General features: G+C 59.5%; 55 protein-coding genes and 2 pseudogenes (1 of these 57 cut by a window edge). 33 read left to right on the top strand and 24 right to left on the bottom strand.

Annotation, left to right across the window (positions count from 1 at the left end):
- The 7 genes from AC1DIH_RS13760 to gap form a co-directional block, all read right to left on the bottom strand.
- Positions 1-181: the 5' portion of a CoA transferase gene (locus AC1DIH_RS13760; RefSeq protein ID WP_477772084.1), read on the bottom strand. It extends 1,169 nt beyond the left edge of the window; only the first 181 of its 1,350 coding nucleotides appear in the window; its start codon is at positions 179-181; its stop codon lies beyond the left edge, outside the window.
- A gap of 171 nt (positions 182-352) precedes the next feature.
- Positions 353-961 carry a biliverdin-producing heme oxygenase gene (locus AC1DIH_RS13755; RefSeq protein WP_477772083.1) on the bottom strand — a complete coding sequence of 203 codons (609 nt, stop codon included), beginning with the start codon at positions 959-961 and terminating at the stop codon, positions 353-355.
- Between the two features lie 112 nt (positions 962-1,073).
- Positions 1,074-3,638 (bottom strand): TonB-dependent receptor, encoded by a 2,565-nt coding sequence (locus tag AC1DIH_RS13750; protein ID WP_477772082.1) that lies wholly within the window; start codon positions 3,636-3,638, stop codon positions 1,074-1,076.
- A 120-nt stretch (positions 3,639-3,758) separates the two neighbouring features.
- Positions 3,759-4,730: a FecR family protein gene (locus AC1DIH_RS13745; RefSeq protein ID WP_477772081.1), complete on the bottom strand. Its 972-nt coding sequence runs from the start codon at positions 4,728-4,730 to the stop codon at positions 3,759-3,761.
- Between the two features lie 118 nt (positions 4,731-4,848).
- Entirely contained in the window at positions 4,849-5,367 is a 519-nt protein-coding gene (locus tag AC1DIH_RS13740) for an RNA polymerase sigma factor (protein ID WP_477772080.1), read from the bottom strand.
- 75 nt (positions 5,368-5,442) lie between these two features.
- On the bottom strand, positions 5,443-5,907 hold the full coding sequence (locus AC1DIH_RS13735; protein ID WP_477772079.1) for a methylglyoxal synthase: 465 nt from the start codon (positions 5,905-5,907) through the stop codon (positions 5,443-5,445).
- 24 nt (positions 5,908-5,931) lie between these two features.
- Positions 5,932-6,933, bottom strand: a complete 1,002-nt coding sequence (gene gap / locus AC1DIH_RS13730) for a type I glyceraldehyde-3-phosphate dehydrogenase (protein ID WP_477772078.1) — start codon at positions 6,931-6,933, stop codon at positions 5,932-5,934.
- Positions 6,934-7,157: 224 nt separating this feature from the next.
- Here gap and edd point away from each other — a divergent pair, with 224 nt between their 5' ends.
- The 11 genes from edd to AC1DIH_RS13675 all read left to right on the top strand — a co-directional run bounded on the left by edd (position 7,158) and on the right by AC1DIH_RS13675 (position 20,761).
- Positions 7,158-8,984 (top strand): phosphogluconate dehydratase, encoded by a 1,827-nt coding sequence (edd, locus tag AC1DIH_RS13725; RefSeq protein ID WP_427536068.1) that lies wholly within the window; start codon positions 7,158-7,160, stop codon positions 8,982-8,984.
- On the top strand, positions 8,981-9,931 hold the full coding sequence (locus AC1DIH_RS13720) for a glucokinase (protein WP_477772077.1): 951 nt from the start codon (positions 8,981-8,983) through the stop codon (positions 9,929-9,931). Before edd ends, AC1DIH_RS13720 begins: the two co-directional genes overlap by 4 nt.
- A 164-nt stretch (positions 9,932-10,095) precedes the next feature.
- On the top strand, positions 10,096-10,827 hold the full coding sequence (locus AC1DIH_RS13715) for a response regulator (protein ID WP_019693222.1): 732 nt from the start codon (positions 10,096-10,098) through the stop codon (positions 10,825-10,827).
- Positions 10,817-12,286: an ATP-binding protein gene (locus tag AC1DIH_RS13710; protein WP_477772076.1), complete on the top strand. Its 1,470-nt coding sequence runs from the start codon at positions 10,817-10,819 to the stop codon at positions 12,284-12,286. Before AC1DIH_RS13715 ends, AC1DIH_RS13710 begins: the two co-directional genes overlap by 11 nt.
- 228 nt (positions 12,287-12,514) lie before the next feature.
- Positions 12,515-13,774, top strand: a complete 1,260-nt coding sequence (locus tag AC1DIH_RS13705) for a D-mannose isomerase (RefSeq protein ID WP_477772075.1) — start codon at positions 12,515-12,517, stop codon at positions 13,772-13,774.
- 117 nt (positions 13,775-13,891) lie between these two features.
- Entirely contained in the window at positions 13,892-15,199 is a 1,308-nt protein-coding gene (locus AC1DIH_RS13700; RefSeq protein ID WP_347927818.1) for an ABC transporter substrate-binding protein, read from the top strand.
- A gap of 122 nt (positions 15,200-15,321) precedes the next feature.
- Positions 15,322-16,230, top strand: a complete 909-nt coding sequence (locus AC1DIH_RS13695; RefSeq protein WP_019693218.1) for a carbohydrate ABC transporter permease — start codon at positions 15,322-15,324, stop codon at positions 16,228-16,230.
- Positions 16,223-17,068, top strand: a complete 846-nt coding sequence (locus tag AC1DIH_RS13690) for a carbohydrate ABC transporter permease (RefSeq protein WP_054593683.1) — start codon at positions 16,223-16,225, stop codon at positions 17,066-17,068. Before AC1DIH_RS13695 ends, AC1DIH_RS13690 begins: the two co-directional genes overlap by 8 nt.
- 3 nt (positions 17,069-17,071) lie before the next feature.
- Positions 17,072-18,232: an ABC transporter ATP-binding protein gene (locus tag AC1DIH_RS13685; RefSeq protein WP_477772074.1), complete on the top strand. Its 1,161-nt coding sequence runs from the start codon at positions 17,072-17,074 to the stop codon at positions 18,230-18,232.
- Between the two features lie 208 nt (positions 18,233-18,440).
- Positions 18,441-19,787, top strand: coding sequence for a carbohydrate porin (locus AC1DIH_RS13680; protein WP_477772073.1), 1,347 nt, complete (start codon positions 18,441-18,443; stop codon positions 19,785-19,787).
- Between the two features lie 119 nt (positions 19,788-19,906).
- Entirely contained in the window at positions 19,907-20,761 is an 855-nt protein-coding gene (locus tag AC1DIH_RS13675) for a D-hexose-6-phosphate mutarotase (RefSeq protein WP_477772072.1), read from the top strand.
- A 126-nt stretch (positions 20,762-20,887) separates the two neighbouring features.
- On the opposite strand, the gene AC1DIH_RS13670 is transcribed toward AC1DIH_RS13675, so the two are convergent.
- A complete protein-coding gene (locus AC1DIH_RS13670; protein ID WP_173859948.1) occupies positions 20,888-21,748 on the bottom strand; it encodes a MurR/RpiR family transcriptional regulator in 861 nt (286 codons plus the stop codon).
- 206 nt (positions 21,749-21,954) lie between these two features.
- Here AC1DIH_RS13670 and zwf point away from each other — a divergent pair, with 206 nt between their 5' ends.
- The 4 genes from zwf (at position 21,955) to AC1DIH_RS13650 (ending at position 25,748) form a co-directional block, all read left to right on the top strand.
- Positions 21,955-23,424, top strand: a complete 1,470-nt coding sequence (zwf, locus tag AC1DIH_RS13665; RefSeq protein ID WP_477772071.1) for a glucose-6-phosphate dehydrogenase — start codon at positions 21,955-21,957, stop codon at positions 23,422-23,424.
- The gene (gene pgl, locus AC1DIH_RS13660) at positions 23,411-24,124 is read left to right on the top strand and encodes a 6-phosphogluconolactonase (protein WP_477772070.1); all 714 of its coding nucleotides are present in this window, start codon (positions 23,411-23,413) and stop codon (positions 24,122-24,124) included. Before zwf ends, pgl begins: the two co-directional genes overlap by 14 nt.
- A 17-nt stretch (positions 24,125-24,141) precedes the next feature.
- Entirely contained in the window at positions 24,142-24,807 is a 666-nt protein-coding gene (locus AC1DIH_RS13655; protein ID WP_024264889.1) for a bifunctional 4-hydroxy-2-oxoglutarate aldolase/2-dehydro-3-deoxy-phosphogluconate aldolase, read from the top strand.
- Between the two features lie 215 nt (positions 24,808-25,022).
- Entirely contained in the window at positions 25,023-25,748 is a 726-nt protein-coding gene (locus AC1DIH_RS13650; RefSeq protein WP_477772069.1) for an intradiol ring-cleavage dioxygenase, read from the top strand.
- Positions 25,749-25,775: 27 nt separating this feature from the next.
- On the opposite strand, the gene AC1DIH_RS13645 is transcribed toward AC1DIH_RS13650, so the two are convergent.
- Together AC1DIH_RS13645 and AC1DIH_RS13640 are read right to left on the bottom strand one after the other, a co-directional pair.
- Entirely contained in the window at positions 25,776-26,957 is a 1,182-nt protein-coding gene (locus AC1DIH_RS13645) for an aminotransferase class V-fold PLP-dependent enzyme (RefSeq protein ID WP_477772068.1), read from the bottom strand.
- A 20-nt stretch (positions 26,958-26,977) separates the two neighbouring features.
- Complete coding sequence (locus AC1DIH_RS13640; RefSeq protein ID WP_019693207.1) at positions 26,978-27,214, bottom strand: DUF3820 family protein; 237 nt, start codon at positions 27,212-27,214, stop codon at positions 26,978-26,980.
- Positions 27,215-27,416: 202 nt separating this feature from the next.
- Between AC1DIH_RS13640 and AC1DIH_RS13635 the strand changes: the two genes are divergently transcribed.
- Positions 27,417-27,884 (top strand): PA2169 family four-helix-bundle protein, encoded by a 468-nt coding sequence (locus AC1DIH_RS13635; RefSeq protein WP_477772067.1) that lies wholly within the window; start codon positions 27,417-27,419, stop codon positions 27,882-27,884.
- Between the two features lie 67 nt (positions 27,885-27,951).
- Here AC1DIH_RS13635 and AC1DIH_RS13630 read toward each other — a convergent pair whose 3' ends face one another.
- Both AC1DIH_RS13630 and AC1DIH_RS13625 read right to left on the bottom strand, forming a co-directional pair.
- A complete protein-coding gene (locus AC1DIH_RS13630; RefSeq protein ID WP_477772066.1) occupies positions 27,952-28,422 on the bottom strand; it encodes a MaoC family dehydratase in 471 nt (156 codons plus the stop codon).
- A 185-nt stretch (positions 28,423-28,607) separates the two neighbouring features.
- A complete protein-coding gene (locus AC1DIH_RS13625) occupies positions 28,608-29,552 on the bottom strand; it encodes a lysophospholipase (protein WP_477772065.1) in 945 nt (314 codons plus the stop codon).
- Between the two features lie 229 nt (positions 29,553-29,781).
- Between AC1DIH_RS13625 and fadD2 the strand changes: the two genes are divergently transcribed.
- A complete protein-coding gene (fadD2, locus tag AC1DIH_RS13620; RefSeq protein WP_477772064.1) occupies positions 29,782-31,470 on the top strand; it encodes a long-chain-fatty-acid--CoA ligase FadD2 in 1,689 nt (562 codons plus the stop codon).
- Between the two features lie 368 nt (positions 31,471-31,838).
- A complete protein-coding gene (gene fadD1 / locus AC1DIH_RS13615) occupies positions 31,839-33,539 on the top strand; it encodes a long-chain-fatty-acid--CoA ligase FadD1 (RefSeq protein ID WP_477772063.1) in 1,701 nt (566 codons plus the stop codon).
- A 229-nt stretch (positions 33,540-33,768) separates the two neighbouring features.
- Here the strand turns inward: fadD1 and AC1DIH_RS13610 are convergent, their stop codons facing one another.
- Entirely contained in the window at positions 33,769-34,146 is a 378-nt protein-coding gene (locus tag AC1DIH_RS13610) for a hypothetical protein (RefSeq protein WP_054593671.1), read from the bottom strand.
- A gap of 197 nt (positions 34,147-34,343) precedes the next feature.
- Between AC1DIH_RS13610 and AC1DIH_RS13605 the strand changes: the two genes are divergently transcribed.
- The 3 genes from AC1DIH_RS13605 (at position 34,344) to def (ending at position 36,200) form a co-directional block, all read left to right on the top strand.
- Positions 34,344-34,535: a CsbD family protein gene (locus tag AC1DIH_RS13605; protein WP_054593670.1), complete on the top strand. Its 192-nt coding sequence runs from the start codon at positions 34,344-34,346 to the stop codon at positions 34,533-34,535.
- Positions 34,536-34,713: 178 nt separating this feature from the next.
- A complete protein-coding gene (locus tag AC1DIH_RS13600) occupies positions 34,714-35,658 on the top strand; it encodes a YihY/virulence factor BrkB family protein (RefSeq protein WP_477772062.1) in 945 nt (314 codons plus the stop codon).
- A gap of 2 nt (positions 35,659-35,660) precedes the next feature.
- Positions 35,661-36,200 (top strand): peptide deformylase, encoded by a 540-nt coding sequence (gene def, locus AC1DIH_RS13595; protein ID WP_477772061.1) that lies wholly within the window; start codon positions 35,661-35,663, stop codon positions 36,198-36,200.
- A gap of 9 nt (positions 36,201-36,209) precedes the next feature.
- Here the strand turns inward: def and AC1DIH_RS13590 are convergent, their stop codons facing one another.
- A complete protein-coding gene (locus AC1DIH_RS13590; RefSeq protein ID WP_477772060.1) occupies positions 36,210-36,635 on the bottom strand; it encodes a GNAT family N-acetyltransferase in 426 nt (141 codons plus the stop codon).
- A 287-nt stretch (positions 36,636-36,922) separates the two neighbouring features.
- Positions 36,923-37,531, bottom strand: a complete 609-nt coding sequence (gene gstA / locus AC1DIH_RS13585) for a glutathione transferase GstA (RefSeq protein ID WP_477772059.1) — start codon at positions 37,529-37,531, stop codon at positions 36,923-36,925.
- A 99-nt stretch (positions 37,532-37,630) separates the two neighbouring features.
- Here gstA and AC1DIH_RS13580 point away from each other — a divergent pair, with 99 nt between their 5' ends.
- The 3 genes and pseudogenes from AC1DIH_RS13580 (at position 37,631) to AC1DIH_RS13570 (ending at position 40,273) form a co-directional block, all read left to right on the top strand.
- Positions 37,631-38,509 carry a LysR family transcriptional regulator gene (locus AC1DIH_RS13580; RefSeq protein WP_477772058.1) on the top strand — a complete coding sequence of 293 codons (879 nt, stop codon included), beginning with the start codon at positions 37,631-37,633 and terminating at the stop codon, positions 38,507-38,509.
- Positions 38,510-38,953: 444 nt separating this feature from the next.
- Positions 38,954-39,724, top strand: a pseudogene (locus AC1DIH_RS13575) (PAS domain-containing protein); the annotation flags it as partial.
- A 9-nt stretch (positions 39,725-39,733) separates the two neighbouring features.
- Entirely contained in the window at positions 39,734-40,273 is a 540-nt protein-coding gene (locus AC1DIH_RS13570) for a methyl-accepting chemotaxis protein (RefSeq protein WP_371917621.1), read from the top strand.
- A 78-nt stretch (positions 40,274-40,351) separates the two neighbouring features.
- Here the strand turns inward: AC1DIH_RS13570 and AC1DIH_RS13565 are convergent, their stop codons facing one another.
- The 3 genes from AC1DIH_RS13565 to gntR form a co-directional block, all read right to left on the bottom strand.
- Complete coding sequence (locus tag AC1DIH_RS13565) at positions 40,352-42,262, bottom strand: IucA/IucC family protein (RefSeq protein ID WP_477772057.1); 1,911 nt, start codon at positions 42,260-42,262, stop codon at positions 40,352-40,354.
- A 282-nt stretch (positions 42,263-42,544) separates the two neighbouring features.
- Positions 42,545-43,030, bottom strand: coding sequence for a hypothetical protein (locus tag AC1DIH_RS13560; RefSeq protein ID WP_477772056.1), 486 nt, complete (start codon positions 43,028-43,030; stop codon positions 42,545-42,547).
- A 145-nt stretch (positions 43,031-43,175) separates the two neighbouring features.
- Positions 43,176-44,207 (bottom strand): HTH-type transcriptional regulator GntR, encoded by a 1,032-nt coding sequence (gene gntR / locus AC1DIH_RS13555; RefSeq protein ID WP_477772055.1) that lies wholly within the window; start codon positions 44,205-44,207, stop codon positions 43,176-43,178.
- A 215-nt stretch (positions 44,208-44,422) separates the two neighbouring features.
- On the opposite strand from gntR, the gene AC1DIH_RS13550 reads away from it, so the two are divergent.
- A complete protein-coding gene (locus AC1DIH_RS13550) occupies positions 44,423-44,956 on the top strand; it encodes a gluconokinase (RefSeq protein ID WP_427532072.1) in 534 nt (177 codons plus the stop codon).
- An 82-nt stretch (positions 44,957-45,038) separates the two neighbouring features.
- Positions 45,039-46,391, top strand: coding sequence for a GntP family permease (locus tag AC1DIH_RS13545; RefSeq protein ID WP_477772054.1), 1,353 nt, complete (start codon positions 45,039-45,041; stop codon positions 46,389-46,391).
- 57 nt (positions 46,392-46,448) lie between these two features.
- On the opposite strand, the gene alaC is transcribed toward AC1DIH_RS13545, so the two are convergent.
- Positions 46,449-47,666, bottom strand: coding sequence for an alanine transaminase (gene alaC, locus AC1DIH_RS13540; RefSeq protein WP_477772053.1), 1,218 nt, complete (start codon positions 47,664-47,666; stop codon positions 46,449-46,451).
- Between the two features lie 228 nt (positions 47,667-47,894).
- On the opposite strand from alaC, the gene AC1DIH_RS13535 reads away from it, so the two are divergent.
- The 3 genes from AC1DIH_RS13535 to AC1DIH_RS13525 all read left to right on the top strand — a co-directional run bounded on the left by AC1DIH_RS13535 (position 47,895) and on the right by AC1DIH_RS13525 (position 49,934).
- The gene (locus AC1DIH_RS13535) at positions 47,895-48,557 is read left to right on the top strand and encodes a LysE family translocator (protein ID WP_477772052.1); all 663 of its coding nucleotides are present in this window, start codon (positions 47,895-47,897) and stop codon (positions 48,555-48,557) included.
- 66 nt (positions 48,558-48,623) lie between these two features.
- Complete coding sequence (locus tag AC1DIH_RS13530) at positions 48,624-49,112, top strand: GyrI-like domain-containing protein (protein ID WP_477772051.1); 489 nt, start codon at positions 48,624-48,626, stop codon at positions 49,110-49,112.
- Positions 49,113-49,436: 324 nt separating this feature from the next.
- Complete coding sequence (locus tag AC1DIH_RS13525) at positions 49,437-49,934, top strand: GNAT family N-acetyltransferase (protein WP_477772050.1); 498 nt, start codon at positions 49,437-49,439, stop codon at positions 49,932-49,934.
- 149 nt (positions 49,935-50,083) lie between these two features.
- Here AC1DIH_RS13525 and AC1DIH_RS13520 read toward each other — a convergent pair whose 3' ends face one another.
- Both AC1DIH_RS13520 and AC1DIH_RS13515 read right to left on the bottom strand, forming a co-directional pair.
- Positions 50,084-50,689, bottom strand: a complete 606-nt coding sequence (locus AC1DIH_RS13520; RefSeq protein WP_477772049.1) for a pyridoxamine 5'-phosphate oxidase family protein — start codon at positions 50,687-50,689, stop codon at positions 50,084-50,086.
- A gap of 33 nt (positions 50,690-50,722) precedes the next feature.
- Positions 50,723-51,208 carry a GNAT family N-acetyltransferase gene (locus AC1DIH_RS13515; protein ID WP_054593652.1) on the bottom strand — a complete coding sequence of 162 codons (486 nt, stop codon included), beginning with the start codon at positions 51,206-51,208 and terminating at the stop codon, positions 50,723-50,725.
- Between the two features lie 233 nt (positions 51,209-51,441).
- Between AC1DIH_RS13515 and AC1DIH_RS13510 the strand changes: the two genes are divergently transcribed.
- Entirely contained in the window at positions 51,442-51,786 is a 345-nt protein-coding gene (locus tag AC1DIH_RS13510) for a YciI family protein (protein WP_477772048.1), read from the top strand.
- A gap of 22 nt (positions 51,787-51,808) precedes the next feature.
- On the top strand, positions 51,809-53,044 hold the full coding sequence (locus AC1DIH_RS13505) for an RNA polymerase sigma factor (RefSeq protein WP_477772047.1): 1,236 nt from the start codon (positions 51,809-51,811) through the stop codon (positions 53,042-53,044).
- Between the two features lie 36 nt (positions 53,045-53,080).
- Here the strand turns inward: AC1DIH_RS13505 and AC1DIH_RS13500 are convergent, their stop codons facing one another.
- Positions 53,081-53,935, bottom strand: a complete 855-nt coding sequence (locus tag AC1DIH_RS13500) for a LysR family transcriptional regulator (protein ID WP_477772046.1) — start codon at positions 53,933-53,935, stop codon at positions 53,081-53,083.
- Between the two features lie 89 nt (positions 53,936-54,024).
- Here AC1DIH_RS13500 and AC1DIH_RS13495 point away from each other — a divergent pair, with 89 nt between their 5' ends.
- Complete coding sequence (locus AC1DIH_RS13495; protein ID WP_216741983.1) at positions 54,025-54,462, top strand: multidrug/biocide efflux PACE transporter; 438 nt, start codon at positions 54,025-54,027, stop codon at positions 54,460-54,462.
- 46 nt (positions 54,463-54,508) lie between these two features.
- On the opposite strand, the gene AC1DIH_RS13490 is transcribed toward AC1DIH_RS13495, so the two are convergent.
- The gene (locus AC1DIH_RS13490) at positions 54,509-55,267 is read right to left on the bottom strand and encodes an SDR family NAD(P)-dependent oxidoreductase (protein ID WP_477772045.1); all 759 of its coding nucleotides are present in this window, start codon (positions 55,265-55,267) and stop codon (positions 54,509-54,511) included.
- Positions 55,268-55,388: 121 nt separating this feature from the next.
- On the opposite strand from AC1DIH_RS13490, the gene AC1DIH_RS13485 reads away from it, so the two are divergent.
- Positions 55,389-56,285 (top strand): LysR family transcriptional regulator, encoded by an 897-nt coding sequence (locus AC1DIH_RS13485; RefSeq protein WP_477772044.1) that lies wholly within the window; start codon positions 55,389-55,391, stop codon positions 56,283-56,285.
- A 27-nt stretch (positions 56,286-56,312) separates the two neighbouring features.
- On the opposite strand, the pseudogene AC1DIH_RS13480 reads toward AC1DIH_RS13485, so the two are convergent.
- A pseudogene (locus tag AC1DIH_RS13480) lies at positions 56,313-56,449 on the bottom strand (IS110 family transposase); the annotation flags it as partial.

Below are 56,449 nucleotides of genomic sequence, written 5' to 3'. Positions count from 1 at the left end.
TCGGTAACCGGCCGGTCTGTTGTTGCAGCAATTCGCTGGCGGCCTGGCCGGCAGCCGCAATACTGGCGCTGGCGAGGTCCGTTACGGCAAACGCCGAGGGCAGGGCGCCGCTCGAGGTAACGGTGATCGCAGTAGCGGGCAAGCCGAGCGCGGCTTGAATGGACGTCAGGAAATCAGTCATCGAAGGCCCTCCGGAAGAGAGCACGAGCATAGTTCAAAAAACTGTCAGCCCGGATGAAATCCCCCTTGTGGGAGCGAGCCTGCTCGCGATAGCGGAGTTTCAGTCAACATCCATGTTGTATGTCAGTCCGTCATCGCGAGCAGGCTCGCTCCCACAAGGGATTGTGTTCCGTCAGGCGAGTTCTGGGGTTGTGGCGTAAGCCTGTTCCAGCAGGACGGTGAAGCGGTTGAAGGCCTCGATGGCGCCTTTTTCGATGTCGGCTTCTTCCTGTGCAGAGAAGGCCAGGCCGTCGAGTGTTTTGACGAAGCGTTTCCAGCCTTCGGCGCGGCCTCCGGCTGGCTCTCCCAGGTGACGGGCACCGAAGGTTTCGCTCAGGCCCAGGCTAACGGCGCGCTTGATCAGGAACGCGGCACCGAGTTTCGACCCTTCGGAGACGAAGATCCAGCCCAGGGCCTCGGCCTTGCCCGGGCTGTTCACGGCGCCTGCCACCGGGGCCGGGACGTCGGTTTCCAGGTCGGCCAGGTCAGCCTTGGCGGCGTCGGCGCGGCAACGCTCTGGCAGGTCCGGGACGATGGCGAGCAGCTCTGCATCGTTGTACAGCGACACCAGTTCCGACTGGAACAGGTACTGGGCAACCACGAAGCGGGCGAAGTTGGCTTGGGTTTCGAATGGTGCGTGAGCTTTCACCAGCGCGTCGAGCTTGCTGTGCGGCAAGTGGGTGATCTGGTTCAGACGTTGCGAGCGCAGGCTCGGGCGTTCGGAAGTTTGGGCAGCGGTCATGAAGAAGTCCTTGAGAATGAAAGGCGCGTTGTAACTGGACGAACCAGACGACGCGGCAGCGTAAAAAATCCTCACTGTGCTTTCGTCCAAAAGCGCAGCAAGGCTCAATAAGTCAGATATCCCAGATCAGGTTGATCGCGAAGTTGCGGCCCGGCTCGGTCAGGCGATCAAGGTTGGCCGGGCTGAGCACGGCGGCTTCACCGACGCTGTCGTAACCGCGCACGTTGTCCCATTGCCAGTATTTCTTGTCGGCCAGGTTGTACACGCCAGCGCTGACGGTGACGTCGTCGGTCACTTTGTAGAAACCGCTCAGGTCGACCACGCCATAGCCCGGTGTCTTGAACTGGCTGCTGACGCCGTCCGGCGATTTGAAGCTGCTGCTATCGACGAGGTTTTTCTTCTGCACCAGGGTCCAGCTGAGCAAGGCACCGTAGTTGTCCTGGTCGTAACCCAGGCCGAACACACCGGTCAGCGGATTGACCGCGTTGAGCGGTTCGCCGGTGTCGTTGTTGCGACCGTGGGCATAAGCCACCGAGCCCTGGGTGTAGAGGCCTTGTGGCGCGCCGAAGGAGTCGAGGTTCAGGCGACCTTTGAGTTCGACGCCCTTGATGGTCGCGCGTTTGATGTTGTTGCTCTGGAACGTCAGCTCGTTGTAGCCGGGGGTGACGGCGTCTTCGTTGATGAAGTCGCGGTACTTGTTATAGAACACCGCCACATCGAAGTGACCGGACTCGAAGTTGCCACGCAGGCCGGTCTCGTAGCTCTGGCTTTTTTCCGGCCCCAGATTCGGGTTCGGTTCCACGCGGTAGCCGGTGGTGGTGTTTTCGAAACGGCCATACAGCGCCTTGGCGGTCGGGGTGCGGAAACCTTCGGCGTACTGGCCGTACCAGGTGTAGTGGTCGGTCAGGGCGTAGGTCAGGCCGAACTTGGGCGATACGCGATGCCAGGTCTTGTTCTCGTCGCTGACCGTGCCTTTGCCGTCGGCGGCCACGGTGTTGAGGAACTCCTGGGTGATGTGCGGCTTGAGCTGGGTGTAGTCGTAGCGCAGGCCCGGCAGGAAGGTCCATTGGTTCCAGCTGATCTGATCCTGGGCGAACAGACTGTAGGTGTTGATGGTCGGGTCCGGGAAGTCGCTGGACTTCTTCAGCACATCGCTAGGGCTGATCGCGCCGATCGCTGTGCAACCACGGCCAACGGCAAGGCAGGTTCCGCTACCGCTGCGCGAACCGCTGACTTTCTCTTGCTTGATGGTGGTGCCGTAGGTCAGCAAATGGTCGGTTTCACCGATGTTGAAGGCCTTGTCGAGCTGGGCGTCGAATACCCACTGCTTTTCTTCATAGAGGGTTTCGCGGCTGCGCATCACGTTGCGGCTGAACGGGAAGTAGTTTTCCAACGTGCTCTGATCGGTCTTGGCGATCTGGTAGTTCAAGCTCCACTTGAGGTGATCGACCAGCAAGGCATCGAGGGCGAAGCTGTTTTCCAGGCCGAAGCGTTCGCGGGTGATGGTGTCGTTGCCGGTGCGCGAGCGGTACATGTCCATTGGCTGGCCATTGTTGAACGGGCCACCGACGGCGCTTCGCTGGTCGGTGTCGCGGTCGTCCTTGTACTTCTCGTAGGTCAGGCCCAGGCGTGCGTCGTCGGCGTAATTCCAGCCGGCTTTGGCCAGCAGGTTGGTGGTGCGCACGTCTTCCGGGTTGGCGGCGGTGCGATTGAGCCCCGTGCCGTTGTTGCTGCCGAAGGATTCGGTTTCGTGACCATCACGCTGACTGAAGTGCAGCAGACCGTCGAACTGCTCGGCGCGCCCGGCGACGCTGGCGGATTTGAGCCAGCTGTCGTCGGCGGAGTTGTAGCCGGTTTTCAGGCGGGCGCCGAGGTCTTTGCCGGGCTTGATGATGTCATCCGGGTCGAGGGTGAAGTAGCTCACCGCACCGCCGATGGCGTTGCTGCCGTACAACACCGACGCCGGACCGCGGAGGATTTCCACGCGCTTGATGATTTCCGGGTCGACGTAGTTGCGCTGAGTCTTGGCGTACGGACCGTTGAAGAAACCGTTGGGCACTTCGACGCCATCGACCTGGGTCAGGATCCGGTCACCGTCGATACCGCGAATGTTGTAGCCGCTGATGCCGCCGCGGGTGCCGGTACCGCCGACCGAAACACCCGGTTCGTAGCGCACCAGTTCCTTGATGGTGTTGACGTTGTCGTGGTCCAGCTCTTCGCGCGTGTGCACGGTGACGGTGCTCGGTACGCTGTCGACGCTCTGCTCCTGACGGGTGGCGCTGATGGTCATCTGCTGCAGGGCGAGGGTGCCGCCAACACTGCGTTTTTCCAGCACGATGTTGTGATTGCCCAGCTTGCGATAGCTCAGGTTGGTCCCCACCAACAGGCGATCGAGGGCTTTTTCCGGGGGCAGCGAGCCGTGTACGCCCGGCGAGGCGACGCCTTCAGCCAGTTCGGCCGGCAAGCCGACCTGCCAACCGGTTACGGCGGTAAAGGCATTGAGTGCCGACACCAGTGGCTGCTGGGCTATCGCGAACGAGTAGTCGCCCATGTTGCGGCTCGGTTGTTCGGCGGTGGCGGCCGAGACCTGTGCAGTGCCGGCCAACAGAATGGCGGCAGTCAGCAGGGACAGCACGCAGGAAGGTGAAGAGGACCGGCGGGTAAGGCGAGAGGACATCAATAGCGCTCCGTGTCGCACGAATCTTATAGGTGCAGACTTGCATCAAAGATGCGAATCAATTGCATTGGCTATAACGAGACGAACGATGAAACGCTATCGAGTAAAAATAATTCTCATTCAGTTCAGGATCACCAGTGCCGGAAACTCCTCGAGCCTGGCCGAAGTGATGTGGGCCAGCGAGCGAACCACGTCCAGCGGTTGGTCGAGCCGGTAGTTGCCGGTCACCGCGACGTTGGCCAACTGTTCGTTGGTGTTGATGATCCAGCCCGGGTAGTAACGACGCAGTTCCGCCAGCACCTGGCTCAACGGGCAGTTTTCGAACACCAGTCGGCCCTGGACCCAGGCCAGATCGGTCGCCGGGTCGAGTCTGGCCGGTTGATCGAAACCATTGGGGCCGATACGAATGCTTTCGCCCGCACTCAAGCGCACGCGGGCGTTGCTGTGGGTGGTGCGCAAGTCGACGTCGCCGCGTTGCACGCGAACCTGCGCAATGCCGTCCAGGTAGCGCACGGCAAACGTGGTGTCGCGCACGCTGGCCGTGACCGGGCCGGCGTCGATTTCCAGTGGCAGCCCGCGATTGGCCGCCACCTCGAAATAGGCCTCGCCCTGATACAGGCGGGCGATGCGCTGCTGGTCGTTGATGGTGCTGGAAAACGCCGAATTGGTGTTCAGCAGGACTTTTGAACCGTCCTCCAGTTGCAGGCGCTGACGCTCGCCGACCACGGTCAGATGATCTGCCTGAATCCGCATCGGCAGGTTGCTGAAGCTGAACAGCCCGAGGATCAACACCGCCGCCATGGCCAGTGGTTTCCAGTGCAGGCGCAGGCGGCCAGGTTTTGAGACCTTGCGTTTGGCGGTGTTCAAACCCAGTGCGGCTTGCGCGACCTGCGGCCCGTCCCAGATCGCCTGGGCCTTGGCGAATGCTTCGGCGTTGTGCGGGTCGGCGGCAAGCCAGTCGTGGAATTCGCGGCGTTGTTGCTCGCTTGGACTGTCCAGCACGATCAGCCAGTCCAGCGCCTGGTCCATGGCACTGCTGTTCACTGAATCCCGCGCCGGGAGTGGCGGGTGGGAAGGTGGGCTGTCCGTCACGGGTGTTCCTCGGCTGCGTCTGCGCGCGGCTGGTTTTTGAGAGTGAGAGTGCAAACGTCGGCTAAGGGTAGCAAAGCCTGAGTCATGACGCCGTTGTGCAAAATAATGGCTGGCAGACTCACTGCTCGTTGAGGCGATCAGCGACACCGACGCAGATCGCCATGATCAGCTTCAGGTCTTTTTGCACGGTGCTCAAGGACACGCTGAGCTGTTCGGCGATCTCCAGATAGCTGTGCCCGTGCAGGCGGCTGAGGATGAAGATCTGCTGTTGGCGCGGGGTGAGTTGGCTGAGGCTGATGTTCAAGCGTTCGAGCAACTGCTCGGCATGGGCGGCGTCCTCGGCACTGCTGAGCGGCGCGGCGATGTTTTGCACGACGTCCAGCGGAACGTCTTCGAGCATCGTTCGGGACTGAATGCGCCGTGCGCGCAGATGGTCCAGCGCCAGGTTGCGGGCAGTTTGAAACACGAAAGGTTCGAGGTGATCGATGGCCCGCTCACTTAACGCGCGGGTCACTCGCAGGTAAGTTTCCTGCAAGAGGTCCTCGGCAGTGCTGTGGTTGTTGACCATCCGCTCCAGGGTCCGCAGCAGCGAGACTCGCTGCGCGAGGAAGACATGGTTGAAGCGCGATTGACTCACAGTAGGACCTGATCCATTTCAAGCGAATGATAATGCTTATCATCTGCTTGAAAGGTCAAGCGCTACCGGTGAGAATTATTTGCGGCCTTGCAGGTACGCCGGGTAATCGGGGATCCGGTACGCGTGCGGCTGATCCATCAGCGGGCTGCTGAGCAGGTAGTCGGCGCTGCATTCATTGCACGCGACGGGAATGTTCCAGACCGCCGCGACCCGCAGTAATGCCTTGATGTCCGGATCGTGAGGTTGCGGCTCGAACGGGTCCCAGAAGAACACCAGCATGTCGACCCGCTGCTCGGCGATTTGTGCGCCGAGCTGTTGATCGCCGCCCAACGGGCCGCTGATCATGCTTTCAACGGGCAGGTCCAGGCGCTTGCTCAACAGCATCCCGGTGGTGCCGGTGGCCACAAGCTCGTGTTGGGCGAGCTTGTCCTTCTGCCGCTCGGCCCAGTCCAGCAAGAACACTTTGCAGTTGTCATGGGCAACCAGGGCGATGCGTTTGCGCGCCGCCATGGTTTTGGTGGTAAAGCTGATACCGATCATCGGCGACTCCACGGACAATCGGCCTTATTCGGCGTTGCACAGGGCGAGGCAGTTATCGAGCATGCGGTTGGAGAAACCCCATTCGTTGTCGTACCAGGCCAGCACCTTGAGCAGCTTGCCGCTGGACTTGGTGTGGTTGGCATCGAAAATCGACGACAGCGGATTATGGTTGAAGTCGCTGGAAACCAGCGGCAGGGTGTTGTAACCAAGGATCTTCGAGTGCTGGCTGGCTTCTTTGAGCAATGCGTTGACCTCGCCAGCGCTGGCTTCACGCTTGAGCTGCACGGTCAGGTCTACCAGCGACACGTTGATCACCGGCACGCGCACCGACATCCCGGTCAGTTTGCCGGCCAGTTCCGGCAGCACCAGGCCCACCGCTTCGGCGGCGCCGGTCTTGCTCGGGATCATGTTCTGGGTAGCCGAACGCGCACGGTACGGGTCGACGTGGTAGACATCGGTAAGATGCTGGTCATTGGTGTAGGCGTGGATGGTGGTCATCAGGCCGCTCTCGATGCCCAGCTCGCGGTGCAACACCTGAGCCACCGGGGCCAGGCAGTTGGTGGTGCACGACGCGTTGGAAATGATCTGGTGCGATTGGCGCAGGATGTCGTGGTTGACCCCGTACACCACGGTGGCGTCGGCGCCTTTGGCCGGGGCCGAGATAATCACTTTGCGCGCGCCGGCGCTAATATGGGCGGCGGCTTTGGCACGGTCGGTGAACAGACCGGTGCATTCGAACACGACGTCGACCTTCTCGGCAGCCCACGGCAAATCGGCCGGGTTGCGAATGGCGCTGACCGAAATCCGGTCGCCGTTGACGGTCAGGCTTTCCTGATCGTGCTGCACATCGGCATCGAAGGTGCCGTGCACGGTGTCGTACTTGAGCAGGTGGGCATTCATCGAGCTATCGCCCAAATCGTTGATGGCGACGATCTGCAAATCCTGACGGTAGCCTTGGGTATACAGTGCGCGAAGGACATTGCGGCCAATGCGGCCAAAACCATTGATTGCAATTTGTAGAGTCATATGAAAAGCGCCTTCGTCATATTTGTTGTTGGAATTACAAGATTATTCGCAAAAAAATAGAAAACAAGCCTTTTTAGTGGCAATATTTTGTTTTATCTACAACGAGTGACCTGAATCAACTGGTCCGAGTGGTCAAGAAAACCGTCAGCGCGTCATGCGTCGATGCCTCTTGATCAGCATAGACACGAACAGGTCGCCACATCCGTTAGCCTGGAGTTCTACACATGCATCCCCGCGTACTTGAGGTCACTGAACGGCTTGTCACCCGTAGCCGCGCTACCCGTGAGGCCTACCTTGCACTGATTCGCGGCGCCGCCAGCGATGGCCCGATGCGCGGTAAGCTGCAATGCGCCAACTTCGCCCACGGCGTGGCCGGGTGTGGCACCGAAGACAAGCAAAGCTTGCGGATGATGAACGCCGCCAACGTGGCGATTGTTTCGTCATATAACGACATGCTCTCGGCGCACCAGCCGTACGAGCACTACCCGGAACAAATCAAACACGCATTGCGCGAGATCGGTTCGGTCGGCCAGTTCGCTGGCGGCGTGCCGGCCATGTGCGACGGCGTGACCCAGGGCGAGCCGGGCATGGAGCTGGGCATTGCCAGCCGCGAAGTGATCGCGATGTCGACCGCTGTCGCGCTGTCGCACAACATGTTCGACGCGGCAATGATGCTCGGCATCTGCGACAAGATCGTGCCGGGCCTGATGATGGGCGCATTGCGCTTCGGTCATCTGCCGACGATTTTCGTTCCGGGCGGGCCGATGGTGTCGGGCATTTCCAACAAGGAAAAAGCCGACGTGCGCCAGCGCTATGCCGAAGGCAAGGCCAGCCGTGAAGAGCTGCTGGAATCGGAAATGAAGTCCTACCACAGCCCCGGCACCTGCACCTTCTACGGCACCGCCAACACCAACCAGTTGCTGATGGAAGTCATGGGCCTGCACTTGCCGGGCGCGTCCTTCGTCAACCCGAACACCCCGTTGCGTGATGCCCTGACCCGCGAAGCTGCACACCAGATCACCCGCCTGACCAAGCAAAGCGGCAACTTCATGCCGATCGGCGAAATCGTCGACGAGCGTTCGCTGGTCAACTCGATTGTTGCGCTGCACGCCACCGGCGGTTCGACCAACCACACCCTGCACATGCCGGCCATCGCCATGGCGGCTGGTATTCAACTGACCTGGCAGGACATGGCCGACCTCTCCGAGGTGGTGCCGACCCTGAGTCACGTCTACCCGAACGGCAAGGCCGACATCAACCACTTCCAGGCTGCGGGCGGCATGTCGTTCCTGATCCGCGAACTGCTGGAAGCCGGCCTGCTTCACGAAGACGTCAACACCGTGGCCGGCCATGGCCTGAGCCGCTACACCCAGGAACCGTTCCTGGAAAACGGTGAACTGGTCTGGCGCGAAGGCCCGATCGAAAGCCTCGATGAAAACATCCTGCGCCCCGTTGCCCGTGCGTTCTCGCCTGAAGGCGGCCTGCGGGTCATGGAAGGCAACCTCGGTCGCGGTGTGATGAAAGTCTCGGCCGTGGCGCCGGAGCATCAAGTGGTCGAAGCACCGGCGATGGTCTTCCAGGACCAGCAGGACCTGGCCGATGCGTTCAAGGCCGGCCTGCTGGAGAAGGACTTTGTCGCGGTGATGCGCTTCCAGGGCCCACGCTCCAACGGTATGCCGGAACTGCACAAGATGACGCCGTTCCTTGGTGTGTTGCAGGACCGTGGTTTCAAAGTCGCGTTGGTCACTGACGGACGGATGTCCGGCGCGTCGGGGAAAATCCCTGCGGCGATTCACGTCAGCCCGGAAGCCTTTGTCGGTGGTGCTTTGGCGCGCGTGCAGGAGGGCGATATCATCCGCGTCGATGGCGTCAAAGGCACCTTGCAGCTTATGGTGGACGCCGATGAATTTGCCGCTCGCACACCGGCCAAAGGCCTGCTGGACAATGGCATTGGCTGTGGTCGCGAGTTGTTTGGCTTCATGCGCATGGCCTTCAGCTCGGCAGAGCAGGGCGCCAGCGCCTTTACCTCTGCCCTGGAGACCCTTAAGTGAAACTAGCGCTGGTCGGTGACATTGGTGGAACCAATGCGCGTTTTGCGTTGTGGAAAGACCAGCAACTGGAGTCGATCCGGGTGCTGGCGACAGCCGACTATGCCTGCCCGGAAGACGCCATCGGCGTCTACCTGAGCGGCCTCGGCCTGGCGCCCGGTTCGATTGGCGCGGTGTGCCTGTCGGTCGCCGGCCCGGTCAGCGGCGACGAGTTTCGTTTTACCAACAACCACTGGCGGCTGAGCCGCAAGGCCTTTTGCCAGACCTTGCAGGTCGACCGGTTGTTGCTGGTCAACGATTTTTCGGCCATGGCCCTGGGCATGACGCGCCTGCAACCGGGCGAGTTCCGGGTGGTCTGCGAAGGCACGCCGGAGCCGCTGCGCCCGGCGGTGGTGATCGGTCCCGGCACCGGCCTCGGGGTCGGCACCTTGCTGGATCTTGGCGAAGGCCGTTGGGCCGCATTGCCGGGGGAGGGCGGGCATGTCGACCTGCCACTGAGCAGTCCGCGAGAAACCCAACTGTGGCAGCACATCTACAACGAGATCGGTCACGTCAGTGCCGAAACAGCGCTGAGCGGCGGCGGTTTGCCGCGCGTCTATCGGGCGATTTGTGCTGTCGACGGGCATGAACCTGTGCTCGATACCCCGGAAGCCATCACCGCTGCCGGCCTTGCAGGCGACCCGATTGCCGTGGAGGTGCTCGAGCAGTTCTGCTGCTGGCTCGGTCGAGTGGCCGGCAACAACGTGCTGACCGTCGGTGGGCGCGGCGGTGTCTACATCGTCGGTGGGGTGATTCCGCGGTTTGCCGATTTCTTTCTCAAGAGCGGTTTTGCCCGCTGCTTCGCCGACAAGGGCTGCATGAGCGAGTACTTCAAGGGCATTCCGGTCTGGCTGGTGACTGCACCGTATTCCGGTTTGACTGGTGCGGGAGTGGCACTGGAGCAGGCTTGAGACCGCAGTGGCTTCATCGCGAGCAGGCTCGCTCCCACAGGGTTGCGTACATTCAAATCCTTGTGGGAGCGAGCCTGCTCGCGATAGGGCCCTGACAGGCACCATAGATCCATGAACGATCAGGCATAATCCGTCCCAACACTAACAACAAGGATGCCTTCGAAGTGAGCTCAGTCAACAAGTCGATTTTGTTGGTCGATGACGATCAAGAGATACGCGAGTTGCTGGACACCTACCTCAGCCGCGCAGGGTTTCAGGTGCGGACCACGCCCGACGGTGCCGGTTTTCGCCAGGCGTTGAACGAGGCACCGAGTGATCTGGTGATCCTTGATGTGATGTTGCCCGACGAAGACGGCTTCAGTTTGTGTCGCTGGATTCGCCAGCACCCGCGTCAGGCCCAGGTGCCGATCATCATGCTCACCGCCAGTTCCGACGAGGCCGACCGGGTCATTGGCCTGGAGCTCGGCGCCGACGATTATCTTGGCAAACCCTTCAGCCCCCGTGAATTGCAGGCGCGAATCAAAGCCTTGCTGCGCCGTGCCCAGTTCGGTCAGGAGCGTTCGGGTGGCGAGGTGTTGGCTTTCGATGAATGGCGGCTGGACATGGTCAGCCACCGGCTGTTTCACACCGATGGCGAAGAAGTGATTCTCTCCGGTGCCGATTTCGCGCTGCTGAAACTCTTCCTCGATCACCCGCAGGAAATTCTCGACCGCGACACCATCGGCAATGCCACCCGTGGCCGCGACCTGATGCCGCTCGATCGCATCGTCGACATGGCCGTCAGTCGTTTGCGCCAGCGTCTGCGCGATACCGAAAAACCTCCGCGTTTGATCCGCACCGTGCGTGGCAGTGGTTATCAACTGGCCGCCAATGTAGTCGCCAGCAATGGCCACTGAGTTCTTCACTCGCCTGATACGGCGGGTGCCGGTACCGCGTTCGCTGCTTGGGCGGATGCTGTTGCTGACCCTGCTGGCGGTGTTGTTCGCGCAGACGCTGTCGAGCGTGATCTGGGTTTCGCAATTGCGTGCCACGCAGCTGGAAGGACTGGTCACCGCGGCCCGCAGCCTGGCGCATTCGATGACTGCCAGCGTCAGTTACTTTCGTTCCTTGCCGGTGGCGTACCGACCGCTGGTTCTCGACCAGTTGCGCAGCATGGGCGGCACCCGATTCGTGGTGACGCTCAACGATAAACCGCTGGAAATGCAGTTGTTGCCACCGACCCCGCGCAAAGAAGCGGTGTTGGCGGCAGTGGATGAAGTGCTGCGGCAATCGCTGGGCGCGGACACCAATATCTCGGTGCAATTCGTCAGCCCGGACGATCTGCGGATCTTCAATGGCGGTTTGAAACTCGATGAGTTGCCGCGTTCCTGGGCGCACTACGCGCTGACCCTGGAGCCGGTCAACCCGCCGGTGCTGGTCACCCAAATCAAACTGGCCCAAGGCGAATGGCTGTACATCGCTTCGCTGTTGCCCGAGCCCTATACCAGCCTCGAAGAGCAGGGCCTGCCGTCGCAGCAGGTCTGGTTCATCGTGCTCACCAGCGGTTTTCTGTTGTTGTTCATTGGCCTGTTGGTGCACTGGCAGAGCCGACCGCTCAAGCGTCTGGCGCGGGCGGCGCGGGACATGTCGCTGGGTGCCGAAGTGGAACCGGTGGCCGAGGGCGGTGGCAGTGAAGTGGTCGAAGTCGGCCGCGCCTTCAACGCCATGCGCGAGCGCATCAGCCGCTACCTGACGGAGCGCAGCCAGTTGTTCAGTGCCATTTCCCATGACTTGCGCACCCCCATCACGCGTCTGCGCCTGCGGGTCGAGTTGCTGGAGGATGAGCGGCTGCAAGCCAAGTTCGGGCGTGATCTGGATGAATTGGAGCTGCTGGTCAAAGGCGCACTGCAATGCGTCAAGGACACCGACATCCACGAAAACATCGAGCCGGTGGACCTCAATCATGTGCTTGATTGCCTGGTCGAGCCTTACCTGGCGCCCAACGGCAATGGTCGCGTCACCCAGCAAGGTCGGGCGCTGGCGCCGTATCCCGGCAAGCCGCTGGCGCTCAAGCGCTGCATCGGCAACCTGATCGACAACGCTCTCAAATATGGGCAGAACGCGCATCTGCACATCGATGACGACGACAGCGCATTCATCCTGCACGTCGACGACGAAGGCCCGGGAGTACCCGAGCAGCGACTGGAGCAAGTGTTCGAACCGCACTTCCGGTTGGCCGGCCAGCAGCAGGGTTATGGGCTGGGGTTGGGCATCGCGCGCAATATCGCCCATAGCCATGGTGGGGAAGTGAGCCTGCAGAATTTGCGCGAGGGCGGACTGCGGGTGACGTTGCAGTTGCCTCGCAGTGTTGATTAGAGGCACCGCGTTATCGTTCATCGCGAGCAGGCTCGCTCCCACATTGGACTTGTGTACGACGCAAAACTACTGTGGGAGCGAGCCTGCTCGCGATGGCGTCAGTCCCTACAACACATGCCTCACGGCCAATGTCACAAGTCAGTGACATACCCGACCCCCTTCGTTACCTGCCCGCCACCGCCCGTTGTTTAGACTCTTCCCAGTCATAACAACAAAAACAGGCACCCCATGAACACCACCCCTCCTGCCTTCAGCAGTTGGCTGAACGCACCTGCCCATCAGCAATGGCTGGCCGACGAAGGCCTGCGCCTGCTGGCTTTCGCCAAGGCATCGAAGCTGCCTGAAGGCTTCGGTAACCTGGACGAACACGGCCAATTACCGGCCGACGCCCAGGCCCACACCATGAACACCGCCCGCATGACCCACAGCTTTGCCATGGCGCACATTCAGGGCCTGCCGGGATTTGCCGAGCTGGTGGATCACGGCATCAACGCCCTCAATGGCCCGCTGCGTGACGCCGAGTTCGGTGGCTGGTTTGCAGCGCCCGATCACCGTGATGGCGATACCGGCAAGGCCGCTTACCTGCACGCTTTCGTGGCACTCGCGGCGAGTTCTGCGGTGGTTGCCCAAAGGCCTGGAGCAGATGCCTTGCTCAGTGATGCCATCGCCATCATCGAGCAGCATTTCTGGAGCGAAGAGGAGGGCGCGCTGCGTGAATCCTTTAATCGCGACTGGAGCGAAGAGGAACCCTATCGCGGTGCCAACAGCAACATGCACGCCACTGAAGCCTTTCTCGCGCTGGCCGATGTCACACAGGACAGCCGTTGGTTGAACCGTGCCTTGCGAATTGTCGAGCAGGTGATTCACCGGCACGCAGCGGCCAACGACCATTTGGTGGTCGAGCATTTTGATCGCGATTGGCAACCGTTGCGCGGCTACAACCAAGCCAATCCGGCTGACCACTTCCGACCATACGGCACCACGCCGGGCCATGGTTTCGAATGGTCACGGCTGCTGTTGCACCTCGAAGCGGCACGCGGGCAGGCCGGTATGCTGACCCCCGGTTGGCTGGTGAGCGACGCGCAACAACTCTTCGCCAATAACTGCCTTCACGGATGGGACGTCGATGGCGCGCCAGGCATTGTCTACACCCTCGACTGGGACAATCGACCGGTCGTGCGCCAGCGTTTGCACTGGGTTCACTGCGAAGCCAGTGCCGCCGCCAGTGCCTTGCTCAAACGCACCGGTGAGGCGCAATACGAAACCTGGTACCGGCGTTTCTGGGCGTTCAGCGACCGCTGTCTGATCGACCGGATTCACGGCAGCTGGCACCACGAACTCGACCCGCAAAACCGTCCGAGCGCCGAGATCTGGGGCGGCAAGCCAGACCTCTATCACGCCTGGCAAGCGGTGTTGATTCCACGCTTGCCGTTGGCACCGAGCATGGCCAGCGCATTAGCCCAAGGCTCTGGTTTGGCACTTATGTAACCATGCAGTGACATTTTGCCGTCGCTTCGTTACCTGCCAAGCGATCTACGCTGTTTAAACTCGTTTGCAGCGCAAGCACCAGACTTGCATGCATAACAACAAGAAAGGTACCGCTAGATGAATGCGATTTCTCGCCTCGCCACTGTCGTTTCTCTTGCCACACTGTTTCCCCTGACTGCATTTCCTCTCAGCGCACTTGCCGCCGATTCCAAAGGTTCCGTGGAAGTCGTGCACTGGTGGACTTCGGGCGGTGAAAAAGCAGCGGTCGATGTCCTCAAGGCTCAAGTCGAAAAAGACGGCTTCACCTGGAAGGACGGTGCGGTCGCCGGCGGCGGTGGCGCTACGGCCATGACCGTACTCAAAAGCCGCGCCGTAGCGGGTAATCCGCCAGGCGTCGCGCAAATCAAAGGTCCGGATATCCAGGAGTGGGGCAGCACTGGCCTGCTCAGCACCGATGCGCTGAAAGGCGTTTCCAAAGCTGAAAACTGGGACGGCCTGCTCTCGAAGAAAGTCTCCGATACCGTCAAATACGAAGGCGATTACGTCGCCGTTCCGGTGAACATTCACCGCGTCAACTGGCTGTGGATCAACCCGGCGGTCTTCAAGAAAGCCGGCATCGACAAAGCCCCGACCACCCTCGAAGAGTTCTATGCCGCTGGCGACAAACTGAAAGCTGCGGGCTTCATTGCCCTGGCCCACGGTGGTCAGCCTTGGCAGGACAGCACCGTGTTTGAAGACGTGGTGCTCTCGGTCATGGGCCCTGAGGGCTACAAGAAAGCCCTGGTCGATCTGGACCAGAAAACCCTGTCCGGCCCGGAAATGGTCAAGTCCTTCACCGAGCTGAAAAAACTCACCGGCTACATGGACCCCAACCGCGCGGGCCGTGACTGGAACATCGCTGCCGCCGACGTGATCAACGGCAAGGCCGGCATGCAGATGATGGGTGACTGGGCCAAGAGCGAATGGACCGCCGCCCACAAGGTAGCGGGCAAGGACTATCAGTGCGTGCCGTTCCCTGGTACTGAAAAAGCCTTCACCTACAACATCGACTCCCTGGCGGTGTTCAAGCTCAAGGCTGATCGCACCGGCGATATCGCCGCTCAGCAGGACCTGGCCAAGGTCGCGCTGGGTAAAGACTTCCAGAAGGTCTTCAGCATCAACAAGGGTTCGATCCCGGTGCGCACCGACATGCTCAATGACATGAGCGCGTCGGGCTTCGACTCCTGCGCCCAGGCGTCGGCCAAAGACTTCCTGGCAGACGAGAAGACCGGCGGCCTGCAACCGAGCATGGCGCACAACATGGCCACTTCCCTGGCTGTGCAAGGCGCGATCTTCGATGTGGTGACCAACTTCATGAACGACAAGAGCGCTGACCCGGCCAAGGCCAGCGCCCAACTGGCATCGGCCATCAAAGCCGCCCAGTAACACCAGGACCGCCGCGGGCCCGACCTGCGGCCAACCCCAGATCTTCGTCTCCCTGCACGGGCCATGGCTCGTGTTGTGGGGGCGCTCGGTCCGGATTTCACTTCTTCAACTGGATTATCCCGATGAGCTCTGTGGCGGTTTTCAGCAAAGCCTCACCGTTCGACGCACTGCAGCGCTGGCTTCCCAAACTGGTTTTGGCGCCGAGCATGCTGATCGTCCTGGTTGGCTTTTACGGTTACATCATCTGGACATTCGTTTTGTCCTTCACCAACTCCAGCTTCATGCCGAGCTACAAGTGGGTCGGCCTGCAGCAATACGTCCGGTTGATGGAGAACGACCGCTGGTGGGTCGCGAGCAAGAACCTCGCGGTCTTCGGCGGCATGTTCATCGGTATCAGCCTGGTGCTCGGGGTGTTTCTGGCGGTGCTGCTCGATCAGCGCATTCGCAAGGAAGGCTTCATCCGCACCATCTACCTGTACCCGATGGCGCTGTCGATGATCGTCACCGGTACTGCCTGGAAATGGCTGCTCAACCCAGGCCTGGGCCTGGACAAGATGCTGCGTGACTGGGGCTGGGAAGGCTTTCGCCTGGACTGGCTGGTGGATCAGGATCGCGTGGTTTACTGCCTGGTGATCGCTGCCGTATGGCAAGCCTCCGGGTTTGTGATGGCGATGTTTTTGGCCGGCCTGCGCGGTGTCGATCAGTCGATCATCCGTGCCGCTCAAGTCGACGGTGCGAGCCTGCCGACCATCTATTTGAAGATCGTCCTGCCAAGCCTGCGTCCGGTGTTTTTCAGCGCCTTTATGATCCTCGCGCACATCGCGATCAAGAGCTTCGACCTGGTGGCGGCGATGACCGCGGGCGGTCCGGGTTATTCCTCCGACTTGCCGGCAATGTTCATGTATTCCTTCACCTTCAGCCGTGGCCAGATGGGCATCGGTTCGGCGAGCGCGATGATGATGCTCGGCGCGATCCTGGCGATTCTGGTGCCGTACCTGTACTCCGAACTGCGAGGCAAACGCCATGAGTAATCAACTTGGCAAACCAGCCTTGAGCTTTAGCCGCATTGCGATCTACGCGACCTTGTTGCTGGCCGCTGCGGTGTATCTGATTCCGCTGGTGGTGATGTTGCTGACCAGCTTCAAATCCCCGGAAGACATCCGCACCGGCAACCTCTTGAGCTGGCCGCAAGTGATTGATGGCATTGGCTGGATCAAGGCTTGGGACGTGGTAGGTGGCTACTTCTGGAACTCGGTGAAAATTACCGTGCCGGCGGTGCTGATCTCGACCTTCATCGGTGCAATGAACGGCTACGTGCTGTCGATGTGGCGCTTCCGTGGTTCGCAGTTGTTCTTCGGCCTGCTGTTGTTCGGCTGCTTCCTGCCGTTCCAGACCGTGCTGCTGCCAGCCTCGTTCACCGTCGGCAAACTCGGCCTGGCCAACACCACCACAGGGCTGGTGCTGGTGCACATCGTCTACGGGCTGGCGTTCACCACGCTGTTCTTCCGTAACTACTACGTGAGCATTCCGGATGCGCTGGTCAAGGCGGCGCGGCTGGATGGTGCGGGCTTCTTCACGATCTTCGGGAAGATCCTGCTGCCGATGTCGATTCCGATCGTGATGGTCTGCCTGATCTGGCAGTTCACCCAGATCTGGAATGACTTCCTGTTCGGCGTGGTCTTCGCCAGTGGCGATGCCCAGCCAATCACCGTGGCCCTGAACAACCTGGTCAACACCAGCACCGGGGTCAAGGAATACAACGTTGATATGGCGGCGGCGATGATCGCCGGGCTGCCGACACTGCTGGTCTACATATTCGCTGGCAAGTATTTCCTGCGTGGGCTGACGTCCGGCGCGGTCAAGGGGTAGAACATGGCAACTCTCGAATTACGCAACGTCAACAAAACCTACGGCAGCGGCTTGCCGGACACCCTGAAAAACATCGAATTGAAGATCGATGACGGTGAATTCCTGATCCTCGTCGGCCCGTCCGGTTGCGGCAAGTCGACCTTGATGAACTGCATTGCGGGCCTTGAAAACATCAGCGGCGGGGCGATTCTGGTGGACGACGCTGACATCAGCGGCATGAGCCCCAAGGATCGCGACATCGCCATGGTGTTCCAGTCCTACGCGCTGTACCCGACCATGAGCGTGCGCGACAACATCGCCTTCGGCCTGAAGATCCGCAAAATGCCGGCGGCTGAAATCGACGAAGAAGTGGCGCGGGTCGCCAAGCTGCTGCAAATCGAACACTTGCTCAGCCGCAAGCCCGGCCAGCTCTCTGGTGGTCAGCAACAGCGCGTGGCCATGGGCCGTGCACTGGCGCGGCGGCCGAAGATTTATCTGTTCGACGAACCGCTGTCCAACCTCGACGCCAAGCTGCGGGTCGAGATGCGCACCGAAATGAAACTGATGCACCAGCGCCTGAAAACCACCACGGTCTACGTGACTCACGACCAGATCGAAGCCATGACTCTGGGCGACAAAGTGGCGGTGATGAAGGACGGGATCATCCAGCAGTTCGGCACGCCGAAGCAGATCTACAACGATCCGGCCAACCTGTTCGTTGCCAGCTTCATCGGCTCGCCCCCAATGAACTTCATCCCACTGCGTTTGCAGCGCAAGGACGGCCGTCTGCTGGCGTTGCTCGACAGCGGCCAGGCGCGTTGCGAGCTGCCGCTGGGCATGCAGGACGCCGGTCTTGAGGACCGCGAAGTGATCCTCGGCATGCGCCCGGAGCAGATCGTGCTGGCGAACGGCGAGGTCAATGGTTTGCCGACCATTCGCGCCGAAGTCCAGGTTACCGAGCCGACCGGTCCCGACACCTTGGTGTTCGTCAATTTGAACGAAACCAAAGTTTGCTGTCGTCTGGCGCCCGACGTTGCACCGGCCGTGGGCGAGACCCTGACCCTGCAATTCGATCCATCGAAAGTGCTGCTGTTCGATGCCAAGACTGGCGAGCGCCTGGGGACGGCCGGTCAAGCGAAAACCGGGACTCACAGCGACAACGTCGCTCAATTCAAAGGGCGCTGAAGATCAAATGTGGGAGCGAGCCGGCTCCGGGCGGCGTTCCGACGATAGCGGTGTTTCAGTCGACATCGATGTTGAATGTCGGATAGCTATCGCGAGCAGGCTCGCTCCCACAGGGGGGATATGTGGTGGGTGGTCTGTCATCCGCCGCAACCGCTGTAAACCGCGTTAGATAAAAACAGTTAATAACAATAAAGACGAGGATGTAGGGATGAAAAAGAAGAACAACGCTCAGCTTATCTGCCAATTGTCAGCTGTTGCGGTGCTGATCATGGCTGGTAACGCACACGCGGCTGACGCATTCAGCGCCGATTCCAAATGGATGACGGGGGACTGGGGTGGCGAGCGGACCAAGCTGATCGACCAAGGTATCGACATCAAGGCGGATTACGTCGGTGAAGTGGGCGCCAACCTCCACGGCGGCTACAACCACGACAAGACCGCACGTTACGCTGACCAGTTTGGTCTGGGCGTGGCGCTGGACCTGCAAAAGCTGTGGGGCTGGGATAACACCCAGGCCAAGATCCAGCTCACCAACCGTAACGGTCAGAACATCTCCAATGACCGTGTCGGCGATCCGCGTGCCGGCACCTTGAGTTCCTCTCAGGAAGTCTACGGTCGTGGCCATATGGTCCGTCTGACCCAATTGTGGGTTCAGCACCAGTTCCTCGACGGTAAACTGGACGTCAAAGCCGGTTACTTCGGCGAGGGCGAAGACTTCAACACCTTCCCTTGCGAGTTCCAGAACCTGGCGTTCTGCGGCTCCCAGGCGGGTAACTGGGCGACCGGTATCTGGTTCAACTGGCCAGTCATGCAGGCGGCGGTTCGCGTGAAGTACAACATCACGCCTGAGTTCTATGCGCAGATCGGCGCGTACAACCAGAACCCATCGCAACTGGAGCACGGTAACGGCTTCAAGCTCAGCGGCAGTGGTACCAAGGGCACCGTGTTGCCGGTCGAACTGGTCTGGTCGCCGAGGGTCAACAACCTGCCGGGCGAATACCGTGTCGGTTACTACAAGAGCACTGCCGACGCCAATGACGTCCGTAAAGACGACAATGGCGATGATGCCGCGACCACAGGCAGAGCCTTCCGCAGCCACGACAGCAAGCACGGCTACTGGTTTGTGGCGCAGCAACAACTCACCACCCACAACGGTGATGCTTCTCGCGGTCTGAACGTCGCGGCCAACGCGACTTTCCACGACAAGGACACCAACCTCGTCGACAACTACCAGTCGCTGATGTTTGTGTACAAGGGCCCATTCGACGCACGTCCAAAAGATGACGTCGGGATCGGTTTTGCCCGTATCCATGTCAACGATGACGTGAAGAAAAGCGCCGAGTTGCTCAACGTCGCCAATGGTGTCAGCGACTACGACAATCCGCTGTTCTCGCCACTGCGTTCCACTGAGTACAACTACGAGATCAACTACGGTTTCCACGTTACCAACTGGCTGACGGTGCGTCCTAACCTGCAATACATCACTCACCCGGGCGGTGTTGATGAAGTCGACAACGCGCTGGTCGCCGGTTTGAAAATTCAGTCGGTGTTCTAACGCAGCAGCGATAAGCTCCTCTCCATGTGCGCATTTTTGCGGACAGCCAAGGCTGTCCGCTTTTTTTTGGGGCGGCGCAGCCTCTCAGGTAGGACAGATGATTTTCAGGACCACGGCACATGCTTGAGCATCCGCTACAACGCTTCTTCAAATCCCTGCGCGAGCGCCCGGTGTTTGCCTGGGAGCGCTATCAGCAGCGCGAGGTGCTGGTGATCGACCATCCGCTGTGTCAGGCGGTGTTCAGTCGTCAGGGTGCGCAGTTGCTGCATTTTCAGCCCACGGGCCAAAAGCCCTGGCTCTGGTGCGCGGCGAAGTGGCCGCAGGTCGGGGCGATTCGCGGTGGCGTGCCGGTGTGCTGGCCGTGGTATGGCCGTCATCCAAGCGAAAATGCCTGGCCGTCCCATGGTTGGGCGCGGCTGATCGACTGGAAACTGATCGACAGCAGCACTGATGACGACGGCGTGCGCCTGCATTGGCAGTTGCAGCTGTGTGACTGGCAGGTGGACCTGCACGCGCACTTGGGTGAGCGCATGGATTTGCGCCTGAGCACCGAGCATCAGGACAGCCTGCCATGCCAGCTGAGCCATGCATTGCACGCCTATTGGCGTATTGGCGACGTTGCCGAGATAGCGCTGTCTGGGCTCGATGGCGCGCAAGGTTATGACCAGCTCAAGCGCCAGTTCTGCGAGCAAAAAGGCGAGTTGCGGGTGGAGGGTGGCTGTCAGCGGGTGTTCCAGCACGAGGGCGAATTACAGCTCAAGGACCACGCCTGGCAACGCCAGTTGTGCATCGATACCGGCGACAGCGCTGACACCGTGGTCTGGCATCCCGGGTCACGGCCGTTGCTGGGAGTGAGCTGGAATGAGGTCTCGGAGTTTGTCTGTGTAGAGGCAGCCTGCGGTGGTACCGATAGCCTGAGCCTGGCACCGGGGGAGCGGGCGCATTTGAGTTTGCAGGCAAGGGTTGGGGTTTAACTCAATTTTTGTGGTGTGGCGTCCATCGCCTTCGCGAGCAAGCCCGCACACAGGTACGGCGCGATCCTGTGGGAGCGGGCTTGCTCGCGAAGACGGTTTATCGGGCGACGCAGGTCTCAGAATGGGTTAACTGAACTCATCCCCGATCGGATACCGGCTGGCGTTTAGGCTTTCCTTGATCTTGCGCAGGTGCGGCTGGAAGTCGACGCCGCGGCGCAGGGTCATGCCGGTGGCGAGTACGTCGAGCACGGTCAGCTGGATGATCCGCGACGTCATCGGCATGTAGATGTCGGTGTCTTCCGGCAGCGGGATGTTCAGGCTCAAGGTGCTGGCCTTGGCCAGTGGCGAACCTTCGGCCGTCAGGCCCAGCACCGAGGCGCCGTTTTCGCGGGCAATGCGCGCCACCTCGACCAGTTCGCGGGTGCGCCCGGTGTAGGAGATGATCACGAACAGTTCGCCGGTGTGGGCCACCGAGGCAATCATCCGCTGCATCAGCACGTCGGCGTGGGCGGTGACCGCCAGGTTGAAGCGGAAGAACTTGTGCTGCGCATCCAGCGCCACCGGGGCTGACGCGCCGAGGCCGAAGAAGTGGATCTGACGGGCCTGGATCAGCAAATCCACGGCGCGGCTGATCAGGTTCGGGTCCAGTGCCTGACAGGCGCTGTCCAGCGATGCGATGGCGCTGCCAAAGATTTTCTGGGTGTAAGCTTCAGGATTGTCGTCGGCTTCCACCGCACGGCTTACGTAGGCCGCGCCGCTGGCCAGGCTTTGGGCCAGTTGCAGTTTGAGTTCCGGGTAGCCGCTGACACCGAACGAACGGCAGAAACGGTTGACCGTCGGCTCGCTGACCGAGGCGGCCTGGGCGAGGGCGGCAATACTGAAGCGAGTGGCCTGCTGCGGGTTGAGCAGGATCACTTCGGCGACCTTGCGTTCGGCCTTGTTCAGGTCTGCAAGGCGATTCTGGATTTGTTCCAGTAAATTTCGCACGCGGTCCATTTATGTTCCTTAGGTCGGCTATGCAGATTGGGCCTGTGAAGCGGCCCATAATGGTGGCCTATCCTACTGATGGCCCCGACCGACCACCACTCGGAATCTGTATTTTGGAAAAATGTTGTGGTTATTACTACATTTTTCCTTGAGCGATGCCTTGAAAAAAGGTATTTGTAGCTTAACTTGATAAAAGAACAAACATCATGCCTTCGATTACGGTTGAACCGTGCACCTTTGCCTTGTTCGGCGCCTTGGGCGATCTGGCCCTTCGCAAGCTGTTTCCTGCTTTGTACCAACTCGATGGCGCTGGCCTGCTGCACGAGGACACGCGCATTATCGCACTGGCCCGTGAGCCCGGCAGCGAGCAAGAGCACCTGGCCTTTATTGCCCGTGAACTGCGCCATTACGTTGATGCCAAGGAACTCGACGAAGCAGTGGTCGAGCGCTTCCTGGCACGCCTGACGTACCTGCATGTCGACTTCCTGCAGCCTGACGACTACGTCGCCCTGGCCGAGCTGGCCGGTTCGGCGCAGCGGATGATTGCCTACTTCGCGACGCCCGCTGCGGTGTACGGCGCGATTTGCGAGAACCTGGCGAAGGTCGGCCTGAGCGAAAACACCCGTGTGGTGCTGGAAAAGCCGATCGGTTCAGACCTCGAGTCGTCGCGCAAGGTCAACGACGCCGTGGCGCGGTACTTCCCGGAAAACCGCACGTACCGCATCGACCACTACCTGGGCAAAGAGACGGTCCAGAACCTGATCGCCCTGCGTTTCGCCAACAGCCTGTTCGAAACCCAGTGGAACCAGAACTACATTTCCCACGTGGAAATCACCGTCGCCGAGAAGGTCGGGATCGAGGGCCGTTGGGGCTACTTCGACAAGGCCGGCCAACTGCGCGACATGATTCAGAACCACCTGTTGCAGTTGCTGTGCCTGATCGCCATGGACCCGCCAGCGGATCTTTCGGCTGACAGCATCCGTGACGAGAAAGTCAAAGTGCTCAAGGCGCTGGCGCCGATCAGTCCGGAAGGCCTGACCACCCAGGTGGTGCGCGGCCAGTACATCGCCGGTCACAGCGAAGGCAAGTCGGTGCCGGGTTACCTGGAGGAAGAGAACTCCAACACCCAGAGCGACACCGAAACCTTCGTCGCCCTGCGTGCCGACATCCGCAACTGGCGTTGGGCGGGCGTGCCGTTTTACCTGCGTACCGGTAAGCGCATGCCGCAGAAACTGTCGCAGATCGTCATCCACTTCAAGGAACCGTCGCACTACATCTTCGCTCCCGAGCAGCGCTTGCAGATCAGCAACAAGCTGATCATCCGCCTGCAACCGGACGAAGGTATTTCCTTGCGCGTGATGACCAAGGAACAAGGCCTGGACAAGGGCATGCAGCTGCGCAGCGGTCCGTTGCAGCTGAATTTTTCCGATACCTATCGCAGCGCGCGGATCCCCGATGCCTACGAGCGGTTGTTGCTGGAAGTGATGCGTGGCAATCAGAACCTGTTTGTCCGTAAAGATGAAATCGAAGCCGCGTGGAAGTGGTGTGACCAGCTGATTGCCGGGTGGAAGAAGTCCGGTGATGCGCCCAAGCCGTACGCGGCGGGCTCCTGGGGACCGATGAGTTCCATTGCACTGATCACGCGGGACGGGAGGTCGTGGTATGGCGATATCTGAATTCAAACTGCCTCAGGGCGTCAGCGCTCATGAGTTTCGCAGCCCGGTGTTGCTGGCCGAAGGCCTGGCACTGAAGGTGGCCAAGCAACTCAGCGACGCCATCGATGCCCGCGGCGCCGCGACGCTGGTGGTCTCTGGCGGACGCAGCCCGGTGGCGTTTTTCCAGCACCTGGCCAAACAGGCACTGGACTGGTCCAAGGTCGTGGTGACCCTGGCGGACGAGCGCTGGGTACCGGTGGAACATGCCGACAGCAATGCCGGTCTGCTCAAGCGTTACCTGTTGCAAGGCCCGGCGGCCAAGGCGAAGTTCCTCAGCCTCTACAGCGCCACTGCCAACCTTGAACAGGCTGCCGAGCAGGCCGACCGCTTGCTCGCCGAGCTGCCGGCAATCGACGCGCTGGTGCTGGGGATGGGCGACGACGGTCACACTGCCTCGCTGTTCCCCAACAGCCCGAACCTGGCCGAAGCCTTGCGAGTCGACGGCACACGCCGTTGCTGGCCGATGCTGGCGCCGACGGTGCCGCATCAGCGCCTGACCATGAGTCGTGCGTTGCTGGCCTCGGCACAGTTCACCGTGCTGTCGATTTCCGGTCAGTCCAAGTTGACTACCCTGAGTGCCGCACTGGCCGGTGACGATGTCGCCGCAATGCCGATTCGTGCGTTTCTGAAACCCACGTTAGAGATTTACTGGTGCCCATGAACCAAGGATCAGCCGCTATGACAAACACTCAACCGACCGTTTCCATGGCGGACAAAGTTGCCCTGATCGACAGCCTCTGCGTCAAGGCGCGGATTCTGCCGGTGATCACCATTGCCCGCGAGCAAGACATTCTGCCACTGGCCGATGCCCTTGCCGCGGGTGGGTTGACGGCCCTGGAAGTGACATTGCGTTCGCAGTTCGGCCTCAAGGCCATCCAGGTCCTGCGTGAGCAGCGTCCAGAGCTGGTCACCGGTGCCGGCACTGTGCTCGATCGCAACATGCTGGCCGCCGCTGAAGCTGCCGGTTCGCAGTTCATCGTGACCCCAGGCATTACCCGCGACCTGCTGGAAGCCAGCGTTGCCAGCCCGATTCCGCTGTTGCCAGGTATCAGCAACGCCTCCGGGATCATGGAGGGCTATGCCCTGGGCTATCGCCGCTTCAAGTTGTTCCCGGCGGAAGTCAGCGGTGGCGTGGCGGCGATCAAGGCCCTTGGCGGCCCGTTCGGCGAAGTACGTTTCTGCCCGACTGGCGGTGTTGGTCCCGCCAACATCAAGAGTTACATGGCACTGAAAAACGTGATGTGCGTCGGCGGTAGCTGGATGCTTGATCCGGAGTGGATCAAGAACGGCGACTGGGCACGTATCCAGGAGTGCACCGCCGAGGCGCTGGCTCTGCTGGACTGATTGGTTTTACCGGCTGTTTTTTACGCAGAATCGTTGTAGTTGTGTTCTACGGCTTTACGGCGCACTTGGTCAGTGCGCCGTTTTTTTTTTGCCTGTAGAAAAGGTGGCTGCTACGGGTGTTGGAATTGGAGGATGTGTAAGAGGCATACATAGTTACCGCAACCCACCCCGGAGATCTGTTTATCCTTTGAACAACTTATGGAGGAAGGCGACTCATGGAAGAACACGCAACAACCACGGCAACCGGGCCAGTCTGTTTATTGGCCCCTGAACAGATTGCCGGCCCGTACTTCAGAAACCCCAGGTTGATTCGCAGAAATATCAGTGAAGGTGCCAGCGGCATTCCCTTGCTGCTCAAACTGAGCATTGTCGACGTCAGCACCTGCGAACCGGTGACGGATGCCCTGGTGGATATCTGGCAATGCAATGCGCGAGGGGCCTATTCGGGCTGGAGCAAGATCAATCCGGATAAAGAGGTCGATGTCGGCGATATCGGCTCGGTTCCGCGTACCGATGACGACACTTATTTGCGCGGTGGGCAATTCACCGATCGCAAAGGCGTCGTCAGGTTTACCACGATTTATCCGGGGTTCTATGCGGGGCGCAGCGTGCACATTCACGTTGCCGTGCGAATCGTTTCCGGCAGTAATTACCTGGACGCGCGGCACGTTGCCTGGGTTGGCCAACTGTACCTTCCAGAGGTGGCGTCACGTTCGGTATTGAATGCCAAAGACTACTCCGGACGGGCCGTTTCGCCGCTGCGCAACGACCAGGACGAGCTCTTTACCCAAATGCATGGGGAAGACTCGATCCTGAAAATCCACACCATTGCCCGTGATTCCTGGGAAGACGGTTATTTCGGGCAGTTGACCATCGGGATCGACAGGCGCGCGATGTCGGCGCAGATCAAGCCCGAAGACTTCGACATTTACACCGTGTGAACAGCAGAAGCTCCGCTGTTCATCACCTCAACTCAGTTCAATCAGGGCTTGAGCCAGCAGCTGCATTTCCCGTGCGGTGCTGGTCAGGCCCGGTGTGATGCGAATACAGCTGCCGCACGCCGAACCGCTACGGGTCACGGTGAACAGGTTGTAGTCGTTGAGCAGGCGGTCGACCATCGCTTGTTGGTCGACATGCCGGGTGAAGCGCATCGAGGTGATGCCGCAATACAGACGCGGATCATCCGGGGTCATGACTTCAATGCCCTGCACATCGCGAACGGCCTCGACCCACAGATTGCGCAAGTAATTAAGTCGCGCACCCTTGGCGGCTGCGCCACCGATGGAACGATGTTCTTCGAACACCAGCGGCAAGGTCAGTAACGCCGGAATGTTTGGCGTGCTGTAAGGCGTGCGCGAGCGGATGTCGGTGAGCGGAAAGTGAAACTCGCCCATGTCCGGATCGATATCGGCCAGACGCTGTGGTGCGATGTAGATGAACCCCAGGGTCAACGGTGCGCCGATCCATTTGTGCAGGTTGTAGCCGGCAAAGGAGATGCCCAGGTCATCGAGGTTGAATTCAATCTGGCCGAGGGCGTGGGCGCCGTCGAGGATCACGTCGATCCCGTGCTCTTTGGCCGCGGCGGCAATTGCCTTGACCGGCATCACCAGGCCGGTGCGATGGGTGACGTGGGTCAGCGCCATCAGCTTGAGCCGTGGATAACGCACGAACGCCTCGCGGTAGGTCGCCACCAACGTCTCGAAGCTGGCGGGATGAGCATGCTCGATCTCGATCACTTCGACGCCGCGATAGCGAGCCAGCCAGCGCATCGCACTTTTGACCGTGTCGTATTCCAGATCGCATAGCAGCACCTGATCGCCCGGTTGCAAGCCGTTGTAGTTGCGAATCAGCGATTGCAGTGCGTCCGAGGCGTTGCGTGTCAGGGCTACCGCTTCGGCGGGCACCTGCAAGAGCTCGGCCAGTTGCCCGCGTATTTCCACGCTTTCGATTTTTTCGAAGCGCTGGCGCACATGCACCGAGTTGCTGCGGTTGATGAGCTCGATGTTGCGCTGGTACTCCTCGACCACGGTACGCGACATGCGGCCGAAGTAACCATTCTCCAGATTGATCGGACCTGGCTGGACTTCATAGCGGTCGGCGAACGTTTGCCAAAAAGCTTCATCAAGTGCGCGGCGCGTGTTTTCGGGCATGGGGCGACTCGTTCCGTGGTTCAGTGGCGTGGTTTGGGTTTGCCATGTTTGGCGCGTAGCGGGTCGAGCAAGTCGGACAGGCCGTTGTGATCGATCTCCTGCATCAGGGCCAGCAAGCCGCCCAGTTCACCGTGGGGAAAACCCTCGCGGGCGAACCAGTTCAGGTATTGGCCGGGCAGGTCGGCAATGATGCGCCCCTTGTATTTGCCAAAGGGCATTTCGCGGGTGACCAGTAGTTCAAGCTTTTCGGGATTCATCGATCGCTCGTCTTGATTCAAACAGTCTGGAAAATACAGGCATTCTGCATGCAGGCCAATTGACAGATCATGCAAATAACTCGGGTGCAGATGCCTGGTGAAAAATTAACTTGTTGAAATACAAGATAAAAAATTCACTCAAGGGCTGGCACACGAGATGCAGTGTTTTAGGTATCCCTCTTGGTCTGCGAGGAACTGAAAAATGACTGACATCAAAAAAGAAGTGATTTCAGTCCTGAACGACCTGATCGAGATCAGCAAGGACGGTCAGGAGGGTTTCAAGACCTGTGCCCAGGACATCAAGCATCCTGAACTCAAGGCGCTGTTTGTCAAACGCGCTGCCGAGTGCGCCACCGCCGCTGCCGAACTTCAACATACCGTGCTTTCGATGGGGGGCGATCCCGAGACCAGGACCCGTGTCGGCGGTGATAGGCATCGTCGTTGGGTCGGCGTTCAATCATTGGTCACTGGAAAGAGCGAAGAAGTGGTGCTCAACGAAGCCAAGCGTGGCGAGGACCACGCCCTGAAGGCTTACGAAGCAGCGCTCGAGAAGATCAACGAAGACAATCTGCTGGGGATTCGTGATCTGGTCGAGCGTCAGTATCACGGGGCGCAACGCAACCACGATCAGGTCAAAGCCTTGTGTTATCAGGCTCGTGCCCGGTCGTAAGTCGGTCAAAAACGCCTGGATCAGAGGATCGTTCCCACGCGTGCGTGGGAGCGATCATATAGGGGCGTCAGCCAATGCTGATCGCGGGCAGTGTCGGCAAGGTCACGGTCTGTTGCTTGCGCGGTGCGAGGATTTCGGCCTCGCCGTCCACGACCAGTTCATCGCGCTGGTTGAATACCCGGGTGGCGATGCGCACGCGGAATTTCGGCATTTTTTCGAGGATTTCCAGGCGTACGGTCAGGGTGTCACCGATTTTTACCGGCTTCTGAAAGCTCATTTGCTGACCGATATAGATAGTCCCCGGCCCAGGCAGCTCGCAGGCGACGGCGGCGCTGATCAGCGCACCGCTGAACATGCCGTGGGCGATGCGTTCCTTGAACATGCTCGCTGCCGCAAACTCGGGGTCCAGGTGCACCGGGTTGTGGTCTCCGGACATCGCCGCGAACAGCTGAATGTCGCGCTCCTCGACGGTCTTGCTGTAGCTGGCGGTCTGGCCGACTTCAAGGGCTTCGTACGGGGTATTGGTAACCTGGGTCATATGTCTTGAATCCTGTGACGAGTTAAGTGAAATAGGCTCTGTACGAAAACTGCCTGCGCGTCGACCAGGCTGCGTTAAAAACAGGCTCGGAATGCTCATTTAGAGGCCTAAACTCCGCTTCCTCGCCTGTTTTTGCCTTGCCTGATCGCCGCTCGGCTAGTTTTCGTACAGACCCTAACCAAACATTATTCGGTTCGGGGTGGCCGGCGATGGCTCAGTGCCTCAGCCAGCCATTTGAGCAGGTCCGCGGTCACTTCATCGCGGTTGCTCTCGTTGAACAGTTCGTGCCGGGCTTGCAGGTAGATATTGAGCTGCATGCACTGGTTGCCGGCGCCGCGCAGTGCGTCGGCCAGAGCCTTGAGACGTTTGCCTTCGCTCACCGGATCACATTCACCACCGATCACCAGCAATGGCAGGCCCGGATCGATCTCCGCGAGATTGGACGCTTTGCTGATTTGCTGCAAGCCGCCGAGCAGGTCGATCCACAGCTGGTTGGTGCAACGGTAGCCGCACAGCGGGTCGTGGACGTACTTGTCGACTTCGTCCGGGTCGCGGCTGAGCCAGTCGAACCGGGTGCGATGGGGCTTGAAGGGCTTGTTGAATGAACCGAACGACAACCACTCGATCAATGCACTGCGACCGGTAGGCCCCTGGCGCCAGCGTTCGAAACGCGCGATCAGGCGCGCGACGCGATAGAGCGCAACTGGCTGGAAGTTCGAGCCACTGAGCACGGCAGCGTGCAGGCTGGCGCTGTGATGCAGCAGGTACGCCTGGGCGATGTAGCTGCCCATGCTGTGACCCAGCAGCACGATAGGCACGCCCGGATGGTGTTGGCCGATGTGTTGGTTAAGGCTGGCCAGGTCTCCGACCACTTTGAGCCAACCGTCCTTGTCCGCGAAATGCCCGAGCACGCCGTGTTCGGCGGTTTTGCCGTGGCCGCGCTGGTCCAGTGCATAGACGCCGTAACCCTCGGTACATAAAGCCTGCGCCAGCCGCGCATAACGACCGCTGTGTTCAGCCATGCCGTGGGACAGCAGAATCACCGCCTTCAGCGGGCCTTCAGGCAGCCACTGGTTGACGAACAGCCGACTGTGATCGCTCGCGGTCAACCAGAATGTATCGTGGATCATGGCGATTCCTTTGCACGGTTTTGTTTAGGCGCGGCGTCGTTGCATTGTATAGCTCATCAACCGCAGGGCGTGCGATGCGGGTGTCCCCCAGCAGCAAGATTCACGCTATCAATGTTGCCGGTGCGTATATTTGCCTGAATCACCATAGCTGCTAGTGTCCCAGAAGCCCCGCTTTTTCAGCGTCACAGAGAGGCGGCCCGGATTCGCTCAGGTAAAGAGGACAAGAACAATGCAACCTGATTTCTGGAATGACAAACGCCCGGCCGGCGTACCCAATGATATCGAACCGGGTGCCTACAAGTCGGTGATCGAGGTGTTCGAGCGTTCCTGCAAGAAGTTCGCTGACCGTCCGGCCTTCAGCAACATGGGCGTGACGCTCACCTACGCCGAGCTTGAGCGCTACAGCGCGGCGTTCGCTGGCTACCTGCAAACACAGACCGACCTGTTGCCCGGTGATCGCATCGCGGTGCAGATGCCCAATGTCCTGCATTACCCGATTGCCGTGTTCGGCGCGTTGCGTGCCGGGCTGATTGTGGTCAACACCAACCCGCTGTACACCGCGCGTGAGATGCGTCACCAGTTCAAGGACTCCGGTGCCCGGGCGCTGGTGTACCTGAACATGTTCGGGCAGAAGGTCCAGGAAGTACTGCCCGACACCGAGATTCAGTACCTGATCGAAGCGAAGATGGGCGACCTGATGCCGACCGCCAAGGGCTGGCTGATCAACACCGTGGTCGACAAGGTCAAGAAGATGGTCCCGACCTATGACCTGCCGCAGGCGATTTCCTTCAAGAGCGCGTTGCGCCTGGGCCGCGGTCAAGGCATCAGGCCATTGAAGGTCAGCCTCGACGATGTCGCCGTGCTGCAATACACCGGCGGCACCACGGGGTTGGCCAAGGGCGCGATGCTGACCCACGGCAACTTGGTCGCCAACATGCAGCAGGCCCGGGCGTGCCTCGGCCAGTTCGGCAGCGATGGCAAACCGCTGTTGCGCGAAGGCCAGGAAGTGATGATCGCGCCGCTGCCGCTGTACCACATCTATGCCTTCACGGCGAACTGCATGTGCATGATGGTGACCGGCAACCACAACGTGTTGATCACCAATCCACGAGACATCGCCGGCTTCATCAAGGAACTGAAAAACTGGCGGTTCTCGGCGCTGCTGGGGCTCAACACGCTGTTCGTCGCCCTGATGGATCATCCGGAATTCAAGACCCTGGACTTCTCCAGCCTCAAACTCACCAACTCCGGCGGCACCGCACTGGTCAAGGCCACCGCCGAACGCTGGGAACAGATAACCGGTTGCCGGATCACCGAAGGCTACGGCTTGACCGAAACCTCGCCAGTGGCCTGCACCAACCCGTATGGCGACAAGTCACGCATTGGCACGGTCGGCCTGCCGGTGCCGGGCACCACGTTGAAAGTCATCAATGATGAGGGTGTCGAACAGCCCATGGGCGAGCGGGGCGAGCTGTGCATCAAGGGCCCGCAAATCATGAAAGGCTACTGGCAGAAACCCGAAGCCACTGCCGAGGTGCTGGATGCCGAGGGCTGGTTCAAATCCGGTGACATCGCAGTGATCGACCCGGACGGGTTCGTACGGATTGTCGATCGCAAGAAAGACATGATCATCGTCTCGGGTTTCAACGTGTACCCGAACGAAATCGAAGACGTGGTGATGGCGCACCCGAAAGTCGCCAACTGTGCGGTAATCGGTGTGCCCGACGAGCGTTCCGGGGAGGCGGTGAAGCTCTTCGTGGTGGCGCGTGAAGCGGGGGTCAGCCTTGAAGAGTTGAAGGCCTACTGCAAGGAAAACTTCACCGCCTACAAGGTGCCCAAGCACATCGTGCTGCGTGAGTCGCTTCCAATGACGCCGGTGGGCAAGATTCTGCGGCGGGAGCTGCGCGATATCGCTTGATACCTGAAGGCTGCGCTTCGCGCATTCGCGGGCAAGCCCGCTCCCATAAGGTCCGCGTGACCCCCTGTGGGAGTGGGCTGCCCGCGATGCTTTTAGGGGGAAAGGCCCATTCTACGGGGCTTTCAAGGCGTTATAGGATTTTTGCTCTAAAATGACTGCCTGCTGTTCTTGAGTCATTAAAGTGACTGTAGGGGCTCTATTTGGCTCTAGTAGGGCCTTGGCAAAGCTGCTACTCTCGGCGCGCTTTGTGACTTCCCGGCCCAGGTAAAAGCCGGACTCACCAAAATAGACATCAATAAAAAACACACACCCAATAATAATCGCATCAAATGCGGTGACGAATTCGCGTTGCTGAGGAGTGGGCTTCCATGATCGAAGACTTTTGGAAGGATAAGTACCCAGCTGGAATTGCTGCCGAGATCAATCCAGACGAGTATCCGAATATTCAGGCAGTGTTAAAGCAATCCTGCCAACGCTTCGCCAACAAACCGGCCTTTAGTAACCTCGGCAAGACACTCACCTACGGTGAGCTGTACGAATTGTCCGGTGCTTTTGCCGCTTACCTGCAACAGCATATCGATTTGCAGCCGGGCGATCGAATTGCCGTACAACTGCCAAACCTGCTGCAATACCCGATCGCTGTGTTTGGTGCCATCCGCGCCGGCTTGATCGTGGTCAACACCAACCCGCTGTACACCGCGCGGGAAATGGAACACCAATTCAACGATTCCGGCGCCAAGGCGTTGGTGTGCCTGGCGAACATGGCGCACCTGGCCGAGGCCGTGCTGCCCAAGACAGGCGTCAAGCACGTCATCGTCACCGAGGTGGCCGATCTGCTGCCACCGCTCAAGCGCTTGCTGATCAACAGCGTCATCAAGTACGTGAAGAAGATGGTCCCGGCCTATCACCTGCCCAAGGCCGTCAAGTTCAATGAGGTGTTGAGCAAAGGCCACGGCCAGCCCGTGACCGAAGCCAACCCGGCCAGCAGCGACGTTGCCGTGCTGCAATACACCGGCGGCACCACCGGCGTGGCCAAGGGGGCAATGCTGACCCACCGCAACCTGGTGGCGAACATGATGCAGTGCCGGGCGCTGATGGGGTCCAACCTGAATGAAGGTTGCGAAATCCTTATCACGCCGCTGCCGCTGTACCACATCTACGCCTTCACCTTTCATTGCATGGCGATGATGCTGATTGGCAACCACAACATCCTGATCAGCAACCCGCGCGACCTGCCGGCGATGGTCAAGGAACTGTCGAAGTGGAAGTTCAGCGGTTTTGTCGGCCTGAATACTTTGTTCGTGGCGCTGTGCAACAACGAAGCGTTCCGCAAGCTGGACTTTTCAGGCCTGAAAATCACCCTGTCCGGTGGCATGGCCCTGCAACTGGCCGCTGCCGAGCGCTGGAAAGCCGTCACCGGTTGCGCCATCTGCGAAGGTTACGGCATGACCGAAACCAGCCCGGTGGCCACCGTCAATCCAAGCCAGAACATTCAGATCGGCACGATCGGTATTCCGGTTCCGTCGACCCTGTGCAAAGTCATCGATGACGCTGGCGTTGAACAGCCGCTGGGCGAAATCGGTGAGCTGTGTGTGAAAGGTCCGCAAGTGATGAAAGGCTACTGGCAGCGCCAGGAAGCCACCGATGAAATCCTCGACAGCGAAGGCTGGTTGAAGACCGGTGACATCGCGCTGATCCAGCCAGATGGCTACATGCGCATTGTCGATCGCAAGAAAGACATGATTCTGGTCTCCGGTTTCAACGTCTACCCGAACGAGCTCGAAGACGTGCTGGCCACCTTGCCGGGCGTGCTGCAATGCGCAGCCATTGGTGTACCGGACGAGAAGTCGGGCGAGGCGATCAAGATTTTCATCGTCGCCAAACCGGGGGTAACCCTGACCAAAGAGCAGGTGATGACGCATATGCGTGCCAATGTGACCGGCTACAAAGTGCCGAAAGCCATTGAGTTCCGCGATGCGCTGCCGACCACCAACGTTGGCAAGATCCTGCGTCGCGAATTGCGCGACGAAGAGCTGAAGAAACTCGGCTTGAAGAAGGTCAGCGCATAAAAACAAAAAGCCCCGCAGATGCGGGGCTTTTTTTCAGATACCTGGATCGTTTTTTGTGGCGAGGGAGCTTGCTCCCGCTGGGGCGCGAAGCGACCCTGAATTGGGCCTGCTACGCAGTCCAGCGGGAGCAAGCTCCCTCGCCACAGATACTTCTCAGGCCTCCAGACTTCCTTAAGTGAACAGCATTGCCGCATTTGCGGGGCTTTTTGTTTCTTCAGATCTTTTGCTTTCAGAGGCGGAACTGCGCGAAATTGACGTTGGTGCCAGCCGGGCGCATGTCCTGAAGGTACGAGTCCTTGTCGGCGCTCAGTTCCAGGCTCAGGGCCGCCTTGCGCTTGCCTTCATTGCGCACCACCAGGCCTTCGAGCTTCTCGCGCAGGAACACCGTCGGCACTTTCAGGTGCAGCAGTTCGTCGGTGGCGGGCGTGTACATCAGCAGGTGAACCCATTCGTACTGACCAATGGCCAGGCGCGCAACCGGGATATCAAACCACCAGATGTTGCGGTTGCGGTTCAATTCGGTGAAATGGCAGTTGTTGACGCCAAGCACTGCACCGCCGAGTTCCTGGTTTCTGCGGGCAATGGCCTGCTTTTTATCGAGTTTCATAACGTTCCTACGGGATTGGATCTTCAGCGCCACGGCCTGAATACGTTGCGCATTCTCGGGGCAAAGCCTGCAAACATAAAGCCCAACGTGCATGTGCTGATGAAATGACCGAGCGTAAATAAATGAAACTCTGTGCAACGCCTTACGGTCAACCTCTACGTAGTCACTGACCTTTGAGTGTTCACAGGAGAAATACCATGAGCAGCACTGGCGATAAAGTTAAAGGCCTGGCCAACGAAGCGGTCGGCAACGTCAAGCAAGGTGTGGGTAAAGCCACCGACAATCCCAAGTTGCGAGCCGAAGGCAAGCTTCAGGAGAAGAAAGGCGAAGCCCAGCAAGCGCTCGGCAAGGCTAAAGACGCGATCAAGAAAACCATCGATAAAATCTGACCCGATAACCTGTTTTAGTGCAGTGTGACGGCCATCCGAGGATGGCCGTTTTTCTGTGGCTTATTGTTATGAATCCCCCCGAAATTGTTTCAAAGGCGCCAAGTAGGTTACTTTGATGTAGAAAACGGCCCCCTGAGTCGCCCCCGACTTCAACCTTTTTGCGGCGAAAGGAGACGCTATGATGTTCCCTGAGTTGAAGGGCTTGCCCTTGCACCGCGTGATGATGCGCACCGTCACTGAGTTCATCAATGACGAGATGTCGACATATGCCTCGGCACTGGCCTATCAGATGCTGTTCTCGCTGTTTCCCTTCATTCTGTTCCTGATCGCCCTGATCGGTTTCCTGCACCTGCCGGACTTCTTTTCCTGGCTGCGCCTTCAGACAGAGCTGGTATTGCCGCCGCAAGCGCTGGAACAAGTGAACCCGGTGATCGACCAGCTCCAGCAATCCAAGGGTGGATTGCTCTCGGTGGGTATCGTCATCGCCCTGTGGACCGCCTCGGCGGGTGTGCGGCTGATGATGAGCGCGATGAACGCGGCCTACGATGTGGTCGAAGGCCGGCCGATCTGGAAGCGTTTCCCGCTGTCGATTTTCTACACCATTGGCGTTGCCGGCATGCTGCTGGTCGCTGCGGCCTTGATGGTGCTCGGCCCGCAGGTGATGGAATGGATTGCGTCACAGATCGGCATGGAAAAGTTCATCGTCACGCTGTGGACGATACTGCGCTGGCCGGTGATCGTCATTTTGCTGATGGTCGCGGTCGCATTGATGTACTACGTGATGCCTGATGTGAAGCAGCGGTTTCGCTTCATCACGCCGGGCTCGGTGCTGGCGGTGGTGGTGTGGATCATCGCTTCGCTGGGCTTTGGTTATTACGTCAAGACCTTCGCCAACTACAATGCCATGTATGGCAGTATCGGCGCGATCATCGTGCTGTTGCTGTACTTCTATATTTCCGCTGCGGTGCTGTTGCTCGGCGCGGAAATGAATGCGGTGATCGATCACATGTCGAGCGAAGGCAAGCATCCTGGTGCCAAGGACTTCGGTGAACACGACGAAAAACAACACGTTTCGGGACTGGGCCGGGACCACTCGCTCAACCCGACCACTGACGAAGCCTGACGATGATCCGTGAAATCCTGAAAATGGGCGATGAGCGCCTGCTGCGTATCGCGCCGCCCGTACCGGCCGAAATGTTCGACAGCCCCGAACTGTGGCAGTTGATCGATGACATGTTCCAGACCATGGAAAGCGTCGGTGGCGTGGGCCTGGCTGCCCCGCAGATCGGTGTCGACCTGCAACTGGTGATCTTCGGCTTCGAGCACAGCGAACGTTACCCGGACGCTGATGCCGTACCGCAGACGATCCTGATCAACCCACTGATCACGCCACTTGATCCGACGCTGGAAGAGGGCTTCGAAGGTTGCCTGTCGGTGCCGGGGCTGCGGGGGGCGGTGGAGCGTTATCAGCACATTCGTTATGAAGGCATCGATCCCAAGGGCGAGCCGATTGTGCGCATCGCCTCGGGTTTTCACGCCCGTGTGGTGCAGCACGAATGCGATCACCTGATCGGCCGGTTGTACCCGTCGCGAATCACCGACTTTCGCAAGTTCGGGTTTACCGAGGTGATGTTCCCGGATCTCGACCCGACGGCTGATGATTGATCCGACTTTTCACCTCAATGCTCCCACCGTTTGAAAACCCATGGCGATCATCGGCTTGTTGCGTTTATAGCGAGCCAGACGCTCGGCCAGTGCATAGGGCAACAACGGGTCCGTGGTAAAACCATTGCGCTCATAAAATTCGCGCAAGTCCGGGTGGCAGAACAGCCACACCGGCGCCTTGATCTGCACCAGCGCCTGAGCCATCAACGCCCCCGCAATACCGTGTCCGCGCTGGGCCGGGTCGACAAATAACCCTGTCAGCCAAAACCCCTCCGCCATCGGCCGCAAACAGAGCCCGGCGATGATTTCGTCGCGTTTGCCAACCCACAGTTGAGCGTCGCGAACCGCTTTCATCGATGACTGGTGACTGCGGTAAAACTTGTTCAGCAACGGCCACAGCGGCTCGGCAAGCTGGGTGTACTGGGTGTTGGGCATGTGCGAGAGGGTCACTGCGAAAAATGCGCCTATTATAAAAGAACCAACGCTGCGAGATAGGTGTATACCTGATCTCATATTCCCGGTTGGTGGAGCGTGCATCATGAGCAAAGGCATGGATTCGAAGAAAGCGGCGAAAAAGAAGCCGATCAAGACAGCCGTTGAAAAACGCGCTGACAAGAAGGCCAAAAAGGTCGGTGTGTTCGGGCACTGAGCCCGCTTTGACGGAGCCCGGCAATCGGGCTCCGCGTTCATTTGCAGGTGCGTCATTCACCGGTAATCAATCTTCAGGCGTGCGCCACTTCCGCTGCCAGCGCCTCGCTCACGGCCTGCCGTGAGCCAATCCGCGCCTGAAAACGCTCCAGTGGCGGCCATTGCTTCAGGTCGATATCAAACAAGGAAGTCCACCGCAGCACGGTGAACAGATAGGCATCAGCGATGCTGAAGCGCTCACCCAGCAGATAATCCTGTTGCTCCAGCGTCTGGGTCAGCACGGCAAATCGCTTGAACAGTTTCTCCTTGAAGAGCGCTTTCACCTGATCAGGGAACTGCGCATTGAACAGCAGCCCCAGAGCGCCGTGAACCTCACTCGAAATGAAGTTCAGGACTTCCTGCAGACGCACTCTCTCCCAGGATCCGCACGCCGGTGCAAGGTCGGCAAGCGGGCGAAGATCAGCCAGGTATTGCAGGATGGCCGGTCCCTCGGTCAGCACATCGCCGTTATCCAGTTGCAGCGCCGCGACATAGCCTTTCGGGTTGATCGCAAGAAAGTCGGCACCGTCGCCGGTCTTCTTCGTTCGGTTGTCGACGCGGACCAGCTCGAATGGCAGCTGCAGTTCACGCAGAACAATGTGCGGTGCAAGGGAGCAGGCTTGAGGCGAAAAATACAACTTCATGATCAGGGTTCCAGGTGAGGATTTTGATCAGTGTCATAGTCGCCCGCGCATGTCGTAAAATTAATCTTTCAGACACCAACCATAAGGACAGCTACTGCCATGATGAACCTGATGCATTGGCGGATGTTGGTGGCTATCGCGGACACGGGCAACATCACGCGCGCTGCCGAGCATGTCGGCATGACTCAGTCGGGGGCTAGCCAAGCGCTGGCCTTGCTTGAGGACATGCTCGGAATCCGGCTGTTTGTCCGGGAAAACCGTCAGACCTTGCCGACCGCGGTCGGAGTAGACGTGATCGAACAGGCGCGGGTGATGCTTCAGGCCCTTGAGACCATCCGGGCTACTGCCGACGCGGCGCGGGATATTCAGCGTGGCACGATTCGCCTCGCCAGTTTTCCGATGGTGCTTGCAACGTTTCTGCCGCCGCTGTTGCGCCAGTTCAAGCAACTTTATCCCGGTATTCAGGTGGTGGCGCTGGAGGTCAGCGACAACGAAGTTGAAGCATTGCTTGGCGCTGGCCTGGTTGATCTGGGGGTGGTGCTCAATCCTCCACCTGAACGCAACGCCGGAATATTGGGGCGAGATACCTGGGTTGCGGTGCTGCCGATGGCGCACCCGTTGGCTCGAGGAAACCACGAGCACGGATTGAGGTTGGAGGCGTTGGTCGAGCAGCCGTTCGTGCTGGCCACTGGCGGATGCAGCGTCAATGCCCGTAGCCTGGCAGCGGATGCAGGTTTTGCGCTGCTTGATGTCCGGGTTGAAGTTCGAGAGTGGAGCAGCGCGTTCACGCTGGTTCGGGAAAACGTCGGGGTGACGCTGGTTCCGGAAATGACCTTGCCAGCCAATCGCAAGGGGTTGCGCGTACTGCCGTTGGCGGTGCCTGTTCATCGAGAGTTTGCGCTGGTCGCCACACCGCTGAGGGAACCCTCTGCGGCGGTGCAGGCGCTGCTGGCGATGCTCCACCCCCCGACGCTCTGACCGTCGATAAAAAGATGGCCTATTGATGGCCTTGCATCCGTGGCGTTGCTGTCTATGCTCACTCGTAGCGACTGATGCCGTTCAATTTATAAAGCGTGAACGTCTCGATGCCTCAGCCAGATTGTGCTTGAGTCAGTGTTTTGCGCCCGGTTGTAAATTGAATGATCGATAAGAGTGTGCAACTCAAGGCACTGCGCTGAAAAGGAGTGTTTCTTAGAGGGAATTACTTGTGAATGTTGGGTTGGCCCCTGCACGGGGCATCAAGAAAAGGATGGCTTGATAAGAGCGTTGCGTTATGGACACTCCGATTAATCATCATTGATCACCTGACTCTTATCCTTCGTGTGAGGATGCGTTTGCCTGTTCTGTGGAAAGTTGTCGTAAGTCCAGTGAAAGACTGGGAACTTCCGTTCATCAAAAGACAGCGCTGAAGGTGATACCACCATGTTCAATCGACACCACAAGTCCGACCTGCTTGAGATAGAGCGATTTAGCTGTGCGTTGAGCGAGGCCAATGCCAAGTTGGCGGCAATCAGCCGCTCCATGGCAATGATCGAGTTTGACCCCACCGGTGTGATCCTCGAGGCCAACGAAAACTTTTGTAAGGCCGTCGGCTATTCCATCGAGGAGCTGCGCGGCAAGCATCACCGGATTTTTTGTGAAGAGGATTACACCAGGAGTGAAGATTACCAGCGCTTCTGGCGTGAGCTGGGTCGTGGCGAATCAAGCAGTGGCACTTTCTTGCGCTTGAACAAGAGCGGCAAGGAAGTCTGGCTTGAGGCCAGTTATATGCCGGTGATCGGAACTGACCGGCAAGTACGAAGCGTGATCAAAGTGGCCTCGGACATCACGGCCCAAATCAATAAAGAGCATGAAAACCAGAGCGTAGTGAATGCCCTGGGCCGCGCCATGGCGGTGATCGAATTCTCCCCCGACGGCAGGGTGATGACTGCCAACGATAATTTCTTGCAGACCATGCACTATTCACTTAACGAAGTTGTGGGTCAGCACCACAGCCTGTTCTGTCATCGCTCGGAGAGCGAGTCGGCGGCCTACAAGGCGTTCTGGGCTTCGCTCAACCGGGGCGAATTCCACTCGCGTCGGTTTGAACGGGTCGACAAACACGGTCGCATGGTCTATCTCGAAGCTTCGTACAACCCGATCTTCGACACCAAGGGCCGCTTGTACAAAGTGGTCAAGTTCGCCAGCGACATCACCCGGCAAATGACCACGTTGCAGACTGCCGCCGAGTCGGCCCATTCAACCTCGGTGCAAAACGATGCGTGCGCCCAGAAAGGTTCGCAGGTGGTGCAGCAGACCGTGCAAATCATCGAAGAGATCTCCAGGGATCTCAACGAAGCGGCCCTCAGCATCGATGCGGTGAGCAAACAGTCCGACATCATCGGCACCATTGTTCAGACCATTCGCGGTATCGCCGATCAGACCAATCTGCTGGCACTCAACGCCGCTATCGAGGCTGCGCGGGCCGGCGAACATGGGCGAGGATTTGCGGTGGTAGCCGACGAGGTGCGCAGCCTGGCGGCACGTACCAGCCACGCAACCGTGGAGATTGTAGAAGTAGTGCGCAAGAACCACGACTTGTCCTTGAGTGCAGTGTCGAGCATGCAATCAAGTTTGAGCCGTACGGGGCTTGGCGTGGAACTGGCCAATGAAGCGGGCGAGGTGATCCTGGAAATTCAGCAGGGTTCACGGCATGTGGTGGACGCCATCAGTCAGTTCAACTCGACATTGCAACTCGGTTGAAACGTCATGCAACTGAAAGGATCTTCGATCAAGTGCAATGACTTGATCGAAGATCCTTTTTGTCGTTCCAGCGACTATTTACGAGTGCACGCGAAGCGGATTGCTCAGGCGACCGACGATATCGAGCGCGCTGTCGAGCAAGCGCATACGCATGAACGATTTGGCCGGCCAGTCCTGTTTCAGCAAGGCCAGACGCTCGATTGCCCAGCGCTGTGGCTCGACCCGTTCGCGCAGGTGGTCAAAGCAGTCGCTGACCTGAATGGCCAACTCATTCCAAAGTGCATCGTCCGGCATCTTCCAATGCCGGGCACAGAGCAGAACCAGCTCCCCGAGATGGCACATGAAGGTGGTATGCAAGAGCTTGTCGCGCACGAAGTCAGCATCGTCATACAGCGTCATCTGCGGGTCATGCAACTGAAGGTCGAGGCCTTGCCGGTGCAAGGTCTGGCGATGAATCCGGATGTCGCCGAAGTCACGCACCATCAACCGGCTCAACTGTCCTTCGGCACTTATGACCATGAAGCTGTTCTGCTGGTGCGCCTCGAAGGCGACGCCGTAGATCAGGTACAGACCGAGCAGTCCGGGAACGGCGATCGATAGATAGTCACGGAAAAAACGCAGCAGTTCCGGTCTGCCGTCGCCTCCTTGGGCCAACCTGACCCACTGGCGCAGTAACGGTTGTCCGTGTTCATCCAGGGCGAACAGGCTGCCAACGGGAACGGCCATTTCGCCCGGCTGCAACACGCTCGACGGGTTGTCCCGGTAAAGCACCGCCAGGTGCCGGGAGCGTTGGTCATCCGCCGGTTGCGGCGCGTAATGCACGCCGATACGTTCCGGCACGATGTTCAACACGGCTCGAATCAGCGGCTCCTGCTTGAGTATGTGCAGCAACAATCCGCTGACCCTTGGCCCCATGCGTGCCGAGCGTGGTGAAAGGGTGCGCTGCACGCTGGTCAGTCGCAGCGCCACCGGAAGCTTGACCATCGGTGAGCAGCGGTTTGCAGTGGGCACCAGGGTGCGAAACGACATGGTCGGCTGACCGTTGAACGCAATGATGCTGGTCACGACCAGCACGCGGTCGGCAATTTCGCGAGCAAACGAGCGCGGTAGTTCCTCTGCGGCTTGCCACGGATGGACGGGGAGGGGCAGGTAGTCATCCGGGTCGAGACCTTGGGTTAGAAGGTGCTGGATCAATTGTTCGGCCGCGAGCGGGAAATGCCCTTGCCACCAGCCGTGGTAATGCTCGGATTCGTTCAATGATTCGATGTGAGCCCATTGCTGATGCAAGGCGCACAGGACGACGGGCACGCAGGCTTCGAATTCCGGTGAAAAAGCAATGACCTCAGGGGTGTCCAAGCCAAGCTTGGTCTTGTAGTTCGGGTGCCAGGGATGGCCCAGGGTGCCCCACTGTTCTAGCACCGATGTCGGGTTCGGGTGGGCGGGGTTGCTCTTGAGCCAGGACAGCAGATTATCGTCATCGGCGAATTTGAACTGTTCACGTAGTTGCCGGCTCCAGCCGTGGTGAAAGGCCTGGCACAAGGAGGCATTGCAGAAGCTGTCATCAAGCTCCTCGCACAGGCGAACGAGCACTTCGGGTGACGGTAAAGGCTCAAGTTGCGTGCAGAGCAGGTGTAGCAACTGTGAAGGAAACAGCAGTTTTTGTGTTGGGCATTCAGGGCGATGCAGCGTGATGTCGCCCTGTATGTCCCAGCTGTTCATCCGCGCCGGGATAAGCCCTTCGAAACACAACCGGGCACCATCGAGCAGCGTGAGCCAATGCATCGAGCCCTTGGCTTGCAGGACTTCGGGATTCAGCAGGCCTTCGCGCAGCAGCGCCTGCAACAAGCGCTGAAAGCTTGCGCGGGTGCTGAGCTCGAGCGTATCGGCCAGATGGCCAAGGCTTATCCGGCGAGACGTGAACGCCTCGGTCGCCAGGGCTTCGCTCCAGCGTGAGAGTAACCATTGCTGTTTTTGCGGGTCCGTGTGCATGACATAAGACTCCTTGGGGCGGTTAAAAGCAGCTCCAGAGAGGCTACGGCACGCGCAAAAAAATCGATGGCAAGCGTTTCCGACAAATCTGTGGGACGGATCCCAGGGTGTTGGCGGGAATGTCCGAGAGCAGATTGTGCGAGGCAAATCTCAGTGTTGGGCGGGGTATTGACCGAGAGAGTGCTGAGTGCCTCAAGCGTCAGCCGCTGCCAAAAGGCACGTTGGCGTTTGTGGCGTTAATGGCGTGTACGGGAACCGATCCCTGAGCCCGTTGAGGGATGTTCATTCGACCAAAAGCTCGCTCCAGATGGGGCTGGAACAGGGGCTAGGGACATGCGGATCAAGTACAGGCTGCCTGAGAATCCAGCCCTGTAGCTGTTGATTGAGCACGACCGGGGTCGATTCAATGCATTTACCTTTGGGGGCAACTGCGGTTTGTTCTACGGACACGAATAACGGGCCCGGCAGATCGAACAGTGTCCTTGAGTGCCTCACTGTGCCGCTATCCTTGCTGGCAACGCAGGAGTTTCGTCGACCGCTGAGGTCAGTGGTCGTTACCCATACGTCATCGAGGCTGGCGTGCCCTACATCCATTACAAGCGCCGGACCTTCACCTTTTGGATGGGCGGCGAGGCAGTTTATGACGGCTGGCATGAACTTGGGATCGTTCAGAAATTGAGTCCAGCTCGCCGGCCCGGATGCAAGTGTCGGCATTGACACGCCAGAGCCTAGAGCGACAAGGGTCATTGCTGTTTTCAGGGCGTACATGTCGTAATCCGATTTTCAGAGTTGCGGATTCTGCTCCCACAATAACGGGTGTGCCCGGTAAAGATGTATCAGCGTTTGGCTTGGCCACCCTCAACGTAGCAGGGTTGAGGGTGGTGCTCTATTCGGACGCGTAGAGCCGTCGGGCTCAGGTACTCTCGCGAACCTTCAACTCAAAACCCATGTCGACCACGGGTTTGGCGATCGAGTTGCCGGCCATCAAGGTCAGCATGTGTTCGGCGGCGCGGCGGCCGATGGCTTCACGCGGGGTGCTGATGCTGCTCAGGCGCGGCACCATGTGCGCCGAGGCGGGCAGGTCGTTGAAGCCGAGGACGGCGATTTGTTCGGGGATCTTGATCCCGTGGCGCATGGCTTCGAGCAGGGCGCCATGGGCCAGGTCGTCGTTGCCGAAGAAAATCGCGTCGACCTGCGGATGGCTGGCCATCATCTGCAGGAATAATTCGCCGCCAAGGCCCACCGAAGAGGGACGCGGTGTCAGCAACTCAAGGTCCGGGTCGTACAGGCCGGCTTGCTGCAAGGCACGCCGGAAGCCTTCGCCGCGCAGCAAGGTGCGTTGGTCGAGCTGTGCGCCGATGTAGGCCAGGTGCCGACGCCCGCGGGAGATCAAGTGTTGTGCGGCGGTTTCGCCGGCGCTCAATTGCGAGAAGCCGACGCAGTTCAGGCCGGCGCCTGGGTCCAGGTCCATCATGTAGACACAGGGGATATTGCTGGTTTCGATCATCCGACGGGCGCTTTCGGTGCGATCGAAACCGGTCAGCAGCAACCCTCTTGGCTGATAGGCCATGTAGTTGCGCAGCAGGTTTTCTTCTTCATCACGGGAATAGTGATAGTTGCCGATCAGCACTTCGAAGCCTTTGGGACGCAGTACCTGATGGATGGCTTCAAGGGTTTCGATGAACAGCAGGTTCGACAGCGATGGCACCAGGACCACCACCGATTGGCTCTGGGCCGAAGCCAGGGCGCGGGCGGCGGGGTTGACCACGTAGTTCAGTTCGAGCGCGGCCTGCTGGACCTTTTCCACCAACTCGGTGGCGACGGTGCTGATGCCGCGCAGGGCTCTGGACGCAGTGATCGGGCTCACGCCTGCCAGACGGGCGACTTCGTTGAGGGTAGGGCGGCCGGTGGTGCGGGTATTTTTATCGTTTTTAGTGGAGGTCATCGGGCAGCTTGCCAAACAAAATTCAAGGCACTAAGGTAGCGCTGTCTCGATGCGGCTGCAAATGCTTGAGCAGGGTTTGCCTGATCCCTGCTTTTTGGCGTTGGGAAAGAACGTGCTGCAACCCATAAAAATGACAAGAAGGCGTCGGCAATGCCTGCTTTTGCACTAGAGTTTCACGTAGCAAAGGTAGCGCTGTCTGCGCGCTGAGGTGTTACATGAGTCAACCTATCACCGCCCTGGTCATCATGGGCGTGGCCGGCTGCGGCAAGTCCAGCGTCAGCGAAGCCCTGTGCCAGCTCAGCGGCGCAACCGGCATTGAAGGCGATACCTTTCACCCTGCTGCCAATATCGAAAAGATGAGCGCAGGCATTCCGCTCAACGACGACGACCGTGCCGGCTGGCTCGACAGCCTGTGCGATGAACTGCGTCGCGTCGATGCCTCGGGCGCACGCCCGGTGTTGACCTGCTCGGCGCTCAAGCACAGTTACCGTGAACGCTTGCGCAGCGCCTTGCCGGGCCTGGGTTTTGTATTCCTTGAATTGACCCCTGAAGTCGCTGCCGATCGTGTGGCTCATCGTCCGGGGCATTTCATGCCGTCGACCTTGATTGCCAGCCAGTTCGCGACCCTTGAATCCCCCGTTGGCGAGCCACTGACCCTGGCGCTCGATGCCTCGAAGCACAACGTCGATGAACTCGCCCGGCAGGCCCACGCCTGGTGGCTCAGCCATGGTTTGAAACTCGCCGGCTGAGTGTTGTTGCAAGAGATAGCGCTGTCCTGACGGCTTCTGAATAACCCGCTTCAATAACAACAACAAACAGGAGATACCCCCCATGTTTGGCATGTCCCACGAGTCGTTTTTGCTGCTTGATGCAGTGATCACCGTGATCGGATTAATCGTCCTGATCACCAAGTTCAAGCTTCATCCCTTCATTGCATTAATCATCGCCGCGGCTTTTCTCGGGCTGACCTCGGGCATGCCGATTGGCACCATCATCAAGGCGTTCCAGGACGGTTTTGGTGGGGTGCTCGGGTTTGTCGGGATCATCCTTGCGCTGGGCACCATGCTTGGCAAAATGATGGCCGAATCGGGCGGGGCGGATCAGATCGCCCAGACCTTGATTCGCGCGTTCGGCAAAGAGCGCGTGCAATGGGCCATGATGTTTGCGGCGTTCCTGGTCGGTATCCCGTTGTTCTTCGAAATCGGCTTTGTACTGCTGATCCCGCTGGTGTTCATCGTTGCTCGCCGCACTGGTGTTTCAATCATCAAGATCGGTATCCCGCTGCTGGCCGGTCTGTCTGCCGTGCACGGTCTGGTTCCGCCGCACCCGGGCCCATTGCTGGCCATCGGGGTGTTCGGTGCGGACATCGGTAAAACCATTCTCTACGGTCTGATCGTTGCCTTGCCGACCGCGATCATTGCCGGTCCGATCTATGGCACGTTCATCGCCAAGTACATCCCCGGCCATCCGAACCAGGAACTGGTGGATCAACTGGCTCGCGAGCCCCACTCCAGCACCTTGCCGAGCTTCAGCATCACGCTGATCACCGTGCTGTTGCCGGTGTTCCTGATGTTGCTGAAAACCTTTGCCGACATCGCGCTGCCGGACGGGCATTTCTTCCGCACCTGGATGGACATGATCGGTCACCCGATCTCGGCCTTGCTGCTGGCGCTGCTGCTGTCGCTGTACACCTTCGGGCATCGTCAGGGCATCGGTTCCAAACAGATCCTCAAACTGCTCGACGCCAGCCTGGCGCCGACCGCGGCGATCATTCTGATCATCGGTGCCGGCGGTGGCTTCAAGCAGATGCTGGTGACCAGTGGTGTGGGCGATGTGATCGGCCACATGGCGGTGAGCGCGCAGATTTCGCCGATCCTGCTGGCCTGGCTGGTCGCGGCGGTGATCCGCGTGGCCACCGGTTCCGCGACGGTGGCGACCATTACCGGTGCAGGCATTGTGGTGCCGGTGGTGGGGATGATTCCGGGCGTGAACCGCGAGTTGCTGGTGCTGGCCACCGGCGCGGGTTCGTTGATCCTGTCGCACGTCAACGACGCGGGCTTCTGGCTGGTCAAGCAGTACTTCAACATGACCGTGGCCGAAACCTTCAAGACCTGGACCRCGATGGAAACCATCCTGTCCGTCGTGGCCCTGGGCTTTATCCTGCTGTTGTCGTTGTTCGTCTAACGTACACCGCAAAAACAAATGAGGGAGCGAGCAGGCTCGCTCCCTCACTGTTATGTGTCAGGCGTTAGATTTGGCGACCAACCCATCCGCCCGGAACATCCCGCGAATCCCACGCACCGCCTGACGAATCCGGTCCTGGTTTTCGATCAGTGCAAAACGCACATGATCATCGCCGTATTCACCAAACCCAACCCCCGGCGAGACACAGACCTTGGCCTCGGCCAGCAGCTTCTTGGCGAACTCCAGCGAGCCCAGGTGCGCGTAGGCTTCCGGGATCTTGGCCCAGACGTACATCGAGGCTTTCGGGTTTTCGACCATCCAGCCCAGTTCATGCAGGCCTTTGACCAGCACGTTGCGCCGTTGCCGGTATTGCTCGGCGATGTCTTTGACGCACTGTTGATCACCTTCCAGCGCGGCGATGGCCGCCACTTGCAGCGGGGTGAAAGTGCCGTAGTCGTGGTAGCTCTTGATCCGCGCCAGGGCGTTGACCAGTTCCGGGTTGCCGACCATGAAACCGATCCGCCAGCCGGCCATGTTGTAGCTCTTGGACAGGGTGAAAAACTCCACCGCAATGTCCTTGGCGCCCGGTACCTGCATGATCGACGGGGCTTTCCAGCCGTCGTAGACGATGTCGGCGTAGGCCAGGTCATGCACCACCAGCACGTCGTACTGTTTGGCGAGGGCGATCACCCGCTCGAAGAAATCCAGCTCGACGCACTGCGCGGTCGGGTTGGACGGGAAGCCGAGGATCATCATTTTCGGCTTCGGGATCGAGCCGCGAATGGCCCGTTCCAGCTCGGCGAAAAAGTCCACGCCGGGGATCAGTGGCACCGAGCGCACTTGTGCGCCAGCAATCACTGCGCCGTAGATGTGGATCGGGTAGCTCGGGTTCGGCACCAACACCGTGTCGCCCTGATCGAGGGTGGCGAGCATCAAGTGCGCCAGGCCTTCCTTGGAGCCGATGGTGACGATGGCTTCGCTTTCCGGGTCGATGTCGACCTGGTAGCGATCCTTGTACCAGTTGGAAATCGCCCGGCGCAGACGCGGAATACCCTTGGAGGTGGAGTAGCCGTGGGTGTCTTCGCGCTGGGCGACGGTCACCAGTTTCTCCACGATGTGTGGCGGAGTGGCGCCGTCGGGATTACCCATGCTCAAGTCGATGATGTCTTCGCCACGACGACGCGCGGCCATCTTCAGCTCGGCAGTGATATTGAATACGTAAGGGGGGAGTCGATCTATGCGCGCAAAGCGGCGCGGCGAACCTTGTTCGGCCATTGTTGCCTCGATAACGTAAGCGCCCGGAACCGTCCGAGCGACGCTGGCCACTGCGGTGGCCTGTGGCGGAAGATAAGGGTGCCGGTGGCCGATTGTCTAGTGGCGAGGTTCAACTATTTTCCAGGGCACTGTTGATCGCACACGCAAGTTTTCGCCATCAGCCAGTGCGCGCACGCTTCTTGCAGAAGTTGGCATTTACTCAACGACCACTTTTAAACGAGATGAAAAATGGAATTTTCCAGCGGCTTTTTACTGAGCCTTTCTCTGTGCCTGGACATCGGCGTTGCCAACATTGCGATGATCACGCTGGCCATGCAGCGTGGGTATTTTCAGGGTTTTGCGTTGGGGCTCGGCACCTGTGTCGGTGACCTGATTTACGCGGTGCTGGCGCTGGCGGGCATGACGGTGCTGTTGCAGTACTCGGCAGTGCGCTGGGTGCTGTGGGTTGGTGGTTCGGTGTTGCTGCTGTACTTCGCGGCGAAGATGATTCATTCGGCGATTTATCACAGCGCCGTGTTGGCGGAGGCGGGTGAGGTCAGTGCCGGTTCCCATCGGCGGGAGTTTTTCCGTGGGATTTTTCTGGCAATGTCGTCGCCCAGCGCGATTCTCTGGTTCGCCGCGGTCGGCGGTACGCTGATTGCCCGTTCCGGGGGCGGTAGCCTGACCAATGCCGCGCTGTTTCTGACAGGGTTCTTTTGCGCCGGGCTGCTGTGGTGCGTTGCCCTGTGCCTGGCGGCGACCCAGGGCGGCAAACTCTTGGGTGACAAGCTGCTGCGCTACTCTTACCTGGCATCTGCAGCGATCTTCTGTTATTTCGCAGTCTACGTGATCGTTTCTGGCTATCAGGAGTTTATCCTTCCGGCGGCTGTTGCAGAACTTCCGGGCCTTTGATTGGGGGAATCCGGTTTGGCTTCTATACTTGCAGCCGAACCCACCTTCAGTTGCAGGAGTTGATTCATGGATGATCCAAATAAGGGCGAACTCGCTGAGCCGCGCTTCGAAACGGGGCACTTTCTGCTGATCGCAGGACTTGGTGGGCGGTTTAGCGCAGACACCACCGAAGGCATTCCCAAGCTTTGGGAGAAATTCGTACCGCACATCGGCAACGTTCCAGGGCAGGTTGGGGAGGTCACCTACGGCGTCTGCTGCAACCCGGACGGTAAAGGTGGATTTGAGTACATCGCCGGTGTCGAGATCAGCAAGCTCGATGACCTGCCAGAACTCTACCGCTGGATCGAAATACAGCCCCAGCACTATGCGGTGTTCAAGCACCCAGGTGCGCTGGACACCCTGCCGCAAACCTTCCAGTACATCTGGAAAACCTGGTTGCCAACGTCGGGTTACGAGGCCGCCGATGCCCCGGAGTTCGAGCGCTACAGCGACGACTTCAACCCGAAGCTCAATACCGGTGTGCTGGAAATCTGGATCCCGCTCAAAACGGCCTGAACGGGTTGAAAGGCGGCGCATTCAAGCGCCGCCGCCACTCGGCATTTGCACTATTTGTCTTTGCTGATTCGCCGCGCTCGCAGCACGTCGATCGTCAGCGTGATAAAGCCAAAAGCACTGATGGTGAACAGCATAAGAAGACCGACCTGAACGCTAGTCATGGTGAGTTTCCCTCTTCATGGCGAAAGACAGGGACAAGCAATAGCCCGAACCTTGCGCGAAAGAAAGCCGCTATACGAAGGCTTTACGGGCGTGCTGATGATCGATATGCCGTCCTTATTAATTTATGATTCGCTCCCTCTTTTTCTCTGACCAGGCCACGCCATGAACTCCCCCACGACTGTTATTCGCCAGGTCACGCCGGCTGATCTGGATCGCTGTTTCGCCATCGAAACCCAAGCCTATGAAGGTGATGAAGCGGCCACGCGCGAGAAGATCGCCACGCGCATCGCCACCTGGCCGCAAGGTTTTATCGTGGCCGAGGTCGACGGTGTCGTCGCCGGGTTTATCAATTCGGGGGCGGCGTATCAGGTGGAAATGGCGGATGAAGCCTTCAAGGAAATGATCGGCCATGACCCGGATGGCCCGCAGGTGGTGATCATGTCGGTGGTGGTGCACCCGGATTTCCAAGGGCTGGGGCTGGCGAAACGGTTGATGAGCGAGTTCATTGTCCGCATGCGGGATTTGGGCAAAACCCGTATCAACCTGATGTGCAAGGAACGACACATTCCGCTGTATGCCGGGTTTGGTTTCGTCTACCTCAACGTGTCCGCGTCCGATCACGGCGGCATGGCCTGGCATGAGATGGCGCTGGATCTGTAATCCACAACTCCTTATCAGAACAGTGGAGATCCAGTGTGGGAGCGAGCCTGCTCGCGATAGCGGGCTGACAGTCGACATCTACATTGAATGTGAGGGCCTCATCGCGAGCAGGCTCGCTCCCACATGAGGGTATCGTCGTATCAGGACGGTCAATAGAGACTGTCGAGGACCCGAGCAGGCGCTTCCCGATCGTACGCCTCGGCATCGAATTGGCCGTCATTCAGGCGCTTGTGAAAGGCGCCCGCGGTGGGCAGGACCGAGCGGTCCAGGTACTTTTCCGGGTTCCACAAATCCGAGCGGACGATGGCCTTGGAACAGTGGAAATAGGCGGCTTCGACCTCCACCAGAATCACCGTGCGCGGCGGTTTGCCGTTCACTGCAAAGCTATCCAGCAACCCGGGTTCGGCGCTGATCTGCGCGCGACYATTGACCCGTAATGTCTCGCCAATCCCCGGGATGATGAACAGCAACGAGATCCGCGAATCGAGGACGATATTGCGCAACGTGTCGATGCGGTTATTGCCCGGTCGGTCGGGAATCGCCAGGGTTCGCTCATCGATGATCCGTACGAAACCCGGTGTGTCGCCACGCGGTGAGCCGTCCATGCCGTCAGGGCCGACCGAACTCAGGATGACCAGCGGCGAAGCACGCACCATCGCCTGGTAATCGAGGTTGAGAAAAGGGATTTCCTTGCGCACGGCACGGTCGTGAGGCAGGCCGTAAATTGCTTCAAGTTGTTCGAGAGTGGTCAGCATTGTTCACTTCATCCATGAAGGGTTATTGGGCGTTCAGAAAGCCAGGGCCATGCGCCGCTCATAGCCGATCCGGCCTTTGTAGGCGTTGCCGCTGTCGACCCAGCCTTGCTTGAGGTAGAGCCCGAGCGCCGATTCGTTGTGTGCATCCACCGACAGCTCCAGCCCCTTGATCTCTGGCCAGGCCTGGCGTGCAGCGAGTGGCAGGGCTTGCAGGAGCGCGCTGCCATAACCCTTGCCCTGGTGGCGGTGATCGACCTGTAGCGCGTGCAGGGTCGCGGTGTCTTCATGGGCCCAGTGCGGCAGGAACGGCGGACGCTTGAGCAGCAGGAACGCTACCGGAATCTCGTCGACGAGCAGGGCAAAGCCCTTGATGCCGTCACGCGGTGCGGACAACAAGGTGTGCAGGGCCATGTCGATATCGCCGGAGAATTGCTTCTGCCGGTCAGGGATCTCAATGGCTTCCAGTTGCTGGCATTGAGCGGGTGTCAGCTGTTCGTAGGGAACGAGTTGGGTCGTCACTGGCGGTGTCCGTGGTCCGACAAAGGTGAACTGCGGATTTTAGCCAGTTTGTCTCTTCGAGATTTATTTTATTTGAATGGTCGATTTGGAGTGTTGCCAGACGACTAGGGGTGTCCTCACACAAAAGTCCACTGATGTTCAGACGCTGATCGAGTGGCAGCCCTGATCGTCGGGATTTTCGCCAGATGCTCAATCTGCAGCCATAGTTGATCAGCTTGATGACGGAGAGTCCTATGAAATACCTATGCCTGGTCTACAGCGACGAACGGCTCCTGCATACCTCGCCCGACAGCCCCCATGATGCCGAGTGCATGGCCTACGCCGAGTCGGTTCAGGGCAGCGGCCGGATGCTCGCCGCCGAGGCGCTGGAGTCCGTTCAGACCGCCACCACGGTGCGTATGCGCGATGGCAAGCTGTCGATCACCGACGGCCCGTTCGCCGAAACCAAGGAGCAATTGGCCGGTTTCTACCTGATCGATGCGAAGGACCTGAACGAGGCGATTCAGGTCGCCGGTAATATCCCTGCCGCCCGGGTCGGCAGCGTTGAAGTGCGCCCCGTCCGTGAGTTGAATCGTTGATGACCACAGGTCTGTCGGGTTGATGCCGGGCGAGTCGGTCAAGGCGCTGGTCGAGGCGGTTTATCGCAACGAATCGCGGCGCATCCTTGCCACGTTGATTCGCTTGCTGGGGGATTTCGACCTTGCCGAAGAGGCTTTGCATGAAGCCTTCTTTGTCGCGGTCGAACGCTGGCAACGCGATGGCGTGCCCGATAATCCGCGTGCCTGGCTGGTGTCGACCGGGCGTTTCAAAGCCATTGACGGTTTGCGCCGTCGGGCGCGATTTGCGGCTTCCCAAGCGGCGTTGGAGGCACAGCTGGAAGCGCTCGAAGAGACCGACTGGAGTGCTGAAGATGTGGAAGACGATCGCTTGCGGCTGATCTTCACCTGCTGCCACCCGGCCCTCGCGGCGGATGCACAGGTGCCGTTGACGCTGCGCGAAGTCTGCGACCTGACCACTGAGGAAATCGCCCGGGCCTTTCTTGTTGCACCGTCCACCATTGCCCAGCGCATCGTGCGTGCCAAGAACAAAATCCGCGACGCGAAAATTCCCTATCAAGTGCCTTCCGTAGCCGAGTTGCCCGAGCGCCTCGACAGCGTGTTGCGGGTGATTTACCTGGTGTTCAACGAAGGGTATTCGGCGTCGGTCGGCAGCGAGCTGACCCGCGAAGACCTGACCCGCGAAGCGATCCGGCTTGGCCGCTTGCTGATGGAGCTGTTGCCGGAAGCCGAAGTGATGGGGCTGTTGGCGCTGATGCTGCTCAATGAGTCGCGACGCCCGGCCAGGACTTCGGCGTCGGGTGAGTTGATCGTGCTCGATGAGCAGGATCGTTCGCTGTGGAATACCCAGATGATTGCCGAAGGCTGTGCCTTGATCGAACGCGCGTTGAGCACGCGTGGCTTTGGACCGTATTGCCTGCAAGCCGCGATTTCGGCGGTGCATGCCGAGGCCGCAACGGCCGAGCAAACCGACTGGCCGCAGATTGTCGGGCTGTATGACGTGTTGTTGCGGGTGCAGCCTTCGCCGGTGATTGAACTCAATCGCGCGGCGGCACTGTCCCGGCGCGACGGGCCGCTGGCGGGGTTGACGGTCGTCGAAGGGATTTTGCAGCGAGGCGAGCTGCTCGACTATCACCTGGCCCATTCGGCGCGCGCCGAGTTCTGTCGGCAGCTGGGGCGGGTTGAAGAGGCGAGGGCGGCGTATCGGCGCGCTCTGGAGTTGACTCGGCAAGCGCCGGAGCGACGGTTTATCGAGCGGCGGTTGAGTGAACTCAAATGATGGCCGCTCCGGGGGAGGGGGGCTGTGATTCTTCGATCACTCCAGCATCTTCGCCAGCAACCAGCTCCCCGCCGGTCCCGGCGGATGCAGGCGTGACCAAAGGGCATCGACCGACACCGTTTTTGGCCAGCCGCGGACCTTGAGTTCCTGCAACGAGCCCGCGCCAAAACGCTCGACCAACCAGCGCGGCAAAGGCGCCCAACCAAAACCGCCTTGGGCCATTTCCAGCAGCATCAGGTAACTGGGCGCCGACCACACCCGGCCTTGGGCACGGGTTTCGTAGGGATTGATGATGGTCGCCAGGCGCAATTCACGGTGCTGCTGCAACGTTTCCTTATCGACCTTTTGCAGCGCCGCCAGCGGATGTTCGGTCGACACGAACAAGGCAATTTCCGTGCGCTCGTCGACCGTCGCGCTGTTCAGGTCGGCGGGGTAGTCGGACTGCATTTCGGCGAAGGCGATGTGCGCGCGCCCGCGTTGCACCAGGGCGATCAAATCGTCGCACTCGGCAATCAGGCATTCGAGTTCCAGGTCCGGGTAGCGCTGTTCGAATTCACTCAATGCCGCTTCAAAACGATCGGACTGGTAGGTGTCGGAAATTGCCACCGTCAGCTTCGCCTCAACGCCTTGGGACAGTTGCGCGGCGGTCATTTCCAGGCGGCTGGTGGCGGCCAGAATGTCTTCGGCGCGTTGCAGCATGACATGCCCGGCAGAGGTCAGGCTGGGCTTGCGGCTGCTGCGATCGAACAGGGTCACGTTCAGGTCGATTTCCAGGCTGGCGACCGCCGCGCTGATGGTCGACTGGCTCTTGCCGAGTTTTCGCGCCGCCGCAGAAAACGAGCCTTGGGTCGCTGCCTGGACGAACGCCAATAGCACTTCGTGTGAGGCCATGAACTATCGCCTTGATCGATGGTTATTGGTTATGAAGTATCGGTGTGGTGTTGGATGATGGCAACCACATTCACCCAGGGAGCTTGATGATGAGCACCAACAAATCCTTTACCGAACGTGTTTTTCAGGCCATTGGTTTCGAGCTGTTGGCGGTCATGCTGTGTACACCGTTGCTGGCGTGGCTGATGGACAAACCGATGGTCGAGATGGGCGCCGTGACCATTGCCATCGGTCTGATCGCCTTGGCCTGGAACGTGTTGTTCAACGGCCTGTTCGACCGTCTGCTCAAGCGTCTGGCGCTTACCCACAGTGCCGCAACCCGAGTCGTGCACGCCTTGCTGTTTGAAGGGGGGCTGGTGGCGGTCAGTGTGCCGCTGATCGCCTGGTGGCTGAACGTCAGTCTGTTGCAGGCGTTGATTCTGGACATCGGGGTGTTGCTGTTTTTCCTGCCGTACACCTACGTCTACCACTGGGTTTATGACGTGGTGCGTGAGCGACTGGTAATGCGTGAGTCTTGCGAGGGATAAAAGCCAGGATCGTCCGAACCGCGTCCGGACGATCTTTTAATCCTGATTACAAAAACATCCCGCCCGATGCTTCGACCCGCTGGCCGTTGATCCACTGACTGCCCGGCGTCAGCAGCAGGGCAATGGCCGCACCAATATCGTCGGGTTTGCCGGCGCGACCCAGTGCCGTATTGCTGGCCACCAGTTGATTGATATCCGCGTTATCGCGCACCGTACCGCCGCCGAAGTCGGTTTCGATGGCGCCCGGTGCCAGGATATTCACCGCAATGTTGCGCGCGCCAAGCTCCTTGGCCTGGTAACGCGTCAGCACTTCCATCGCACCTTTCATTGCCGCATAAGCCCCGTAACCCGGCAGGCTGAAGCGGGTCAGGCCGCTGGAAATATTGATGATCCGGCCACCGTCATTCAGCAGCGGCAGCAGGTTTTGGGTCAGGAAAAACGGCCCCTTCAGGTGAATGTTCATCAGCAGATCGAACTGCTCGACGGTGGTGTCGGCAAAGTTCGCATGCACGCCGACCCCGGCGTTGTTGATCAGAAAGTCGAAGTGCTGGCGATCGAAGTGGTTTTTCAGGACCTTCCCGACCTCTGCGGCGAACGCGCCGAAACCTTCACTCCGGCCGACGTCGAGTTGCAGCATGGCGGCGCGACCGCCAAGGCTTTCGATCTGCGCGACCAGCGCCTGGGCTTCGTCGGCGCGGCTGTTGTAGGTGCCGATAATGTCGATGCCCTGAGTCACCAGATGCAGGGCGGTGCTTTTGCCAAGGCCACGGCTGGCGCCGGTGATCAATGCGATTTTGCGGTTCATGGGACGTTCTCCAGAGCAGTGAGTGACGATGGGAGAAAGTTTATTTATCCGCCTTGTGGTGATAAACAGGCTGTAATCGGAATCACTGGTCGGAATAACCGAACAATAGAGAGTTGGCCCCATGAATAAACTGGAACTGTTGCGCTCCTTCGTCCGGGTCAGCGAAATGTCGAGTTTCACCCTCGCGGGCGAAAGCCTCGGCTTGCCTCGTTCTACCGTTTCCGAACACGTCCAGGCCCTGGAAACCCTGCTCGGCACACGCCTGCTGCAACGCACCACGCGCAAGGTTCAGGCGACCCAGGACGGGTTGGTGTTGTACGAGCGGAGCAAGGATTTGCTGTCGCACATGGATGAAATCGAAGGGCTGTTTCGCCAGGACGAAGCCTCGCTGACCGGGCGGATTCGCATCGACATGCCGAACATTCTGGCCCGGCAGGTGGTGATGCCGCGCCTGCCCGAATTCATGGCCCGGCACCCTCATCTGGAACTGGAAATCAGCAGCACCGACCGCCGGGTCGATTTGCTCAGCGAAGGGTTTGATTGCGTGGTGCGGGTCGGCGCGCAACCGGATCAAACGGTGGTCGCTCGTCACCTGTGCGACTTTGCCATGGTCAACTGCGCCAGCCCTGCCTATCTGCAGCGCTATGGTGTGCCGCAGCGGCTCGAAGACCTGGCGCAGCATCGGCTGGTCCATTACGTCGGCGTACTGGGTTCGCGCTCGGAAGGTTTTGTGTACGAGGAGGACGGCAAGCTGCATCGAATGCCGATGAGCGGCAGCGTGACGGTCAATAGTACCGACGCTTACGAGTCCGCGTGTCTGGGGGGATTCGGGTTGATCCAGGCGCCGCTGATGGGGATGCAGGCGTACCTGCTCAGCGGTGAATTGGTGGCCGTCTTGCCGCAGTTCAACGCACCGTCGATGGAGGTTTCGCTGCTCTATGCCCGGCAACGGCATTTGCCATTGCGCGTGCGGGCATTCATGGACTGGCTGGGGCAGGTGATCCAGCCCTTGGCCTGAAGCACGACAAATACCCTGTGGGAGATTCTATGTTGCAGGACAACCCTGCAGCGGTCGATTCGGTCGGTATTCGCTCTGGTTTTTCATCAGGGCGAACGCCACCCGGGCGAGTTTGCGGGCAAGGATTACCAGGGCCTGAGTCTTCTTGAAACCTCTGGCCAGGT

Source organism: Pseudomonas sp. 05N36, from assembly GCF_056397385.1.
Note: the sequence above shows the minus strand (reverse complement) of the source record. Positions and strands in the feature narration are given on the sequence as shown.

Bases quoted from the DNA above. Each gene is read 5' to 3' on its own strand.
- AC1DIH_RS13755 (WP_477772083.1), bottom strand. From the start codon at position 961: ATGACCGCTGCCCAAACTTCCGAACGCCCGAGCCTGCGCTCGCAACGT.
- AC1DIH_RS13750 (WP_477772082.1), bottom strand. From the start codon at position 3,638: ATGTCCTCTCGCCTTACCCGCCGGTCCTCTTCACCTTCCTGCGTGCTG.
- AC1DIH_RS13735 (WP_477772079.1), bottom strand. From the start codon at position 5,907: ATGATCGGTATCAGCTTTACCACCAAAACCATGGCGGCGCGCAAACGC.
- gap (WP_477772078.1), bottom strand. From the start codon at position 6,933: ATGACTCTACAAATTGCAATCAATGGTTTTGGCCGCATTGGCCGCAAT.
- edd (WP_427536068.1), top strand. From the start codon at position 7,158: ATGCATCCCCGCGTACTTGAGGTCACTGAACGGCTTGTCACCCGTAGC.
- AC1DIH_RS13710 (WP_477772076.1), top strand. From the start codon at position 10,817: ATGGCCACTGAGTTCTTCACTCGCCTGATACGGCGGGTGCCGGTACCG.
- AC1DIH_RS13705 (WP_477772075.1), top strand. From the start codon at position 12,515: ATGAACACCACCCCTCCTGCCTTCAGCAGTTGGCTGAACGCACCTGCC.
- AC1DIH_RS13700 (WP_347927818.1), top strand. From the start codon at position 13,892: ATGAATGCGATTTCTCGCCTCGCCACTGTCGTTTCTCTTGCCACACTG.
- AC1DIH_RS13695 (WP_019693218.1), top strand. From the start codon at position 15,322: ATGAGCTCTGTGGCGGTTTTCAGCAAAGCCTCACCGTTCGACGCACTG.
- AC1DIH_RS13690 (WP_054593683.1), top strand. From the start codon at position 16,223: ATGAGTAATCAACTTGGCAAACCAGCCTTGAGCTTTAGCCGCATTGCG.
- AC1DIH_RS13685 (WP_477772074.1), top strand. From the start codon at position 17,072: ATGGCAACTCTCGAATTACGCAACGTCAACAAAACCTACGGCAGCGGC.
- AC1DIH_RS13680 (WP_477772073.1), top strand. From the start codon at position 18,441: ATGAAAAAGAAGAACAACGCTCAGCTTATCTGCCAATTGTCAGCTGTT.
- AC1DIH_RS13675 (WP_477772072.1), top strand. From the start codon at position 19,907: ATGCTTGAGCATCCGCTACAACGCTTCTTCAAATCCCTGCGCGAGCGC.
- zwf (WP_477772071.1), top strand. From the start codon at position 21,955: ATGCCTTCGATTACGGTTGAACCGTGCACCTTTGCCTTGTTCGGCGCC.
- pgl (WP_477772070.1), top strand. From the start codon at position 23,411: ATGGCGATATCTGAATTCAAACTGCCTCAGGGCGTCAGCGCTCATGAG.
- AC1DIH_RS13655 (WP_024264889.1), top strand. From the start codon at position 24,142: ATGACAAACACTCAACCGACCGTTTCCATGGCGGACAAAGTTGCCCTG.
- AC1DIH_RS13650 (WP_477772069.1), top strand. From the start codon at position 25,023: ATGGAAGAACACGCAACAACCACGGCAACCGGGCCAGTCTGTTTATTG.
- AC1DIH_RS13645 (WP_477772068.1), bottom strand. From the start codon at position 26,957: ATGCCCGAAAACACGCGCCGCGCACTTGATGAAGCTTTTTGGCAAACG.
- AC1DIH_RS13640 (WP_019693207.1), bottom strand. From the start codon at position 27,214: ATGAATCCCGAAAAGCTTGAACTACTGGTCACCCGCGAAATGCCCTTT.
- AC1DIH_RS13635 (WP_477772067.1), top strand. From the start codon at position 27,417: ATGACTGACATCAAAAAAGAAGTGATTTCAGTCCTGAACGACCTGATC.
- AC1DIH_RS13630 (WP_477772066.1), bottom strand. From the start codon at position 28,422: ATGACCCAGGTTACCAATACCCCGTACGAAGCCCTTGAAGTCGGCCAG.
- AC1DIH_RS13625 (WP_477772065.1), bottom strand. From the start codon at position 29,552: ATGATCCACGATACATTCTGGTTGACCGCGAGCGATCACAGTCGGCTG.
- fadD2 (WP_477772064.1), top strand. From the start codon at position 29,782: ATGCAACCTGATTTCTGGAATGACAAACGCCCGGCCGGCGTACCCAAT.
- fadD1 (WP_477772063.1), top strand. From the start codon at position 31,839: ATGATCGAAGACTTTTGGAAGGATAAGTACCCAGCTGGAATTGCTGCC.
- AC1DIH_RS13610 (WP_054593671.1), bottom strand. From the start codon at position 34,146: ATGAAACTCGATAAAAAGCAGGCCATTGCCCGCAGAAACCAGGAACTC.
- AC1DIH_RS13605 (WP_054593670.1), top strand. From the start codon at position 34,344: ATGAGCAGCACTGGCGATAAAGTTAAAGGCCTGGCCAACGAAGCGGTC.
- AC1DIH_RS13600 (WP_477772062.1), top strand. From the start codon at position 34,714: ATGATGTTCCCTGAGTTGAAGGGCTTGCCCTTGCACCGCGTGATGATG.
- def (WP_477772061.1), top strand. From the start codon at position 35,661: ATGATCCGTGAAATCCTGAAAATGGGCGATGAGCGCCTGCTGCGTATC.
- AC1DIH_RS13590 (WP_477772060.1), bottom strand. From the start codon at position 36,635: ATGCCCAACACCCAGTACACCCAGCTTGCCGAGCCGCTGTGGCCGTTG.
- gstA (WP_477772059.1), bottom strand. From the start codon at position 37,531: ATGAAGTTGTATTTTTCGCCTCAAGCCTGCTCCCTTGCACCGCACATT.
- AC1DIH_RS13580 (WP_477772058.1), top strand. From the start codon at position 37,631: ATGATGAACCTGATGCATTGGCGGATGTTGGTGGCTATCGCGGACACG.
- AC1DIH_RS13570 (WP_371917621.1), top strand. From the start codon at position 39,734: ATGACCACGTTGCAGACTGCCGCCGAGTCGGCCCATTCAACCTCGGTG.
- AC1DIH_RS13565 (WP_477772057.1), bottom strand. From the start codon at position 42,262: ATGCACACGGACCCGCAAAAACAGCAATGGTTACTCTCACGCTGGAGC.
- AC1DIH_RS13560 (WP_477772056.1), bottom strand. From the start codon at position 43,030: ATGTACGCCCTGAAAACAGCAATGACCCTTGTCGCTCTAGGCTCTGGC.
- gntR (WP_477772055.1), bottom strand. From the start codon at position 44,207: ATGACCTCCACTAAAAACGATAAAAATACCCGCACCACCGGCCGCCCT.
- AC1DIH_RS13550 (WP_427532072.1), top strand. From the start codon at position 44,423: ATGAGTCAACCTATCACCGCCCTGGTCATCATGGGCGTGGCCGGCTGC.
- alaC (WP_477772053.1), bottom strand. From the start codon at position 47,666: ATGGCCGAACAAGGTTCGCCGCGCCGCTTTGCGCGCATAGATCGACTC.
- AC1DIH_RS13535 (WP_477772052.1), top strand. From the start codon at position 47,895: ATGGAATTTTCCAGCGGCTTTTTACTGAGCCTTTCTCTGTGCCTGGAC.
- AC1DIH_RS13530 (WP_477772051.1), top strand. From the start codon at position 48,624: ATGGATGATCCAAATAAGGGCGAACTCGCTGAGCCGCGCTTCGAAACG.
- AC1DIH_RS13525 (WP_477772050.1), top strand. From the start codon at position 49,437: ATGAACTCCCCCACGACTGTTATTCGCCAGGTCACGCCGGCTGATCTG.
- AC1DIH_RS13510 (WP_477772048.1), top strand. From the start codon at position 51,442: ATGAAATACCTATGCCTGGTCTACAGCGACGAACGGCTCCTGCATACC.
- AC1DIH_RS13505 (WP_477772047.1), top strand. From the start codon at position 51,809: ATGCCGGGCGAGTCGGTCAAGGCGCTGGTCGAGGCGGTTTATCGCAAC.
- AC1DIH_RS13500 (WP_477772046.1), bottom strand. From the start codon at position 53,935: ATGGCCTCACACGAAGTGCTATTGGCGTTCGTCCAGGCAGCGACCCAA.
- AC1DIH_RS13495 (WP_216741983.1), top strand. From the start codon at position 54,025: ATGAGCACCAACAAATCCTTTACCGAACGTGTTTTTCAGGCCATTGGT.
- AC1DIH_RS13490 (WP_477772045.1), bottom strand. From the start codon at position 55,267: ATGAACCGCAAAATCGCATTGATCACCGGCGCCAGCCGTGGCCTTGGC.
- AC1DIH_RS13485 (WP_477772044.1), top strand. From the start codon at position 55,389: ATGAATAAACTGGAACTGTTGCGCTCCTTCGTCCGGGTCAGCGAAATG.